The sequence below is a fragment of the Salarchaeum sp. III genome (genome assembly GCF_036418315.1).
Classification (GTDB): Archaea; Halobacteriota; Halobacteria; order Halobacteriales; family Halobacteriaceae; genus Salarchaeum.
The window spans coordinates 52,966-107,735 of sequence record NZ_JAZHPG010000022.1; the positions used below are offsets into that span (position 1 = coordinate 52,966).

59 protein-coding genes and 1 pseudogene (2 of these 60 only partly in view) are annotated in these 54,770 nt (G+C 67.8%); 29 read left to right on the forward strand and 31 right to left on the reverse strand.

What is annotated here, in order from left to right; all coding sequences use genetic code 11:
* From U3A55_RS05535 to U3A55_RS05565, 7 genes are all read right to left on the reverse strand, one after another.
* Positions 1-624: the beginning of a branched-chain amino acid ABC transporter permease gene (locus U3A55_RS05535; RefSeq protein ID WP_330990477.1), read on the reverse strand. 831 nt of this gene lie to the left of the window's left edge; the window shows 624 of its 1,455 coding nt (coding positions 1-624); the start codon lies at positions 622-624; its stop codon lies off the left edge, out of view.
* A complete protein-coding gene (locus tag U3A55_RS05540; protein WP_330990478.1) occupies positions 624-1,826 on the reverse strand; it encodes a branched-chain amino acid ABC transporter permease in 1,203 nt (400 codons plus the stop codon). The genes U3A55_RS05535 and U3A55_RS05540 overlap by 1 nt, the downstream gene beginning before the upstream one ends.
* Before the next feature lie 37 nt (positions 1,827-1,863).
* Positions 1,864-2,982, reverse strand: a complete 1,119-nt coding sequence (locus U3A55_RS05545) for an MFS transporter (RefSeq protein ID WP_330990479.1) — start codon at positions 2,980-2,982, stop codon at positions 1,864-1,866.
* Positions 2,979-4,679 (reverse strand): hydantoinase B/oxoprolinase family protein, encoded by a 1,701-nt coding sequence (locus U3A55_RS05550; RefSeq protein ID WP_330990480.1) that lies wholly within the window; start codon positions 4,677-4,679, stop codon positions 2,979-2,981. Before U3A55_RS05550 ends, U3A55_RS05545 begins: the two co-directional genes overlap by 4 nt.
* Positions 4,679-6,733, reverse strand: a complete 2,055-nt coding sequence (locus U3A55_RS05555) for a hydantoinase/oxoprolinase family protein (protein WP_330990481.1) — start codon at positions 6,731-6,733, stop codon at positions 4,679-4,681. The genes U3A55_RS05550 and U3A55_RS05555 overlap by 1 nt, the downstream gene beginning before the upstream one ends.
* A 77-nt stretch (positions 6,734-6,810) precedes the next feature.
* Complete coding sequence (locus U3A55_RS05560) at positions 6,811-8,094, reverse strand: ABC transporter substrate-binding protein (protein ID WP_330990482.1); 1,284 nt, start codon at positions 8,092-8,094, stop codon at positions 6,811-6,813.
* A 154-nt stretch (positions 8,095-8,248) separates the two neighbouring features.
* Complete coding sequence (locus tag U3A55_RS05565; RefSeq protein ID WP_330990483.1) at positions 8,249-8,788, reverse strand: ribbon-helix-helix protein, CopG family; 540 nt, start codon at positions 8,786-8,788, stop codon at positions 8,249-8,251.
* A gap of 117 nt (positions 8,789-8,905) precedes the next feature.
* On the opposite strand from U3A55_RS05565, the gene U3A55_RS05570 reads away from it, so the two are divergent.
* From U3A55_RS05570 to U3A55_RS05580, 3 genes are all read left to right on the forward strand, one after another.
* Positions 8,906-9,679, forward strand: a complete 774-nt coding sequence (locus U3A55_RS05570; protein ID WP_330990484.1) for a hypothetical protein — start codon at positions 8,906-8,908, stop codon at positions 9,677-9,679.
* 81 nt (positions 9,680-9,760) lie between these two features.
* Entirely contained in the window at positions 9,761-10,234 is a 474-nt protein-coding gene (locus U3A55_RS05575; protein WP_330990485.1) for a DUF7384 family protein, read from the forward strand.
* A 171-nt stretch (positions 10,235-10,405) separates the two neighbouring features.
* Positions 10,406-10,942 carry a hypothetical protein gene (locus U3A55_RS05580; protein WP_330990486.1) on the forward strand — a complete coding sequence of 179 codons (537 nt, stop codon included), beginning with the start codon at positions 10,406-10,408 and terminating at the stop codon, positions 10,940-10,942.
* Positions 10,943-10,963: 21 nt separating this feature from the next.
* Here U3A55_RS05580 and rdgB read toward each other — a convergent pair whose 3' ends face one another.
* Genes rdgB through U3A55_RS05630 form a run of 10 tightly spaced genes read right to left on the reverse strand, consistent with a single transcriptional unit; the run spans position 10,964 to position 16,922 of the window.
* Complete coding sequence (gene rdgB, locus U3A55_RS05585; protein ID WP_330990487.1) at positions 10,964-11,503, reverse strand: RdgB/HAM1 family non-canonical purine NTP pyrophosphatase; 540 nt, start codon at positions 11,501-11,503, stop codon at positions 10,964-10,966.
* A gap of 37 nt (positions 11,504-11,540) precedes the next feature.
* On the reverse strand, positions 11,541-11,813 hold the full coding sequence (locus U3A55_RS05590) for a DUF5808 domain-containing protein (protein WP_330990488.1): 273 nt from the start codon (positions 11,811-11,813) through the stop codon (positions 11,541-11,543).
* 28 nt (positions 11,814-11,841) lie between these two features.
* Positions 11,842-13,485 (reverse strand): bifunctional N(6)-L-threonylcarbamoyladenine synthase/serine/threonine protein kinase, encoded by a 1,644-nt coding sequence (locus U3A55_RS05595; RefSeq protein ID WP_330990489.1) that lies wholly within the window; start codon positions 13,483-13,485, stop codon positions 11,842-11,844.
* A gap of 15 nt (positions 13,486-13,500) precedes the next feature.
* Positions 13,501-13,632 carry a 30S ribosomal protein S27ae gene (locus tag U3A55_RS05600; RefSeq protein ID WP_330990490.1) on the reverse strand — a complete coding sequence of 44 codons (132 nt, stop codon included), beginning with the start codon at positions 13,630-13,632 and terminating at the stop codon, positions 13,501-13,503.
* Positions 13,633-13,959 (reverse strand): 30S ribosomal protein S24e, encoded by a 327-nt coding sequence (locus U3A55_RS05605; protein WP_330990491.1) that lies wholly within the window; start codon positions 13,957-13,959, stop codon positions 13,633-13,635. It lies immediately after the preceding gene.
* Between the two features lie 52 nt (positions 13,960-14,011).
* Entirely contained in the window at positions 14,012-14,548 is a 537-nt protein-coding gene (locus tag U3A55_RS05610) for a GTP-dependent dephospho-CoA kinase family protein (protein ID WP_330990492.1), read from the reverse strand.
* The gene (gene spt4, locus U3A55_RS05615) at positions 14,548-14,745 is read right to left on the reverse strand and encodes a transcription elongation factor subunit Spt4 (protein WP_330990493.1); all 198 of its coding nucleotides are present in this window, start codon (positions 14,743-14,745) and stop codon (positions 14,548-14,550) included. Before spt4 ends, U3A55_RS05610 begins: the two co-directional genes overlap by 1 nt.
* Positions 14,746-15,306 carry a DNA-directed RNA polymerase gene (locus tag U3A55_RS05620; RefSeq protein WP_330990494.1) on the reverse strand — a complete coding sequence of 187 codons (561 nt, stop codon included), beginning with the start codon at positions 15,304-15,306 and terminating at the stop codon, positions 14,746-14,748.
* Positions 15,307-15,687, reverse strand: a complete 381-nt coding sequence (locus tag U3A55_RS05625; protein ID WP_330990495.1) for a PIN domain-containing protein — start codon at positions 15,685-15,687, stop codon at positions 15,307-15,309.
* The gene (locus U3A55_RS05630; protein ID WP_330990496.1) at positions 15,684-16,922 is read right to left on the reverse strand and encodes a translation initiation factor IF-2 subunit gamma; all 1,239 of its coding nucleotides are present in this window, start codon (positions 16,920-16,922) and stop codon (positions 15,684-15,686) included. The genes U3A55_RS05625 and U3A55_RS05630 overlap by 4 nt, the downstream gene beginning before the upstream one ends.
* Before the next feature lie 100 nt (positions 16,923-17,022).
* Between U3A55_RS05630 and U3A55_RS05635 the strand changes: the two genes are divergently transcribed.
* From U3A55_RS05635 to U3A55_RS05645, 3 genes are read left to right on the forward strand one after another with little or no spacing between them, the layout of a single operon-like run.
* Positions 17,023-18,036 carry a lysylphosphatidylglycerol synthase transmembrane domain-containing protein gene (locus U3A55_RS05635; RefSeq protein ID WP_330990497.1) on the forward strand — a complete coding sequence of 338 codons (1,014 nt, stop codon included), beginning with the start codon at positions 17,023-17,025 and terminating at the stop codon, positions 18,034-18,036.
* A 29-nt stretch (positions 18,037-18,065) separates the two neighbouring features.
* Positions 18,066-19,037 carry a DUF5787 family protein gene (locus tag U3A55_RS05640; RefSeq protein ID WP_330990498.1) on the forward strand — a complete coding sequence of 324 codons (972 nt, stop codon included), beginning with the start codon at positions 18,066-18,068 and terminating at the stop codon, positions 19,035-19,037.
* A gap of 49 nt (positions 19,038-19,086) precedes the next feature.
* A complete protein-coding gene (locus U3A55_RS05645; protein ID WP_330990499.1) occupies positions 19,087-19,434 on the forward strand; it encodes a hypothetical protein in 348 nt (115 codons plus the stop codon).
* On the opposite strand, the gene U3A55_RS05650 is transcribed toward U3A55_RS05645, so the two are convergent.
* The 4 genes and pseudogenes from U3A55_RS05650 to U3A55_RS05665 form a co-directional block, all read right to left on the reverse strand.
* Entirely contained in the window at positions 19,431-20,255 is an 825-nt protein-coding gene (locus U3A55_RS05650; protein ID WP_330990500.1) for an MBL fold metallo-hydrolase, read from the reverse strand. The genes U3A55_RS05645 and U3A55_RS05650 overlap by 4 nt on opposite strands.
* The gene (locus tag U3A55_RS05655) at positions 20,256-21,593 is read right to left on the reverse strand and encodes an ATP-binding protein (protein WP_330990501.1); all 1,338 of its coding nucleotides are present in this window, start codon (positions 21,591-21,593) and stop codon (positions 20,256-20,258) included.
* Between the two features lie 52 nt (positions 21,594-21,645).
* A pseudogene (locus U3A55_RS05660) lies at positions 21,646-21,861 on the reverse strand (RDD family protein); the annotation flags it as partial.
* 274 nt (positions 21,862-22,135) lie between these two features.
* Positions 22,136-23,908, reverse strand: a complete 1,773-nt coding sequence (locus U3A55_RS05665; protein WP_330990502.1) for a flippase activity-associated protein Agl23 — start codon at positions 23,906-23,908, stop codon at positions 22,136-22,138.
* Positions 23,909-24,033: 125 nt separating this feature from the next.
* Here U3A55_RS05665 and U3A55_RS05670 point away from each other — a divergent pair, with 125 nt between their 5' ends.
* Positions 24,034-25,179, forward strand: a complete 1,146-nt coding sequence (locus tag U3A55_RS05670) for a thiolase family protein (protein WP_330990503.1) — start codon at positions 24,034-24,036, stop codon at positions 25,177-25,179.
* 170 nt (positions 25,180-25,349) lie between these two features.
* On the opposite strand, the gene U3A55_RS05675 is transcribed toward U3A55_RS05670, so the two are convergent.
* The 4 genes from U3A55_RS05675 to U3A55_RS05690 form a co-directional block, all read right to left on the reverse strand.
* On the reverse strand, positions 25,350-25,628 hold the full coding sequence (locus U3A55_RS05675) for a hypothetical protein (protein ID WP_330990504.1): 279 nt from the start codon (positions 25,626-25,628) through the stop codon (positions 25,350-25,352).
* Between the two features lie 38 nt (positions 25,629-25,666).
* Positions 25,667-27,526 carry a cation:proton antiporter domain-containing protein gene (locus U3A55_RS05680; RefSeq protein ID WP_330990505.1) on the reverse strand — a complete coding sequence of 620 codons (1,860 nt, stop codon included), beginning with the start codon at positions 27,524-27,526 and terminating at the stop codon, positions 25,667-25,669.
* Positions 27,527-27,646: 120 nt separating this feature from the next.
* Positions 27,647-29,578, reverse strand: a complete 1,932-nt coding sequence (locus tag U3A55_RS05685; protein ID WP_330990506.1) for an AMP-dependent synthetase/ligase — start codon at positions 29,576-29,578, stop codon at positions 27,647-27,649.
* Between the two features lie 9 nt (positions 29,579-29,587).
* Positions 29,588-30,499 carry an MBL fold metallo-hydrolase gene (locus tag U3A55_RS05690; RefSeq protein ID WP_330990507.1) on the reverse strand — a complete coding sequence of 304 codons (912 nt, stop codon included), beginning with the start codon at positions 30,497-30,499 and terminating at the stop codon, positions 29,588-29,590.
* A 93-nt stretch (positions 30,500-30,592) separates the two neighbouring features.
* Between U3A55_RS05690 and U3A55_RS05695 the strand changes: the two genes are divergently transcribed.
* From U3A55_RS05695 to serS, 8 genes are all read left to right on the forward strand, one after another.
* Positions 30,593-32,500, forward strand: a complete 1,908-nt coding sequence (locus U3A55_RS05695) for an acetate--CoA ligase (protein WP_330990508.1) — start codon at positions 30,593-30,595, stop codon at positions 32,498-32,500.
* Positions 32,501-32,614: 114 nt separating this feature from the next.
* Positions 32,615-34,285, forward strand: coding sequence for a bacterio-opsin activator domain-containing protein (locus tag U3A55_RS05700; protein WP_330990509.1), 1,671 nt, complete (start codon positions 32,615-32,617; stop codon positions 34,283-34,285).
* Positions 34,286-34,369: 84 nt separating this feature from the next.
* The gene (gene acs / locus U3A55_RS05705) at positions 34,370-36,364 is read left to right on the forward strand and encodes an acetate--CoA ligase (protein WP_330990510.1); all 1,995 of its coding nucleotides are present in this window, start codon (positions 34,370-34,372) and stop codon (positions 36,362-36,364) included.
* A 42-nt stretch (positions 36,365-36,406) separates the two neighbouring features.
* On the forward strand, positions 36,407-36,790 hold the full coding sequence (locus U3A55_RS05710) for a DUF4212 domain-containing protein (protein WP_330990511.1): 384 nt from the start codon (positions 36,407-36,409) through the stop codon (positions 36,788-36,790).
* A complete protein-coding gene (locus tag U3A55_RS05715) occupies positions 36,790-38,478 on the forward strand; it encodes a sodium:solute symporter family transporter (RefSeq protein ID WP_330990512.1) in 1,689 nt (562 codons plus the stop codon). The genes U3A55_RS05710 and U3A55_RS05715 overlap by 1 nt, the downstream gene beginning before the upstream one ends.
* Positions 38,478-38,939, forward strand: coding sequence for a universal stress protein (locus U3A55_RS05720; protein ID WP_330990513.1), 462 nt, complete (start codon positions 38,478-38,480; stop codon positions 38,937-38,939). The genes U3A55_RS05715 and U3A55_RS05720 overlap by 1 nt, the downstream gene beginning before the upstream one ends.
* Positions 38,940-38,947: 8 nt before the next feature.
* Positions 38,948-39,145 carry a hypothetical protein gene (locus U3A55_RS05725; protein WP_442978280.1) on the forward strand — a complete coding sequence of 66 codons (198 nt, stop codon included), beginning with the start codon at positions 38,948-38,950 and terminating at the stop codon, positions 39,143-39,145.
* Between the two features lie 53 nt (positions 39,146-39,198).
* On the forward strand, positions 39,199-40,572 hold the full coding sequence (gene serS, locus U3A55_RS05730) for a serine--tRNA ligase (RefSeq protein ID WP_330990515.1): 1,374 nt from the start codon (positions 39,199-39,201) through the stop codon (positions 40,570-40,572).
* Here the strand turns inward: serS and U3A55_RS05735 are convergent.
* The gene (locus U3A55_RS05735; RefSeq protein ID WP_330990516.1) at positions 40,569-40,889 is read right to left on the reverse strand and encodes a nuclear transport factor 2 family protein; all 321 of its coding nucleotides are present in this window, start codon (positions 40,887-40,889) and stop codon (positions 40,569-40,571) included. The two genes, serS and U3A55_RS05735, sit on opposite strands and share 4 nt — an antisense overlap.
* A 78-nt stretch (positions 40,890-40,967) precedes the next feature.
* Between U3A55_RS05735 and U3A55_RS05740 the strand changes: the two genes are divergently transcribed.
* The 3 genes from U3A55_RS05740 (at position 40,968) to U3A55_RS05750 (ending at position 42,607) form a co-directional block, all read left to right on the forward strand.
* A complete protein-coding gene (locus U3A55_RS05740; RefSeq protein ID WP_330990517.1) occupies positions 40,968-41,468 on the forward strand; it encodes a DUF367 family protein in 501 nt (166 codons plus the stop codon).
* Between the two features lie 116 nt (positions 41,469-41,584).
* The gene (locus U3A55_RS05745) at positions 41,585-42,364 is read left to right on the forward strand and encodes a hypothetical protein (RefSeq protein WP_330990518.1); all 780 of its coding nucleotides are present in this window, start codon (positions 41,585-41,587) and stop codon (positions 42,362-42,364) included.
* A gap of 33 nt (positions 42,365-42,397) precedes the next feature.
* Positions 42,398-42,607: a hypothetical protein gene (locus tag U3A55_RS05750; RefSeq protein WP_330990519.1), complete on the forward strand. Its 210-nt coding sequence runs from the start codon at positions 42,398-42,400 to the stop codon at positions 42,605-42,607.
* A 53-nt stretch (positions 42,608-42,660) separates the two neighbouring features.
* Here the strand turns inward: U3A55_RS05750 and U3A55_RS05755 are convergent, their stop codons facing one another.
* Positions 42,661-42,810, reverse strand: coding sequence for a 50S ribosomal protein L40e (locus U3A55_RS05755; RefSeq protein WP_145845536.1), 150 nt, complete (start codon positions 42,808-42,810; stop codon positions 42,661-42,663).
* A gap of 79 nt (positions 42,811-42,889) precedes the next feature.
* A complete protein-coding gene (locus tag U3A55_RS05760; protein WP_330990520.1) occupies positions 42,890-43,501 on the reverse strand; it encodes an MBL fold metallo-hydrolase in 612 nt (203 codons plus the stop codon).
* A 69-nt stretch (positions 43,502-43,570) separates the two neighbouring features.
* Here U3A55_RS05760 and U3A55_RS05765 point away from each other — a divergent pair, with 69 nt between their 5' ends.
* The 4 genes from U3A55_RS05765 to hisH are packed head-to-tail and all read left to right on the forward strand — an operon-like array spanning position 43,571 to position 45,607.
* Entirely contained in the window at positions 43,571-43,747 is a 177-nt protein-coding gene (locus U3A55_RS05765; protein WP_330990521.1) for a DUF5786 family protein, read from the forward strand.
* On the forward strand, positions 43,744-44,286 hold the full coding sequence (locus U3A55_RS05770; RefSeq protein WP_330990522.1) for an endonuclease dU: 543 nt from the start codon (positions 43,744-43,746) through the stop codon (positions 44,284-44,286). Before U3A55_RS05765 ends, U3A55_RS05770 begins: the two co-directional genes overlap by 4 nt.
* Positions 44,287-44,310: 24 nt before the next feature.
* Positions 44,311-44,898 carry a uracil-DNA glycosylase gene (locus U3A55_RS05775; RefSeq protein WP_330990523.1) on the forward strand — a complete coding sequence of 196 codons (588 nt, stop codon included), beginning with the start codon at positions 44,311-44,313 and terminating at the stop codon, positions 44,896-44,898.
* Positions 44,899-44,950: 52 nt separating this feature from the next.
* Positions 44,951-45,607, forward strand: a complete 657-nt coding sequence (gene hisH / locus U3A55_RS05780; protein WP_330990524.1) for an imidazole glycerol phosphate synthase subunit HisH — start codon at positions 44,951-44,953, stop codon at positions 45,605-45,607.
* Here the strand turns inward: hisH and U3A55_RS05785 are convergent, their stop codons facing one another.
* Positions 45,608-46,762: an MFS transporter gene (locus U3A55_RS05785; RefSeq protein WP_330990526.1), complete on the reverse strand. Its 1,155-nt coding sequence runs from the start codon at positions 46,760-46,762 to the stop codon at positions 45,608-45,610.
* 234 nt (positions 46,763-46,996) lie between these two features.
* Positions 46,997-47,335, reverse strand: a complete 339-nt coding sequence (locus U3A55_RS05790; protein ID WP_330990527.1) for a hypothetical protein — start codon at positions 47,333-47,335, stop codon at positions 46,997-46,999.
* Between the two features lie 220 nt (positions 47,336-47,555).
* Between U3A55_RS05790 and U3A55_RS05795 the strand changes: the two genes are divergently transcribed.
* From U3A55_RS05795 to U3A55_RS05820, 6 genes are read left to right on the forward strand one after another with little or no spacing between them, the layout of a single operon-like run.
* Positions 47,556-47,681 (forward strand): hypothetical protein, encoded by a 126-nt coding sequence (locus tag U3A55_RS05795; protein WP_330990528.1) that lies wholly within the window; start codon positions 47,556-47,558, stop codon positions 47,679-47,681.
* Positions 47,674-48,723: an isocitrate lyase/PEP mutase family protein gene (locus U3A55_RS05800; RefSeq protein ID WP_330990529.1), complete on the forward strand. Its 1,050-nt coding sequence runs from the start codon at positions 47,674-47,676 to the stop codon at positions 48,721-48,723. Before U3A55_RS05795 ends, U3A55_RS05800 begins: the two co-directional genes overlap by 8 nt.
* Positions 48,716-50,026 carry a malate synthase AceB gene (gene aceB, locus U3A55_RS05805; RefSeq protein WP_330990530.1) on the forward strand — a complete coding sequence of 437 codons (1,311 nt, stop codon included), beginning with the start codon at positions 48,716-48,718 and terminating at the stop codon, positions 50,024-50,026. Before U3A55_RS05800 ends, aceB begins: the two co-directional genes overlap by 8 nt.
* Positions 50,027-50,068: 42 nt before the next feature.
* Positions 50,069-51,181, forward strand: coding sequence for a tRNA (guanine(26)-N(2))-dimethyltransferase (locus tag U3A55_RS05810; RefSeq protein WP_330990531.1), 1,113 nt, complete (start codon positions 50,069-50,071; stop codon positions 51,179-51,181).
* Positions 51,182-51,212: 31 nt separating this feature from the next.
* The gene (locus U3A55_RS05815; protein WP_330990532.1) at positions 51,213-52,376 is read left to right on the forward strand and encodes a YihY/virulence factor BrkB family protein; all 1,164 of its coding nucleotides are present in this window, start codon (positions 51,213-51,215) and stop codon (positions 52,374-52,376) included.
* Positions 52,377-53,180, forward strand: a complete 804-nt coding sequence (locus U3A55_RS05820) for a phosphatase PAP2 family protein (protein ID WP_330990533.1) — start codon at positions 52,377-52,379, stop codon at positions 53,178-53,180.
* On the opposite strand, the gene glnA is transcribed toward U3A55_RS05820, so the two are convergent.
* Entirely contained in the window at positions 53,177-54,550 is a 1,374-nt protein-coding gene (gene glnA, locus U3A55_RS05825) for a type I glutamate--ammonia ligase (protein WP_330990534.1), read from the reverse strand. The genes U3A55_RS05820 and glnA overlap by 4 nt on opposite strands.
* 126 nt (positions 54,551-54,676) lie before the next feature.
* Between glnA and lrp the strand changes: the two genes are divergently transcribed.
* Positions 54,677-54,770: the beginning of an HTH-type transcriptional regulator Lrp gene (gene lrp, locus U3A55_RS05830; RefSeq protein ID WP_330990535.1), read on the forward strand. Its footprint extends 368 nt past the window's final position; the window shows 94 of its 462 coding nt (coding positions 1-94); the start codon lies at positions 54,677-54,679; the stop codon falls past the right edge of the window.

Sequence of the window (54,770 nt, forward strand, 5' to 3'; positions counted from 1 at the left end):
GAACCCGACGACGGTGAGAGCGACGCCGGCGACCGTGAACAGCGCGGCGTCCCGCGAAATCGGGCGGACGTACCGCACGACTCGGTACGCGACGTAGCCGAGCGCGAGCACGGACGGCAGGCCGAACACGACGAGGTTCACCGCGAAGCTCCCGACGGAGAGCGGGAACGCGCCGCCGAGCGGCTGATAGACCTCACGCACGCCGAACGGGCCGTTGAACAGCCACTCCTCGTCGTTCACGACCGAGTGCAGGATGGTCGCGACGCCGAGCGCGGTGATGGCGAGGTAGTCCTCCCGCAACCGAAGGGTGGGAACGCCCACCAGGAGCGAGAGGAGGGCGGCGGCAATCATCGCAACCGCGATGGCGAGCAGCCACCCGACGAACCCGCCGAGCGGGACGGCGGAGAGGAGTTCGGGGAGCGCGAACCCGCCGATTCCCGCGTAGTCGGCCGCGCCGGACGGCATCGCCACGACGACCGTGACGTACGCCCCGATCATGAAGTAGAGCACGTGCCCGAAGTCCACGAGGCCCGTAAAGCCGTACTTCACGTTCAGCCCGAGGCCGAACAGCGTGTAGATGCCGACCACGGTGAGGAGGCTGACGAGGAAGTCCGCGAGCGCCATCAGGCGTCACCCCACAAGCCCTCGGGTTTCACGAGGAGGACGGCGACGAGGATGATGAACGCGATGGCGGTGCGGTAGGTCGCGAACTCGGTCGGCAGCAGGTAGACGCCCACGTCCATGCTGAGACCGATGAGCAGGCCGCCGAGCGCCGCGCCGTACGGCGAGTCGATGCCGCCGACGATGACCGCGGCGAACACCGGCAACAGGAGCGAGAAGCCCATGTTGGGGTTGAGGCTGGACGAGTACCAGCCCAACAGCGCGCCGGCGACGGCGGCGAGCACGGCGGCGAGCACCCAGACGACGAGCTGAACGCGGTCGATGTCGACGCCGCGGATGCGGGCGAGCGATTGGTCGTCGGCGGTCGCGCGCATCGCGCGACCGGTCTTCGTGCGTTTGAGGACGTAGTTGATGCAGAACATGGTTGCGAGCATGACGGCGAGGATGAGGCCGTACTTCCGGCTGACCCCGACCCGAGTGCTGTACGCGGCGTCAGCGACGCCGAACGCGCCGCCGCGGAGCGCGAACGCGAGCGCGGCGAGCGTGACGGCGAACCCGGCGACACCCCAGATGCGGGGGTCGACGAAGTGGACCTCGTCGAACCCGGCGTCGCCGCGCCGCCACCGATACACGGCGTAGCCCGCCAGGACGGCGAGGCCGACGACGGCGGCGAGCGCGGGCCAGCCATACCCCCACGCGTCCACGGTCTGCAAGGAGCCCTGGACGCGCTGGGTGAGTTCGACGGCGAGGCCGTTCCCGGTGAGGTAGAGGTCGACGTTGAGGTTGACGCCGCTCGGCGTGTCGTACGTGACGTTCTTCGACCCGACGAGGAATAGCACGAGGTTCCGGAGGATGAGCGCGAGGCCGAGCGAGACGATGACCATTGTGATGAGGTCGGCGTCCTTCCCGCGGAACCGCCGGAAGACGGCGTACTCGTACGCGCTTCCGAACGCGCCTGCGACGCCGATTCCGACGACGGCGGCGACGGCGAACGGGAGCGCGACGAGGTTCGGAACGAGCGCGAGTTCGCCGGGGTTGTTGAGCGCGAGCACGAGGTACGCGCCGACGGTTATCATGTCGCCGTGCGCGAAGTTCGGGACGCCCGCGATGCTGTACACCAGCGAGAGGCCGAGCGCGCCGGCGGCGATGATGCCGCCGGTGACGAGGCCCTGCGCGAGCGCGTCGACGAGTCCGGCGCTCACCATGGCTGGCCTCCGCGAGTCGTGAGTAGTGGTGTGTGTGTCATCGTGTGGTAGTGGCGGCGATCGACGCGGCGAGGAGCAATGCGGCGAGCACGCAGAAGACGGCGGCGTACCCGCCGGTGCTGGCGCGGACGACGCCCGTGAACGTGGGGAGGACGACGGCGGCGACGTTTCCGGCGGCGACGACGAGCGCGAGCGCCGCGGTCTCCTGCGCGGTCGCGGCCGCCGCGAGGTTGTACACCGCGCCAAAGGGCAGCGAGACGGCGATCATCGCGACGAGCGGCCCGGCGAGCGCGACGACGCGGGCGTCGACGAGCAGCCCGAGGAACGCGAGCGCGCCGAGCAGCGTCGTCACGGAGACGATGCGGGCGTCCGAGACGCCCCAGCGCGCCGAAACGGTGCCGCCGAGCGCGCGCCCGGCGGTCGCGGTGGCGAGCACCGCGGCGTTCAGGGGGCCGGTGACGCCGAGGTCGTCGAAGTACGCCGTGATGAACGTCGAGAGCGTGATGTACGCGCCGATCGTGGCGACGTAGCAGAGCGCGGCGACGAGCACGACCCGGTTCGCGAACACCGTCCGAAACCCCCCGCCGCCGGCCGTTCCGGCGGTCCGCGTTCCGCGGCGGTGCGGCCAGAGCATCGCGAGCGCCGGAAGCGCGAGCGGCGCGCCGAGCGCGTGCACGCCGAACCCGTCCGTCAGCGAGACGATGGGTTCCGCGAGCAGGAAGCCGAGCGCCCCGCCGAGCGTGAGCATCCCGCCGTAGACGCCCTGCTGGCGGGTGGCGGCCCGGCCCTCGTAGAGACGAGCGACGTGCGTCGCGCCGATGCTGAGGACGAGGCCGCCCGCGAGCCCCCAGAGCGCGCGCAGGACGAGCAGGGTTTCGAGCGACGGCGCGAGGTCCAGCGCGACCGCGAGCGCGGCGTGCACGCCCACCAGCCCGAGCAGGGCCTGCGTGGTCGTCCAGCGCGACGCGAGGCGGTCCGCGACCGCCTGCGCGAGCACGAACGACAGGAGCGCCGCGCTCATCAAGAAGCCGACCGTGGTGATGGTCGCGCCGTACCGCGTCGACACGTAGCCCGGCACGGCCGAGTACGTGAACGTCACGTACCCGACCGCGAACACCGCGACGTGCGGCGCGTACCGGAGGGAGCGTGCGGTCACTCACCGTCGCCCCCCTGGTGGTACCGGTCGGCGTACTCGTCGCTTATCTTCCCGAGGCGCAGGTCGCGCGAAACGGCGTCGGGGTCGCGGTCGGCGGGGTCGCCGTATCCGCCCGCGCCCGGCGTGCGGACGCTCACGACCGTTCCCGGCGGAAGGTCGTGCACGGACTTCTGCGGGAGGCGCTCGCCCTCGGCGTCGTCGGTGTCGTCCGCGTCGGGCCCGAAGACGTACGCCGACCCGGATTCGCCGGGTTCGCCGCCGAGCAGGCCGTAGGGCGCGTGCTGGTGGCGGTCCGCGAGCAGGCTGAACCGCGCCGTGTGCCCGCGGACTTCGATGTCGCGCCGCAGCCCGAGGCCGCCGCGGAACTCGCCCGCGCCGCCGGAGTCGGGCCGGTAGGCGTACCGCCGCACCCGGAGCGGGTACGCGGTCTCCAGGACCTCGGCGGGCGTGTTCATCGTATTGGACATGTGGACGTGCACGCCGTCCATGCCGTCCTTGCCCTCGCGCGCGCCGAACCCGCCGCCCTGCGTCTCGTAGAACGCGTACGGGCTGTCGCTGCGCGGGTCGGTGCCGCCGAACGTGATGTTGTTCATCGTCCCCTGGCCCGCCGCCGTCACCCGCTCGGGTGCTTCGGTGGCGAACGCGCCGAGCACCACGTCCGTGACGCGCTGACTGGTCTCCAGGTTGCCGCCGACGACCGCGGCCGGCGGCTTCGGGTTGACGATGCTTCCCTCGGGCGCGTCGATGGTGATGGGGCGATAACAGCCGTGGTTGGGCGGGATGTCGGGGTCGGTCACGCACCGAATCGCGTAGTAGGTCGCGGAGGACGTGACCGCGAGCACGGCGTTCACCGGCCCCTCGGTCTGCGGCGCGGTTCCGGAGAAGTCAACGCCGACCTCGTCGCCGGAGACCGTGACGGTCGCCTCGACGGGGAGGTCGGTATTCCCACGGCCGTCGTCGTCCAGCACGTCCTCGAACGAGTACGTGCCGTCCGGGAACTCCTCGATTTCGGCGCGCATCCGGCGCTCCGAGTAGTCCTTCACCTCGCCGAACGCCTCCGCGAGGTCGCCCGCGCCGTAGTCGTCGACGAGTTCGTGCACGCGCTCGCGGGCCGTCTCGTTCGCGGCCTCCTGCGCGCGGATGTCGCCCCGGCGCTCGTCGGGCGTCCGGACGTTCGTCAGTATCATCTCCATCACGTCCTCGACGACCTCGCCGCCCGCGAACAGCTTCACCGGGGGAATCCGCAGGCCCTCCTGGTAGATTTCGGTGGAGTCCGCGGCGACCGACCCCGCGGTGCTCCCGCCCACGTCGGCGTGGTGCGCGCGGTTCGCCGCGTACGCCACGAGTTCGGGGTCGTCTGACTCGGGGTCAGCGAAGATCGGCGAGACGAGCGTGAGGTCGGGGAGGTGCGCGCCGCCCCGGAACGGGTCGTTCAGCAGGACGGCGTCACCCGGTTCGAGGTCGCCCCCGTACGCCTCGACCGCCGCGGCCACGGAGAACGGCATCGCGCCGAGGTGGACGGGCATGTTCTCCGCCTGGCTTATCATCTCGCCCTCCGCGTCGAACAGCGCACAGGAGCAGTCGCGGCGCTCCTTGATGTTCGGCGAGTACCCGGTGCGGATGAGGTTCGCGTTCATCTCCTCCGCGATGGCGATGCAGCCGTTCCGAATCACTTCGAGCGTGACCGAATCGACCATCAGGCGTCACCCCCGGTCTCCACGATGAGGTTGCCGTCCGAATCGACGGAGACGGTCTGTCCGGGATGGACGACGACGGTGGACTCCGGGCCTTCGACGACCGCGGGGCCGTCGAACGTCGCGTCCGTCGGCAACCGCGTGCGGTCGTAGACGGTCGTGTCGTGGACGGTGCCGTCGTACGTCACGCCCCGAACCTCCCGGATGGCGTCCTCGACGCTCCCGGCGGTGTTCGGCGCGGCGAGGTCGGGCGTCTCCACGAGGCCGCGCGCCCGCAAGCGGAGCGTCACGAGCTCCACGGGTTCCCCGGGGTCGGCGTGACCGTACCGGCGCTCGTGGCGCTCGTGGAACTCGCGCTCGACGGCGGCGAGCGCGTCCGCGTCGAGGTCGCCCTCGGGGAGCGGCACCGAAATCTCGAACGACTGCCCGACGTACCGGAGGTCGGCCGTGCGCTCGTACACGCGGCCCGACTCCGGGATGTTCTCGTTCGCGAGGCGTTCCTCGCCCTTCGCGTGCAAATCGGCGAGCGCGTCGCGCACGGTCGCGGGCGTGACCTCGCTCCACTCGCGGACGCGCGAGACGCTGTAGTCGTAGAGCACGTCGCTGATGAGGAGGCCGAGCGCGGACAGCACGCCCGCGGTCTGCGGGACGATGACCTTCGGGATGTCGAGTTCCTCCGCGAGGCCGCACGCGTGCAGGGGTCCCGCGCCGCCGAACGCGACGAGCGCGAACTCCCGGGGGTCGTACCCGCGTTCGACGGAGACGACGCGGAGCGCGCGCGCCATGTTCGCGTTCGCCACGTCGAGCACGCCCTGCGCGGCCTCCTCCGCCCCCATGCCGAGTTCGTCGCCGAGTTCGGACTCGAACGCGCGCTCCACGTCCGCGACCTCCACGTCGAGTTCGCCGGAGAGGAAGCGGTCGGGGTCGAGGCGGCCGAGCAGGAGGTGGGCGTCCGTGGTCGTCGGCTTGGTTCCGCCGCGACCGTACGAAATCGGGCCGGGGTCCGCGCCCGCCGACCGGGGGCCGACGCGGAGCGCGCCGCCGGTGTCCACCCACGCGATGGAGCCGCCGCCGGAGCCGACGGTGTGGATGTCTATCATCGGAACGCCGACCGTGTAGTCGCCGACCTGCACGTCCGTCGAGACGAGGGGGTCGCCGCCCTCCACGAGCGACACGTCGCAGGACGTGCCGCCCATGTCCATCGTGATGATGTCCTCGACGCCCGCGCGCTCCGCGACGTACGTCGCGCCCTGCACGCCCCCAGCGGGCCCGGAGAGCAGGGTGTTGACGGGCCGGGTGCGCGCGGCGTCCGCCGTGATGAGGCCGCCGTTCGACTGCATTATCTTCAGTTCCGCGCCAATGTCGTGGTCGCGGACGTGGCCTTCGAGGTTCCCGATGTAGTCGTCCATCACGGGCTTCAGCGCAGCGTTCAGCGACGTGGTGAGCGTGCGCTCGTACTCCCGAATCTCCGGGAGCACGTCGCTCGAAAGCGAGAGCGACGCGTCCAGTTCCTCGTCCAGAATCTCGGCGACGCGCCGCTCGTGTCCGTCGTCCTCGAACGCGAACAACAGGGAGACCGCGACGGAGTCGACGCCGCGGTCGTCCAGGGTGCGCGCGAGGTCTCGGACCGCGTCCTCGTCCAGGTCGCGGAGCGCGTTCCCGCGCTCGTCGAGGCGCTCCGGCACCTCGAAGCGGCGGTCGCGGGGGACGATTGGTTCGGGTTTCTCCGCGTCGAAATCGTAGATGTCCGGCCGGTCCTGTCGCCCGATTTCGAGCACGTCCCGGAACCCCTCGGTGGTGACGAGCGCGGTGTCCGCCCACGTGCCTTCGAGGACGGCGTTCGTCGCCACCGTCGTCCCGTGACTGAGGAAGCCCACGTCGTCGAACCCGAAGCCCGCGTCCGCGGAACTCTTCTCCAGGCCGTTCACGACGCCCTCCTCGGGGTCGCTCGGCGTCGACGGCGTCTTCGTCACGTGCACGTCGCCGCCGCGGAGGCTGACGATGTCCGTGAACGTGCCGCCGATGTCGACGCCGACGCGAACGTCGTCGTCGCTCACGGCTCCGCCCTCCCGTGGTGTGCGTGCGAGGCGACTACCGGATAGTGAGAGAGTACAAACATGAGAGTGCAGTGCCCTTAGGTGAGGTCTTCGGCCGGGATGGTTTCCTGATCGACGAACTCGCCGTCCTCGACCTGCACGATGACCATGTCGCTCGCCACGTCGCCGTTCGAATCGTAGTTGACGTTCCCGCTCGGCCCGCTGTAATCTATCTCGGTGTCGTCGTCAAGCAGGCTCACACCGGACTCGAACCCGTCGTAGCCGACAGCCTCACCGGGCGGCGTCGCGACCGGACGAAGCTGTTCCTTCACGCTCGGCGACTCCGGCGTGCCCGCGGCGTGCGCGGCGAGCGCCCACGAAACGAGCGCGTCGTAGGAGTTCCACGAGTACGGCGAGAACAACTGCGCGTCCGGGTACGCGGACTCGTAATCGCTCACGAAGCTCTCCGTCGCACCCCCGCTCGGAGGTTTCGTGCGCACGCCGTACATCCCGTTCATCACGTCCGCGCCGACGTTCTCGATGACGTCCTGGGAGAGCAGGCTCGTGTGGAGAACCCAGTTCCCGCCGTACCCCTCCTCCGCCCACTGTGAGAGGATGGTGGTTCCGGACTCGGGATAGCCGGCGAGCGCGACGAACTCGGGGTCGTCCGCGAACAGCTCGGAGAGGAGTTGCTGGTACGAGGACTGCCCGGACTCGTAGCCGACTTCGGCGGTGACCTCGCCGTCGAACGACGAGGAGAAGACATCCGCGAGCGCGGACCCGAAGTCGTTGTTGACGTAGAGGACTGCGGCCTTGCTCGCGTCGTTCTGCTCGGCGATCATCGCCATCACCTTCGCGACGAACCGGTCGTTCGTCCGGGTGCGCCAGACGTAGTCATCGTCGTCCAGCGTGCTGATGACCGGGGAGGAGGACGCGGGCGTGATGTGGATTTTCTCCTGCGGAATCGAGACGGACTTGGCGATACTGATGGTGACGCCGGAGGACACCGCGCCGAACAGCGCGTTCACGCCCGTGGTGTCCACGAGCTTGTTCGCGGCGTTCACGCCCTCTGTCGACGAGGACGTGGAGTCCTCGAAGTGGAGCTTGAGTTCGCGACCGAGCGGGCCGCCGGCGGCGTTAATGTCCTCCTGCGCCATCCGGAGCGCGTTCTGCATCGGCGCGCCGAAGTCGCTGAGGTCTCCGCTGAACGGGATGACGGCGCCCACGTCGATGCTTCCGCTACTACTGTTCCCGCTGTTCTGGAGGCTGTCGAGACAGCCCGAGAGTCCCGTCAAGCCGGCGGCACCGGCGGCGCCGCCGAGGCGCATCGCGCGGCGGCGTGTCAGGCGGTCGGCGAACGAATCGTCGTCATTGTGTGCCATAGGGTAACGCTACCAAAGCACCCACTTAGTGATACTTGTGAGGAGTGCACACATCACGCACATCGCGTGTGAACGGGTGCGAATCGAGTATGAAACATCGTAGAGAGCGTACGAACCTGGTAGGGATAGGTCAGTTTATGACCGAACGTCCATACTACTCCTCGACGAGGAGGACCTTCGCGACCCCTGGGTTGATAGTCACGTCGAACGGGAGCGGTTCGACGCTCCGCTCGATGAACCGCGTCATGAACCACCGGATGTCGGCCGACGGAAAGACGATGTGGTACGTGTTCTCCGTGGTGCGCCGAACCGTCAAGAACCCGCAGAGCGACAGCCACTCCAGGAGTTCATCCAGCGAGTCGAAGCGGTCCACGTACTCCTGTGCGTGGTAGTCGGAGACCTGATCGGCGTCCGCGACGAACTCCGGCGTCGGCTCCCCGTCCTCCTTCACGTGGTCGAGAAAACAGTGGAGGAAGTCGATATCGAGCAGGACGTGCTCACCACCCGTGAGCATCTTGTAGTACTCCTCCAGTTTCTCCGAGCTGTCCGTGCTCGCCGCCTCGTAGTTCGCGGCGTAGAACGTGAGCGCCCGCCGAACCAGTTCGCTCTGCGAGCTGTCGGCCTTGCTCGTGATAGTGTCGAGCGCATCGCGGGCGTCCTCGTCGAGCGACACGGTCAACCGGTCTGAACTCATCGGTACGGCATACCACACCGAGGGGTTAAACTCCGTCGCTCACCCGAACACTCGCTACGCCACGAAGACCACCGTGACCGTCGAACAGACTTAGGGTATGGGCGTCCTACACCGGGTATGGACCGTCGAACGCTACTCGGAACGACCGCGGGTCTCGGACTCGCCGGCCTTGCGGGCTGCTCGACGCTCGCGAAAGCATCCGTCTCGCCGCCGAACGTGCCGACAGAGGCGATGGAGGACGCCGGCTGGGAGCAGACAGATTCGAGCGAGCGCACGCTCATCGAGCAGTCCTACGGCCCGGTGACGTTCACCGCGAAGGGGTACACGACGACGCACACGGACGCCACGCTCAACGAACGAATCCAGGAATCGACGCTCGGCCGCGTGACGGGACGACTCGCGCTGTTCTCCGCGACCCGCATCGACTTCAGTCCGGACGTCGGGAACCTCCCCGGGGGCGTCGGCCGCGAGGAAGTGCTGAACGAAGTCGAGGCGAGCGCGCGCGAGCAGTTCCGCAACCGACTCACCGACGCGGGCCTGTCGAACGTCGAGCGCATCGGAACCGGTTCGTTCGACGTGGCGACCGGTGAATCCGCGAGCCTCACCGAGTACGAGGCGACCTACGACGTCCCCACCTTTGAGTTCCCCCTGGAGAACGACACTACCGTCACCATCGACGGAGATTCGCTGACCGTCCGCGGCGACCTCGCGGTCTGGCACCACGGCGACTACGCGCTCGTCGCCGGCGGCGCGTGGGTCGGCGAGAACTTCGCGCGCTCCATGAGTCAGGACGTCTCCGACGCCATCACGGTGTCCGTGGACATCAACCTCGGTCTCGAACCCGAGACGTACCGGGAGGAAGTCCACGGATTCATGCGCCAGACAGAATGACGTGGCGGGAGCTGTTCGACGCCGCCGACGCGTACGAAGTCACGGAGCCGGAGGTACGGGCGGCGCTCGACGCCCACCGAGATGAGTGACGAGCCAGACCCCGCGACCGTCGTCGCGGACGCGGACGTGCTCGCCGCCGACCTGCTCTGCGGCGGCGCGGCGCGAGACACCCTCGACCACGTGCGCGCGCACTCGTGGACCACGCTCGTCGTGAGCGACCCGCTGCTGGACGACGCCCACGCCGTCATCGCGGAACTCGCGGACGCCACGCTCGCCGACGCGTGGCGCGACCGAATCAGCGAACTCGGGGAGTTCGTCGAGCATCCCGAGGGCGACCATCCCGGGCTGGCGTGCGCGTACCACGGGAACGCCGCGCACCTCGTGACGTTCGACGACGACCTGCGGTCCGTCGAGGCGAACGCGTCGCTGAAGCAGTACGTGACGACGAGCGTGAAGTCACCGGACGCGTTCGCGCGGCTGTTCGACCCCGAGCGACTGTATCCCGTCGTCGCGGATGGCGAGTATCCCGGTCCCGACCGCGACCCGCGGGCGTAAGGGCTAGCACGGCGGCACAGCCGTTGGACGGGGAGCGTACCGCCGGATTTCGCTGTCTCCCCGCCCGCGAACGTTACGGCACGCCCGATCTGGCCGCGTCTTCCCCTATGAACCCTCGGCGGTTGCGAGTGGACGGAACAGTAAAGCCATCACGTGTCTGAACAGTCAAGCATGCGGAGACGACACCTGTTGTCCGCGACGCTCGGCGGACTCGGACTCGTGGCCGGCTGTCTCGGCCGATTCGCCGGAGTCGGACAGGACTCGGAACCCCTATCGTGCGGGAATGAGTGGCACCGACTGAACGCGTTCTCGGAGAGTTACGCGAGTCCGTGGCGGGAATGGCGACTGACCACGAACCGCGAGTCGCTGCAGTACGGCGACGAGATGCGAGTAACGCTGACTAACGAGAGCGATCAGGAAGCATACACGGGAATCCCGGCGAAGTACGACATTCAGGAGCGGACCGAGGAGGGATGGCGGTCGGTTCTCTGGATAGACCAGAAAGTCGCGCTGACCGACGAAGCGCTCGTCCACGAGCCGGAGGAGGGCCTGACGTGGACGTTCACGGTTCGGGAGGAGACAATAGAGGGCGTTGAGGAGGAATACCACATCTGTGACGCGATTGAACCGGGCCGCTACCGGTTCGCCTACTACGGCATCGGCGACGAGCACGCGGCGATAACGACACCCTTCGAGGTGGTCGAATAGCGGCGTTCCGCGTGTCGCAGGTCAGTTCTCGGCGAGCCAGTCGGCGAGTTTGGCGAGCGCGCGACCGCGGTGGCTGAGCGCGTTCTTCTTCTCCGTCCCCATTTCCGCGAACGTCTCGTCGTCGTGTTCGAATATCGGGTCGTACCCGAATCCGCCCGACCCGCGCGGGGCGACGAGCGTCCCCGAAACCGCGCCGTCGAACGTCTCCACGACATCGCCGTCGGCGTACGCGACCGTGCAGCGGAACGCGGCGCGACGGTCGTCAAGGGATTGCGCGAGTTCCCAGACGCGGTCGATGCCGAGCGTGTCCTCGACGTAGGCCGAGTAAGGGCCGGGGAAGCCGTCGAGTTCCTCCACGAACAGGCCGGCGTCGTCCACGATAACGGGTTCGTCGCCGCCCGCCGCCTCGAACGCCTCCTCCGCGCCCGCGGCCGCGATGTCCGCGAGGCTGTCGCTCTGAATCTCCGTGTAGTCGTAATCGAACTGCTCGACGGCGGTGAGGTCCGCGAGGTACTCGCGGGCCTCCCGCACCTTCCCCTGGTTGGTCGTGACGAACTTCATACGCTCCCTGCACGGGCGGGGAGAAAAACGCCGTCGGTTACTCGTCCACGACGACTTCGACCGCTTCGTCCACGACATCGTCCTCGCTCTCGTCGCCGGACTGCTGCTGGTAGAGGAGGACGCCGGCAACGGCGAGCACGACCCAGGACCGCCAGTTCGCGAGGTTCAGCGTGTACCCAACGCCGAACGGCTTCTCCACGAGCATTCCCTCGCCGGGCTGCCAGTACGCCGACAGCATGTTCGAGAGCGAGGGACGCTCGAAGTTGTAGGGCACACCGAACAGTTCGCCGGAGGACGACTTCTCTGACATACCCACGGATACGCGGAGGCGGACTAAATCAGTTGGGGGAGCGATAGCGGCCGCGCCCCAGAATCTCGTCGAGCTGGTCGAGCACGTCGGGGTCGCCGTGTTCGCGGTAGGCGTCCGCGGCAGCGGCGAGGAGCGGGTCGGGGTCGCTGGCGGTGCCAGCGAGGCTCTGCTGGAACACGTGGAGATCCATCGCGTAGTCCTCCACGTCGTCCGTGTAGTACCCGAGGCCGAAGTCGATGAGGTAGACGCGGCCGCTGTCCGTCCCGCCGTCCCGACCCGGCTGTTCGGTCGTTTCGCGCGGTTTCGCGACGCGCGCGTTCCGCGTGGTCGGGTCGCCGTGCACGAACCCGGCGTCGTGAATCGCGGCGAGGTGGCGCGCGGTCTCGCGGACCGCGGTCTCGGTGAGGGCGTCCCGGAGGTCGTGGTGGCCGACGTGCTCGAACTCGATAGTGCTCTCGGGCACGTCCACGTCGAACACGACCGGCGTCGGAACGCCGACGCGGCGCGCCTCGCTCGTGAGGCGTGCTTCGAGGACGGTTCGGTCCCGGCGGAGCCGGGAGTCGAGGGCGGCGTGCCGGTACGCCTTCGGCCGCCGGTGTTTCGTGACGGTGTCTCCGAGGGAGACGACGGCCTCCGCGCCCTGCACGTCCGCCGCGCCCGCGGGTTGGAGGACGCTCGTCTCGCGGTCGCGCCACGTCACGGGCACCTCGTCCGGCCGGTAGTTCGAGTCCACGGCGGAGTCGGCTATCGAGATGGTGTCGCCGGCGTCGTACATCTTCGCGCCCAGAATCGCTATCATACCCGCGTTGTCCCGGAGAAAGCGGGGTTCGGGCGCGTAGAACTGTGCGCCGCGCTGCTCGCACATGGATTCGAGCATCCCGCGGAGCCGGGCGTTCTGGCCGACGCCGCCACCGAGGACGAGTTCGTCGCGGCCGGTGAGGCCGAGCGCGCGCTCCGCGACCTCGGTGAGCATCCCGAAAATCGTTTCTTCGAGACCACGACAGACGTCGTCGACGGGCGTGCCGTCGTCCACCTCGTCCTTCGCCGCGGACATGATCCCGGAGAAGGAGAAGTCCATTCCCTTCACGACGTACGGGAGGTCGACGTACTCGCCCTGTGTCGCGTGCTCCTCGACCTTCGGGCCGCCGGGGTGGCTCCAGTCGAGGTGGCGCGTGAACTTATCGAGGGCGTTCCCGACGCCGGTGTCCATCGTCTCCCCGAGCACGCGGTAGCGGCCGTTGTGGTACCCGAGAATGTGGGCGTTCGCGCCCGAGGCGTTCAGGCAGACCGGCGCGTCGAACCCCGCGTAGTGCCGGCCGACCTCCAAGTGGGCGACCATGTGGTTCACGCCAACGAGCGACACGTCGAGCGCCTGCGCGAGCGACCGCGCCGCGGTGGCGACGATGCGGAGACACGGCCCGAGCCCGGGGCCGCGCGAGAACGCCACCGCGTCGATCGGGCCGTCCGCGCCGTCGAGCGCGTCCGCGATAACGCCCGGAATCGCGTCCCGCATGTGTTCGGCCGCCTCGCGCGGGTGAATACCGCCCTCCGCGGGCTGGTAGACGTCCGAGTGAATCGTCACCGCCCCCGCATTCGAGTCCTGCAGGTCAGTAGTCTCGTACACGGCCGCGCTCGCGCACCACGCGGTCCCCTCGACACCGAGAACGCGCATCAAAAGAGTGTTACCTTACTCCCACTCGGTGTACCCGCACTGCCCGCAGTGCTGGCGGTCACCGTGGTCCGCGAGGAACGTATCCCCGCACCGGGGGCACTGTTCCTTCACGACCTCGCCGTCCTCGTAGTACTCGTGTCGCGCCATTTATTCCTCACCCTCGGCTTCCGCGGCGTTCGCGCCCTCCTCGGACTCGGCGGAGATCTTGTTCCGGTCGAGCATGTACTCCTGCTCCACGTCGATGGCGGACTCGGCGGAGTCGTACACCTTCGCGTACCCGACGGTCTTGCGCATCCCGAACTTCGTGTCGAGGCTGTGCACGACGACCTCGTCCGAGTTCTTGTCGAGCTGGGCCGCGAGACTGTCGCGAACGGAGAGACGGGAGGGAGACACGTCCTCGTGTGTGATTTCGAACGAGACCTCGGTCCGGTGGAGCAGGGGGTTGTCGTCCTGCTCCAGAATGTCGATTTCCATGGTCAGTTGTCCCTCACTTGTCTCGGTTCGCTCAAAAGGATTTCGAAGCCCCCTACGACTCCAGTAGCCGCCAGAACGCCTCCTCGGTTTCGAGGAGGGCGAGCAGGTCCCGTACCTGTTCTTTACGGTCGCTGTCCACGTTCACGAGCACCATTCCCTCGCCGGGCTGGCCGTACACGACGGACGCGCCGACGGGCGCCGCGACGACCGCCGGCAGGGACGCGAGGTCTTCCTCACCATCGACGACGAGGAGCGTCGTCTCCGCGCGGCCGATTGCGTCCACGAGCGCCTCCACGAGCTCGTGGGAGAGCGTCGCCGGGTCGGACGCGACGTGCACGTCCGTGTCCGCATCCGGGAAGCCTTCGACGATCTCCTCGTCGACGGCTTCGCGCTCGGTTCGGCCGTCGACCACGGCGACGTGCGGCGTCGCCCCCGCGCGTTCCAGGTGATAGGTGACGACATCGCCGACGGCGATAATCGGGCTGCCGGCGTCCGCGAGGAGCGCCTGCGCGTCGGTGTAAATACGGCCGAGCGGGTCCTTGAACTCCGCGCGCGCGGACTTCGGAAGTCGAGCGACCGTTCGGGGCACTATCGGACCTTGAGCGCGTACTCGCCCGCTTCCGTGACTTCCATCTTCTCCGCGATTTCGGACTGCTCGGGGTGCGTGATGACGACGTAGCCCGCCCAGTCCTCCGTGAGCGAGTTCGACCCGCAGTAGGGACACGTCTCCTCGTCCGGCTCGACGATGCGGTGGCAGTCGTGGCACGCCAGTCGGTTCGACGCCATCTACCGGCCCTCCTCTTCCTCGCGCTTCTCCTGCAGCCAACCGTGCTTCCCGAGACCGGGCTGCTTCGCCGTGAGGCCGATTTTGGACTCGCGGGGGTTGCGCTCGTCGATGCTCTTCGTGACGATGCGCGCCCGCACGGAGTCGCCGACGCTGAGAACCTGATTCGACTCGCGGCTGGCGAGCTGCTGGTTCTCCTCGTCGTACGCGAGGTACTCGTCGGAAATCTGGCTGACGTGCAGCAGGCCGTCCACGGGGCCGATGCCGACGAACGCGCCGAAGTTCACGACCTCCACGACCTCGCCGTCGATGACCTCCTGCATCTCGGGGTCGAACGCGAGCGCGTCGAACTCGGCCTCGTAGTAGACGCCCGGCCGGTTCGGGAGCACCGCGCCGTCCCCGATTTCGTGGACGTCGGTGACAGTGACGATGCTGCCGAGGTCCTCGTCCATCCGGCCCTCGAGTTTGTCCTGCAGGAGTCGTTTCACCAGGTCGGGCGTGACGTCCGCCAGGTGTTCGGGAGGAACTTCGATCGTGTCCGTGAGGCGTGCTCGCTTGTACATCTATGGTTGAGTGCGTGTGAGTTGATTCCGGCCCCGTAAATGAATTACTGGCACGCCCGCGTCGAGCAGGCGTTCCTTCAGGGGGGCGTCGTTCGTGACGACAGCGTCCACACCGCCGGCGGTGGCGAGCGCGTGAACGGCGTCGTCGGCGTACGATTCGTCCGTTTCGACCGTGTCGCAGCGGGCCGCGAGGTCCGCGCCCACGCTGGCCGCCCGTCCCGCCTCGCCACCAGACTCGGAGAGCGAGTCGAGTTCGGCGACGACTGTCGACGGAACGACCGCGTCGTACGCGCCGACGAGGCGGTCGAGTTCGTCGAACAGCCGAACGCCGGCTTCGACGGGCATCATCAGCGCGTTCGCGTCCACGGCCACTCGCGTCATCCGTCCAGCGTCCCGACGCCGATGAGCCGCCAGCGCGCGCCGACGCGGCGGTTGATGGCGATTTTCGAGCCCTCCTTCGCGCAGACGGGGCGCTTGAGCTGGACTTCGCACTCGCCGTCCCGCGCGCTCGTGACAGCGCCAACGGTGGTGGCGGTGCCGACCGTGAGCATGAGCGGTTCGCCCGTGTTGATGGGGTCGACCGTCTCTCCCTCCTCCGCGCCGACGAGGCGGTCGAGGAGTTCGACGCTCATGGTGAAGTCGTTCCAGACCGGCGGAAGGGCGTCGGGGTGGCCGGCGACCTGGCCGGCGAGCGCGTCACCCTTCGTGAGAGAGGGGTCGAGACCCGTGCCGACGCCGAGCAGGCCGCCGGGCGTCGCGGCGTCCACCATCTCGCCGCCGGCCTGAATCGACCGCACGTCGGTGGTGATGGGGCGCCACTCGGTCTCGCCGCCCTCGTCCACTTCGCGGCCGGGACGAATCTCGAAGTCGTCGCCCTCCTCGAGTTGTCCCTCGACGAGGCTGCCGCCGACGACGCCGCCCTGGAGGCCCTCCCAGGTGGTGCCGGGACGGTTGATGTCGAAGGACCGCGCGACGAACATCTCGGGGTCCGCGTCGGGGTCGCGGTCGGGCGTCGGAATCTCGCGCTCGATTGCGTCGATGACGAGGTCCGTGTTGATGTCCTGTTCTGCGCTCACGGGCACGATGGGCGCGTCCTCCGCGACCGTTCCCGCGACGAACTCCTGAATCTGCTCGTAGTTCTCGCGCGCCTGCTCCGCGTCCACGAGGTCGACCTTGTTCTGCGCGATGACGACGTTCTCGATGCCGATGATGTCGAGCGCCATCAGGTGTTCCTCCGTCTGCGGCTGCGGGACGGGTTCGTTCGCGGAGACGACGAGCACCGCGCCGTCCATCAAGGCCGCGCCGGAGAGCATCGTCGCCATCAGGGTCTCGTGGCCGGGCGCGTCCACGAACGACACCGTTCGCAGAACCTCGGTCTCCACGTCGTGTTCGGGACAGGTCTCCTCGACGGTGAACGCTGCGGGTTCCTCGCACTCGGGACACTTGCGGAACGTCGCGTCCGCGTACCCGAGTCGGATGGAGATGCCGCGCTTCATCTCCTCGGAGTGCTGGTCGGTCCATTCGCCGGACAGCGAGCGCACGAGCGTCGTCTTCCCGTGGTCGACGTGTCCGACGAGGCCGATGTTCACCTCCGGTTGTCGATTGTTTTGGGCCATTGAGTAATCTTGCGTGATTTTCGCCCCGAACGCCTGATAAACCTACTGTTACAGTTCGACGCCCGTCAGCTACATCCCGCCGCCGTCCCCAGTCGGGGGCGTGGACACACCCGTCGAAACCAGGTCGGTTGTCGTCGGCTTCCTCGCGGGAGGCGTCGTCACCGGTCTCCTGCTGTGGGTCGTCGGCGTCGGAACCGTCGTGGACGCTCTCTCGCGGGCGCGGCCGCGCCGCCTCCTGCTCGTCGTCGCGGCGGCGGCCTGCTGGCTGGTCGCGTGGGCGCTCAGCCTCCGCACCGTCCTCCGCGTGCTCGGCCGGGACGTGAGCGTGCCGCGCGCGGTCGCGGTGTACGCCTCCACGGCGTTCGCGAACAACGTCACGCCGTTCGGGCAGGCCGGCGGCGAGCCGTTCAGCGCGTACCTCATCTCGCGGGAGACGGACGTGGAGTACGGCACGGGGTTCGCGGCGATTTCAAGCGTCGACGCCCTCCACTTCGTCCCGTCGCTCACGCTCGGCGTCGCCGGGTTCGGCTACCTCGCCGCGACCGCGACGCTCGGCGACCAGCTCACGTTGGTCGCCGCCGCCGTCGCCGTGCTCGCGGTCGGCCTGCCCGTCCTCGTCTATCTCGGGTGGACGAACCGCGACCGCGTCGAGCGCGGCGTCGCCCGCGCCGTCGCGCCCGTCGCTCGCCTCGTCGGCCGCGTCGTCCCGCGACTCAGCACTCCGGACGCGGCCGCCGTGGAGGCGCGGGTCGCGGAGTTCTTCGCCGCCATCGACCGCGTCGCCGCGGACCGCCGCGGTCTCCTGCTCGCAATCGCGTTCTCCGCGCTCGGCTGGCTCGCGCTCGCCGCGTCCCTCTGGAGTTCGCTCTACGCGCTCGGGTACGCGATACCGTTCGTCGTCGCGCTGGTCGCCATCCCCGTCGGCGACCTCGCCGCCGTCGTCCCTATCCCCGGCGGTCTCGGCGGCCTCGAAGCCCTCCTCGTGCTCGTCGTCGCCACCCTCACGCCGGTTCCGGCGGGCGTCGTCGCCGCCGCGGCGCTCGTCCACCGCGTCGCCACCTACCTCTTCCCGATGGTGCTCGGCGGCGCCGCGGCCGCGGTCATCGCCGACTAGCTTTTCCGCGACGACACCCTCCCGTACCCATGCGCGAGTTCGCGTTCGAACTCCAGCTCTGCGCGCACCTCGAATCCCGCGAGGACGTCGTGAGCCGACAGCTCGGCGCGAGCGTCCACGGTACCGGAAACCGAATTCTCGACGTGGTGACGGTCGCGCCCGGCCCGCAGTTCGACGAGCGCGTGGCGCTGACACCGGACGAAATCCCCCCGGGCGTACTGAACGCGGACGTGGGCGTGGGACGGTGGCGGCGCGTGAGCGCGGCGTTCGACGGACCGCCGGAGCGCGCCAATCGGCTGGCGGAGGCCGGTGCGGACGCCGGGTTCCTCGAACTCGACCGGAAGAGCGGGCAGCGGGTCGTGCGGCAGGTCGCGCGCTACCCCGAGAGCTGGTTCGGCCGACTCGTGGGTATCGAGAACAAACCCGACCTCGGGACGCCCGGCGACCTCGACTTCCAACTCCGGCACGACGCCGCGCTCGGCCTCGTGGACGAGGTGGTGTTGGCGACGGAGTCGTACGTGACGCGTGCGCACCTGAACCGGATTCCACCGGAAGTCGGGGTGTGGCGCGTGGATTTCGAGCGCGACGACCCAATCGAGGTCGTACGGGAGCCGACGCCGCTCGACCCGTCCGCGCCGGGCGTGGAACTCCTGGAGGAGCGCGGACTCGAAACGAGGGTCGCGTTCGCGTCGCCCGGCGAGAAGGCGGAGAAGCGCCGACGGCTGGCGGAGCGCGCGTTCGGGAAGGGGTGGCGGACGTACGACCTCCCGGCGTGCGCGGAGAGCGAACTCGGAGCGGAGGCCGGCGCGGAGACGCTCCCGCACTGCGCGTTCAAGCGCCGACTAGTGGACGCGGCAAGCGAGTGCGGTCCGGACTGTCCGGGCTACCAGTCCGGGGACGCGCCGGACGCCGACCTCGACGGGGAACGCGCGGCCCGAACGGCGTGGACGCCGGATGCGGGCGAGAAGCGAACGCAGACGGGACTCGACCGTTTCAGTTGATAGGAGTTCCTGCTAAAGTTTTATGCCCGAGAGTGTTCTGTTCTCGCGCATGAGTCTCGTAATGACAGCGGGGGAGCGGTCCTCGCGGCGGGGTCGCGTGGTCCTCGCGGCCATCTGTGGAGCGCTCGCGGCCGGCGCTGGCGCGCTCGACACCGCGCACACCCAGCCGATGCTACTCGCCGGCCTGTTCGCCACGTACGCCGCCCTCGTCTTCGTCGCGCTCGACCACCCCGCGGTGTTCGGCACGTCCGGCGACACCGCCGCCGCCGGGTTCACGGCCATCGCGACGATCGGCGCGTTCGGCATCGCGTTCGCCGCGCGGGGGTTCGCGTACGCGCCCGCCCTCCTCGGCCTCGGACTCGCCTACCTCGGGTTCGCGGTCGGCGCGTCCCGCTAGAGTTCGTACTGTTCGCCGTCCACCGCGAGCGGGTCGCAGAACGCCTCGTCGGCGGGATAGAAGTGCGAGACGTGGACCAATCGGGTTTCGTCGGCGTCGAGTTCGTCCGCCAGGGCGAGCGCGCCCTCCTGCGTCATGTGCTTCGTGCCGAACGTCCGCGGAATCCCGTCGCTGTCCTCGTGACGGCCGCCGATCGGGTGGTGGTCGCAGAGCGCGGCCGGGACGATGGCGTCCGCGAGCAGGAGGTCGGCGTCCCGCAGCGCGTCCCGTGACTTCGTGGGCACGTCGTACGTCGTGTCGCCCGTGAGCGAGAGTTTCGCACCCGTCTCGGGGTCCTGCACGACGACGCCGTAACAGACGAGCGGCGGGTGGTCGACCGGAACGAGCGTCACGTCGAACCCCGCGGCCGTGAAGGTCTCCGCGGGCGCGTGCCCGTGGACGGTGACGGGGTCGAGGTAGTCGTACTTCTCCCGCACCGTTCCCGCGACCGACTGGTCGGTCTTGGGGTCGCGTTCGTTCGTCGCGTGCACGGGCAGCCGGTCGACCAGTCGGTACGCGTTCCCGAGGCCGTCGAGGTGGTCGAAGTGCACGTGCGTCACAACCGCTTCGTCCGGGAGGGGCACGTCGTGCGTGAGGAACTGCTGGCGGAAGTCGGGGCTCGCGTCGATAAGCAGACTCTCGCCGGTGCGCTCGTTCTCGACGTGCACCGAGAACCGAGTGCGTTCCACGCCGCGCGCACGCGCTTCCAGGCAGGTGTCGCAGTCACACCCCGGCGTCGGCGTGCCGGTCGTGTCGCCCGTTCCGAGAAGCGTGACGCGCATCTAGTGCGTGTGGACGGGGTCGTGTTCGCCCTGCGATTCCTCCGCGTCCTCGCCCTCGCTGGAGTCGCTGTGCGTGAGCGCGTCCTCGAGGTTGTCGAGGTTCCGGAGGTGGTCGCGCTCCTCGAACTGCTGGACTGCACCGAGCAAGTCCGCCTGCGTCAGCGTCGTCCGGTCCTCGGTGAGCGCGTCCAGCACGGCTTCGCGCATCACGAGACGGAGGTCGCTTCCCGTGAGACCGTCGGTCTCCGCCGCAATCTCCTCGGGGTCGAAGTTCTCGATCTCCATGTCGTGCGTGATGAGGCGGAGGATGTCCGCCCGCATCGACTCCGACGGGTTCGGGAACGCGAGAATCTCGTCGAAGCGCCGCCACACGGCCGAGTCGAGGTCGTCCGGGTGGTTCGTCGCGCCGATGAGGAGAACCTCGTCCCGAATCAGGCTGATCTCGTCGATGCTCTTCAGGAGGGTGTTGACGGCGCGCTTGATGGCCGCGTGCTCGTCCGAACTCCGGGTTTTCGCGACGAAGTCGAACTCGTCGATGAAGAAGATGCACGGGGAGAGCCGGCGCGCCACCTCGAACACCTTATCGACGTTCTTCGCCGTCTCGCCGAGGTACTGACTCGTAATCATCGACAGTTTCACTTCGACGAACGGGAGGTCGAGACTGTGTGCGAGCGCCTTCGCCGTCGACGTCTTCCCCGTGCCCGGCGGCCCGACGAACAGGAGTTTCCCGATTTCGTACAGGCCGACCTCGGCGAGGAAGTCGCGGTGTTCGATCGCCTTCCCGACCTTCCCGATTTCGGCCTCCTGCTCGGGCGTGAGCACGAGGTCGTCCATCGTCACGTCGATTTCGGCGGGTGCGCGGACCTCCACGAGGTCGAGCATCTCCTCGTCCTCCTCGTCGAAGAACTCCGCGAGCAAGCCGTCTATCCACTGCGGGTCCGCGCGAACCGGCCGGTTCTCCTCGCGCGCGGCCTCGTAGTCCACGCCCTCGCGGTCCTCGAACTCGTGCGCGAGCGCCGGGTTCCGGTTCAGTCGGTCCGCGTCAGCCCGCTCGTCGTACCACTCGCGCGCCATGTCGTCGTTCACGAGGTTCAGCCGCCCGCTGAAGGTGTCGCGGTCGGTGAACATCAGTCCCGAAATCTCCCCCCACGGCTCGGTGATTCCCGTGGCCTCGGTGACGGTTTCCTCGTTCACCGTCGGTGAGTCCGGCACGCCGTCCTCGGCCCAGAACGCCTCCCGCAGGTGCGGCGGGAGGTCGTCCTCGTCGAGACTCGGTGTGCGCCCGTAGACGCGGGCAGTGAGGAGAACTTCGATGACGTCGAGCGCCCTTTCGCTCATCGCATACCCTTGCCGTGCGACCCGCTTAAGACCGTCGCCGAGCGAACAGGTGTCAGTAGCGGTAGGTCGCGTCCACGACCACGGTGCCGGCGAGCGTGTCGAAGAGGCGCTGTCTGCGGTCGGTCGACGCCATCATCGCGAGCGCGACGAGCAGCGACAGGACGCCGAGGTTGAATATCGCGGGGAGGTTCCGCACGAACGCCTGTCCGACGGACGCCTCACTGCCGTTCTCGTCCACGACCCGGATGTCAGCCGCCATCTTTCCGAGCGTCTGTCCGTAGAGTAGCCCTCCAGCAGCGTGCCGTAGAGCGGGTAGAGCACGACGACGTAGAGGATAGCGAGGGCTTCCGAGACCTGCGCGAACACCAGGAAGCCGGCGATGGCGGCCACCAGGAGGACGATGATGTCGAGTACCTGTGCGACGATGCGGTCGCCGACAACCTTCGTATCGGCCGGTTCAGGGCGGCGTTTTGACATGTGCTGACACGAGCGCGAAGCACACGTAGGTCTTTGGGTGACCGGACGCGCGGCCGCGACGCCCGCTAGGCGTCCGTGCGGACGTAGATGGCGAGGTCGCCGTGGCCGGACGTGAGGTAGCGGGGGAACGTGTAGCGCGCGTACCCGTCGAGGCGGGACTCGATGTCGTCGCTCTCGCGGTCGAGCGTGATGACGACGGGCGGCGGGGTGTCGGGGAACTCGGTGACGGACTGGACGCTAGAGACGTTCGAGCCGTACTGGTCGAGATACCACGGGAGGGGGAGGCGCGCGAACCACCCGGGGTACGCGCCACCCGCGTCACCGGGGACGTCCCAGTCGTTGATGGTGAACTCCTGGCTCCCGGTGGGATTGTGGAACTCGTCGCCGTAGAACAGCACGTCCACGCCGTCGTTCGACTGCGACACGTCGCGGATGTCGTGGAGGACCGGCTTCATGTCGCCGCCGGGCTGGGCGTACTGAACGAGCGGGTTCTCCGTCGACTGGTCGTGCGCGAAGGACGCGCCGGCCGCGACGCCGCCGGTCATCACGGCGCTGAGCGTGAGCGCGGCGACGACGCCCGCGGCGAGCGACGGGCGGTCGGTGGCGAACGCCTCACGGCCCATTCGGTAGAGCGCGGCGAGCGCGACGGCGGCGGGGACGGCGAGCGGAACGACCACGTGAACCGCCGTCCACCCGGCGAGGATGTCCGTGATGGCCGCGTACCCGAAGACCGACGCGAACCCCCAGTACGCGCAGAAGGCGACGAGGTCGCGGGGCGAGCGGCCAGTGTAGCGGTCGGCGACGAACCCGACGACGGCGAGCGGGAGGAGCGAGGGCGCACCGACGATGGTGATTTCGAGGAGTTGGCCGAGGAACTGGACGGTGGAGTGTGCGTGCATGCTCGCGCCGCCCCACGTCCCGATGAACTCGAACCACACGCCCACGGTCGCTTCGTGGAGGACGGGAATGAGGGGGCGGCCGCCGGCGAGCGCGGTCCAGACGTCGGGTTTCGGCGCGTAGAACAGGACGGCGACGAGCAGGGCTTCCGCGACGAGGAAGACGGCGAGCGGGACGTACCGCACCACGGGGTTCCGGATGGCGGCGCGGAGGCCGCCGACGACGTGCGCGACGAGGCCGTGGTCGGGTTCGCGGGGGCCGCCGGCGAGCACGTCCACCAGCCCGAGGAGCCAGCGGTAGACGCGGCGCGTGCCGGCGACGGCGCGGCCGACCCAGCCCCGGTCGCCGGTGACGACGCGGGCGTCCGCGACGAGCGCGAGCGCGCCGAGCCACGCGACCGGGTAGAGCAGGCCGTTCTCCTTCATCGTGAACCCGAGACCGAAGAGGAAGGCGGCGACTGGGAGCCAGCGCAGGCGCCTGGTGTCCCACGCGCGGACGAAACAGCCGACGGCGGCGAACATCACCGCGGCGAGCAGGAGGTCGTTCCGCATGAACCGGCTGTAGTAGAGGAGGAGGGGGTTCGCGGCGAGCAGGACGCCGAGCGCTATCGTCTCGTCGTCCCGCAACCGGGTGCGGTAGAGGAGCGCGCAGAGCGGGAGGAGCGCGCCCGCGAGCGCGGGGAGGAGGCGCATCACGAAGTCGGAGGGACCGAGGAGGTCGAACAGGACGCCGTTCGCGTGCGGGAGGAACGGCCCGTGGATGATCGGGCGGTACTCCCAGGTCCCCATCGCCATGTACTGGAGAATCCAGTCCGCGACGCGGGCCTCGTCCTGGTGGGCGACCCGGTGGCCGAGCTCGTAGAGCCGGACGGCGAGCGCGAGCACGCTCACGGCGAGGAGGGCGGGAAGTGGGCGGGCGAACCGACGGAGGGACCGACGCATGGGTTCGCGTAACGCGGCGCCCGATAAACCGTTTGTCCTCTCCGCTCGCGGCCGGGTGAAAAAACGTCTCGGAACGCACGGCCCGTTGTGGCAGGCTTAAGGCCCTGTGGGCGCGAGACGACGGTATGGGAGAAATGCCCACGCCAGTCGTCGCGAAGGCCGTCCGAACGCCGCAGGGCAAAGAGGACGGCGTGTTCGCGGACACGCGTAGCGAAGACCTCTCGGTGACGCTCATCGACCACATCCTCGACGAGACCGGGCTCGACTCCGAGCACATCGACGACCTGATGTGGGGCGTCGCGCAGCAGCGCACCGAACAGGACAACAACGTCGCGCGCGTCATCGCGCTGCTCTCCGAACTCGGAGAGAACACGCCCGCAACCACCATCAACCGCTGGTGTGCGTCCTCGATGCAGGCCGTCATCAGCGCGAGCGACGCGGTCCGCGCGGGCCAGCGCGACGCCATCATCGCGGGCGGCGTGGAGAACATGAGTCGCGTCCCGATGGGCGGCGACTCCTACAGCCACCTCCACCCGGAACTCGGCGAGAAGTACAACGTCCCCGACCTCCAGATGGGGATGACCGCGGAGAAAGTCTCCGAGGAGTTCGACGTCTCCCGGGAGGAACAGGACGAGTACGCGCTGCGCAGCCACCAGCGCGCCGCGGAAGCCACCGAGTCCGGCCGGTTCGACGACGAAATCGTGCCCGTCGAGACGGAGGACGGTCTGGTCACCGAGGACGAGGGAATCCGTCCCGACACGGACCTCGAAACGCTCGGCGGCCTCCCCACCGTGTTCAAGAGCGACGGCACGGTCACGCCCGGGAACGCGAGCCAGATTTCGGACGGCGCGTCCGCGACGCTCGTCACGAGCGAGGAGTTCGCGGAGGAACACGACCTCGACATCCTCGCGTACGTCGGCGACAACAACGTCGCGGGCGTCGACCCCACCATCATGGGCGTCGGTCCCGTTCCCGCGACGCAGGGCCTCCTCGAGCGCACCGGCGAGGACATCGAGGAGTTCGACCTCGTGGAACTGAACGAGGCGTTCGCGTCCCAGACGCTCTACAGCCAGCGCAAACTCGGCGTTGACGACGATAAGTTCAACGTGAACGGCGGCGCGATCGCCATCGGTCACCCGCTTGGCGCGTCCGGCGCACGCCTGCCCGTCACGCTCATCCACGAGATGCAGAAACGCGACGCGAAGAAGGGACTCGCGACGCTCTGCGTCGGCTTCGGCCAGGGCGCGGCGATCACGTTCGAGCGCGAGTAACTCACCGCTCGCACCGCGAGCGGCTTTTTCACGTAGCTTTTTGTGCGAGTGGTTCCCGCAGCGAGCGCAGCGACGCGAGGAAATCCGACGCGGAAAAAGGTACTCGCGCCAGGGCGCGGCGATCACCTTCAAGCGCGAGTAACTCACCGCTCGCACCGCGAGCGGCTTTTCTACTCGAGGTCGAGCGTGACGAGTCGGCCGAGTTCCGTCCAGTCGTCCTCGGGGTGCTGGAGTCGGTGGACGGTCGGTTGCGCCCACTCGTCGGCAGTGCGGGTCGCGCGGAGTTCGAGCCACTCGTCGCCGGTTTCGGGGACGGCGGCGACGCGGACGCCCGCGTCGTCGTGAGTAGTAGTGGTGACGACGGCGGTGTAGCGCTCGCTGTCGGTGGTGGCGTGTGCGCGGTCGCCGGGCGAGACTCGCGTGAGCGCTCGCGCGAGGGCGTCTGACACTACCTACAGTGAACGAGAGGGATGTCCTAAAACTAGGGTTACTCGCGGGGGTGGCACATGTCGAGCGCCTCCCGCACGGCCTCCTTCCGGCCGAGGAAGGTGAGGTGGTCGCCCTTCTGGAGGGTGCGGTCGCGTTCCGGTACCTCGTTCTCGCCGCCGCGGCCGACGAGCGCGATGATGCAGCCGTTCGGGAGTGCCTCGTCGAGTTCGTCGATGGTCATGCCGACGAGGTCGTCCGCGGTGACCTCAATCTCCTGCACGTCGCCCGAGCGGCCGATTTCGGTCATCCAGTTCGCGAGCGCGGGGCGTTCGATGAGATTGTCGATCCCCCACGCGGTCGCCATCGAACTGGAGACGGTGCGGACGCCGAGGTCTTCGAACGCGTCAACGTTGTCCGGGTTGTTCGCGCGAGCGATGACGGTCTCGATGTCGAACTTGGAGTCCGCGAGCTGGCTGACGAGGAGGTTCGCGTCGTCGTCACCGGTCGCGGCGACCATGATTTTGGCCTTCTCGGCGCCGGCCTTCCGGAGGACGTCGGTGTCGGTGCCGTCGCCCTGGTGGACGGTGAAGCCTTCGTTGCGTGCGATTTCGATTACCGATTCGTCCGATTCGATGATGACGACGTTCTCACCGCGGTCTTCGAGGCGCTCCGCGAGCGCTCGACCGACGGTGCCGCCGCCGACAATGATGACGCGCATGGGTATGATGTCGAGTAGTTCCGCGAACTGCCGGGCCGGGCCGCCTTCGAGGACGACCGTGAGGAGGATGACGAGGAAGACAGTGCCGACGAGCGTGCTCGCCGCGGCGTCCTGTCCGGCGTTCTGCAGTTGGACGGCGAACAGGGTCGCGACGGACGCGGGAATGATGCCGCGCGGGCCGACCGCGCTCATGAACGCGCGCTCGGAGACGGTGTACCGGTCGCCGAACGTGGACGCGAACACGGCGATCGGCCGGATGACGACCGCGACGAGGACGGCGACGCCGAGGCCGCCGAGGCCGAGTCGGAGGAGGTCCTCGAACTGGAGGAGCGCGGCGAGCGCGATGAAGACGAACGACAGCACGATGAGCGTGATGTCGCCCTTGAAGGTCTCTATTTCCTCCTCGTAGGGGAGGTCGGCGTTCCCGAGGATGATGCCGGCGGTCGCGACCGCGGCGATGCCGGCCTCGGAGAAGAGGGAGTTAGCCGCCGCGTACGCGACGAGCGCACCGGCGAGCACGAGCAGGCGGGCGTTCTGCACCGCGCCGCCCGCGGAGAGGTCGACGTGCCGGAGGAGGTACCAGACGACACCGGCGACGAGCACACCGATGGCGATGCCGGCGCCGAGTCGGGACGCGAACGACTGCACGAGCCCCATCGTGGCGTGACTCGGGTTCACGACCTCGAACACGACGATGGCGAGGATGGCGGCCGTCACGTCGTTGACGACGCCCTCGGTCTCCATCGCCGCGCCGACGCGGTCGCGGACGGGAACGACTTCGAGTATCGGCGTGATAACCGTCGGCCCCGTCGCGACGAGCAGCGCGCCGATGAGGAAGGAGAGGTCCCACGCCGCGCCGAGCAGGAAGTGGACGGCGACCGACGTGCCGACGAGCGCGATGGCCGCGCCGATAGTCACGAGTCGTAAGGTCTCCCCGGGCGCCTCCCGGAGTTTCTCCCACTTCAGGTGGAACGCGCCCTCGAAGACGATGATGGCCACCGAGAGACCGACGATGGCTGAGAGCGCGTCGAGGCCGAGAGCGCTCGGCGTGATGAGTCCGGCTCCTTCCGGCCCCATCGCGATGCCGGCGAGGATGAGGAACAGCACGCTCGGCACCTGGAACTTATCGGAGAGTATCTGCGACCCGACGCCGAGCGCGATGATCGCCGCGACCAGTGGAATGACTTCCGACCCTGACACTACTCGAAAACATATGCCGGACCGTCATAAAAGCACGCGTTTTCTCTCAGTAGAATGTTTAGGCCCACAATTTTCTCACGCTAAAACCACACATAATCGGAGGATTCTGCTGCGAGCGCGCTACTCGTAGAGGGAGTCGATCTCGTCCTCGTAGCGCGCCTCGATGTTCCGGCGTTTCTTCTTCAGCGACGGCGTGAGCATCTCGTTCTCCTCCGTGAACTCCTCGGGGACGAGGACGAATCGCTTGATAGTCTCGAAGTCCTCGAACTCCTCGTTCACATCGTCGACCTCCCGCTGGATGCGCTCGTGCACGCGGTCGTCCCGGCAGAGTTCCGCGGGCGAATCGGGGACGTCGATGCCCTCGCGGTCCGCCCACTTCCGGACGCCCTCGACGTTCGGCACGACGACCGCGCCGACGAACTTCCGGTCGTCCCCGACGACCATCACCTGCTCGACGAGCGGGCTCTGCGCGAACGCGTCCTCGATGGGGCCGGGTGCGACGTTCTTCCCCGTGGAGAGTTTGAGAAGCTGTTTCGCGCGTTCGAGGAACTGGATGTAGCCGTCGGGGCGGCGGTCGACCACGTCGCCGGTGCGGAAGTAGCCCTCATCCGTGAACGCCGCCTCGGTCTCGTCGGGGAGTTCCCAGTACCCCGAGAAGACCTGCGGCCCCGTCACGAGCAGTTCGCCGGCGGTGCCGTCCGCGCGTTCGCGCTGTTCGGGCGTCGCGACGGACTCGTCTATCTTCACGTCGGTGTCGACGACCACGGGGCCGATGGTTCCGACCTTCGGGTCCTCGGGCGGATTGACGGAGATAACGGGGCTGGTCTCCGTGAGTCCGTAGCCTTCGAGCATCGGGAGGCCCATGCCGTGGAATACCCGCGCGAGCCGGGGGTCGAGGCTGCCGCCGCCGCTGATGAAGTAGTCGATGTTCCCGCCGAGCGCGTCCCGGACCTTCGAGTACACGAGTTTGTCCGCGAGCGCGTGCTTCGCGGACAGCACGAACCCGGGAGTCTCGGCGGTGTAGTGGTCGCGCGCGACGCCGACCGCCCACTCGAACACGCGCTCGCTGAACTCGGAATCGGACGCCTGCTCGCGCACCGCGTCGTAGAGCTTCTCGTACACGCGCGGGACGCTCGTCCCGGTCGTCGGCCGGACAAGTCCCATGTCCTCCTGGAGCGTGTCGGGGGACTCCGCGTAGCAGACGTGGCCGCCACTCCCGAACTGGAGGAAGTGACCCGAGAGCCGCTCGAAAACGTGCGAGAGCGGCAGGTAGGAGACGATACGGCTCTCCTCAGTGATGGCGGGCACGTCGCCCTTGTCGGGCCGGGGGCCGAAGCGCTTCCGGCACTGATTGACGTTCGCGCGGAAGTTCCAGTGCGTGAGTTCGACGCCCTTCGGCTTCCCGGTCGTCCCGGACGTGTAGATGAGGCTCGCGAGGTCGTCGGGGTCGCGCTCGTCCAGCCAGCCGTGATAGGTGTCCTCGTCGTAGGTCTCGCGGCCGCGCTCGTGGACCTCGGCGAACGAGTGCACGTCGTCGCGGTCGCTCTCGAACTCGTCCATCACCACCACCCACTCCACGTCGAGGTCGTCCTCCACGGCGAGCACGCGCTCCAGGAGCGCCTGGTTCTCGACGACGACGCCGGTCGCGCCGGAGTCGCCGAGGAGGTAGGACACCTGGCGTTCGCTCGAACTCGGGTAGACGGTCGTGATGACGCCGCCCGCGGCGAGCACCGAGAAGTCGGTCTGCGCCCACTCCATCCGGGTGTGCGCGAACACGCCGACGCGGTCGTCGGGGCCGACGCCGAGGTCGCGGAAGCCCGCGGCAAGGTTCCGGACTATCGACCGCATCTCGTCGTACGTGATGTTCGCGTACTCGCCCGCGGGCGCCTCCGGGAGCACGTCCGGGGTGAGCGACCGGTCGTAGATGCCGCCCTTATACCCCTGCGCGGGGCGCTCGGCGTGCCGCTCCGCGGCGTCCTCGAAGAGCCGCGGGAGCGTGGTTCGGCCGATGACTTCATCCTCGTACTCCCGCTCGGCGTCTTGCCAGTTCATATCATGGGGTTAGTCCTCTGAGTGCTTAAGGTATCGCAACACACCCCGCACGTTCATCGCGGTTTCTTCTGTGGCCTTCAGCGACCCCCAGACAGCCGAAATGTCGGCGTTCTCCGCGAAGTACTCCTGGACCGCCTCCGCGTCGCCGAGTTCCGCGTACTTCGCCTCGACCGCCGCAACCCACTCGGTCAAGGTGTCCGCGTAGCCGGCGAGCCGGTCGTCCACGTCGTCCGCGACCGGCCCGAAGTGCGGGTAGAGGAGCGTGTCGGGGTCGAGACCGCGAATCGTCGACACGTCGTCGAGACACTGTTCGAGGTCGAAGTTCGACGGCGGACTGGTCTCGCGGACGCGGTCGAGGGCAGGGACGTAGATACCGGCGGCGTCCGCGACGAACACGGCGTCGTCGCGGTCGTCGTGGAACACGACCTGGTGGGGGGCGTGGCCGGGCGCGTGGTGCACGTCGAGCCCGCGGTCGCCGAGGGCGATTGTGTCACCGTCCGCGAGTTCGACGACGCGTTCTTCGGGGACGGGCGTGGGTTCGACGTAGAATTTCCACTGGTCGCCGACCGCGTTCTTCGTGCCGGCGACGAGCCGGCTCGGGTCGACGAGGTGGCGCGCGCCGAGTTCGTGGACGTACACGTCCGCGTTCGGGCAGGCCTCGGCGAGCAGTCCCGCGCCGCCCGCGTGGTCGAGGTGGACGTGCGTCGGCGCGATGACCGCGACGTCCTCGCGGTCGATTCCGACCTCGTCGAGCGCGTCGAGGATGCGCTCGTAGTTCGTGCCGATACCCGTGTCCACGATGGCGGGCCGCTCGGCGTCCACGATGTAGACCGCGCCGTACTCCGCGGTGTCGTACATACCGGTGTCGACGTAATAGATGTCCGTGCAGGAGTCGACGGCGGCGACGTCTCCGGGTTGCATACTCGAAGCGCGGTGGCGCGCACGCAAAAGCGTTGGTGCACCGGTGGCGGGGCGACTCTTATGGGCGCGCGCCCCGAAGCCGTACGTGAGACGATGGACGATGGACGACCCGGGCGTGAGCGCCCGGCGGACGTAGCGCCACCCGAGGCGTTCGCGGCGGACGCGAACGTCGCGGCCTCGCTACGCGAGGAGTTCGACGCGGACTGGCCCGACTGCTGGGCGGCCGCGGGCGACCGCCTCGACTGGCTAGACGACTACGACGACGTACTGGACGACGACGGCGACCGCGCGACCTGGTTCGCGGGCGGGAAATTGAACGCCGCGGCGAACTGCGTGGACCGCCACGTCGAGGCGGGGCGGAAGAACCGCGCCGCAATCAAGTGGGAGGGCAAGCGCGGGGAGACGCGGACGTACACCTACCAGGACCTCTACCGGGAGGTGAACGCGTTCGCGGCCGCGCTCCGCGACCTCGGGGTCGGCGAGGACGACGTGGTGACACTCTACCTCCCGATGGTGCCGGAACTCCCCATCGCGATGCTCGCCTGCGCGCGCATCGGCGCGGTGCACTCGGTGGTGTTCGCGGGGTTCTCGAAGGACGCGCTCGCCACCCGGCTCGAACAGACCGGCTCGACGTTGCTCGTGACGTGTGACGGCTACTACCGCCGCGGGACCGCGTACGACCTGAAGGGGAAGGCGGACAACGCCGCGCTCGCGGTGCCGCAGTCCGTCCAGCAGGTCGTCGCGGACCGCCTCGGGAACGGCCGCGCGCTCGACGGCGACTACGCGTACGACCGCCTCGTGGACGACCACGCGGGCGCCGAGGTGGACCCCGTGCCGCGGGACGCGGACGACGCGCTGTTCGTCATCCACACGTCGGGAACGACCGGGGAGCCGAAGGGCGTGAAACACACCACGGGCGGCTACCTCGCGCACGTCGCGTGGACGAGCGAAACGGTGCTCGACCTCTCTCACGAGGACACGCACTGGTGTAGCGCGGACGTGGGCTGGATTACGGGTCACTCCTACATCGTGTACGGCCCGCTCGCGCTCGGCGCGACCACCGTGATGTACGAGGGCGCGCCCGACCACCCCGAGCGCAACCGCATCTGGGAAATCGTCGAGCGCAACGCCGTTGACGTGTTCTACACCGCGCCGACCGCCATCCACTCCTTCATGAAGTGGGGCGCGGAGTACCCCGAGCAGCACGACCTGTCCAGCCTCCGCCTCCTCGGCACCGTCGGCGAACCCATCGACGAGACGGCGTGGTGGTGGTACTACGAACACATCGGGAACGCGGAGTGCCCGGTAGTGGACACCTGGTGGCAGACCGAGACCGGCGGCATCCTCCTCTCGACGCTACCGGGCGTGGACGAGATGCGGCCGGGCGCGGCGGGCCCGCCGATTCCGGGCGTGGACGCCGACGTGATAGACGCGCGCGGCGACCCCGTGGACTCGGGCGAGTCCGGGATGCTCGCGGTGACGCGGCCGTGGCCGGGGATGGCGGACTCGCTACGCGAAGCGGCGACTCGAGAGGGCTGGACGTACGACACGGGCGACACGGCGACCGTGGACGACGCGGGCTACATCCGACTGCTCGGCCGGCGCGGCGACCTTCTGAACGTCGCGGGCCACCGCCTCGGCACCGCGGAGATCGAATCCGCCATTGTCGGCGTCGACGGCGTCGCCGAAGCCGCCGTGGTCGGCGGTGGCGGGGAGGCCGGCACGTCGCTGTACGCGTACGTCAGCCCCCGGAAGAACGTCAGCGCGACCGACCCGCTCCGCGAACGGGTGCGGGACGCCGTCGCGGACGCCATCGGGCGGTTCGCCGCGCCGGACGTGGTCGTGTTCACGCCCGACCTCCCGAAGACGCGCTCGGGGAAGCTGATGCGGCGCTACCTCGAACGCATCACGAACGGCGACGATATCGAGGACACGTCCGCGCTCCGGAACCCCGAAATCGTCGGCGAACTCGAATCGATCGTCGACGACGTTTCGGACTAGCTGGAGAAGGCGAAACCGCTTCCCGAGTCTTCGACAGTTGACGACCGCTCCTCGCGTTTCTTCGGCGTTTCGACCCCAACACTTATTCGGTCGAACGAGGTTTTCCGAAACAGTATGTCGGGGGCGCTCACGGCCGAGGAGTACGAGCGCGTCGCGCGTGCGGCGCGGACGTACCGGGAGGGGCTCGTCGTCGCGCTCTGCGGCCGCGTCGGCCTCCGGTCGGGCGAACTCGCCGACGTGAAGCCGAGCCACCGGACCGAACGCTCCTTCGACGGGCGGACGCACGCGTTCCTGCGCGTTCCCAACGACGGCCGGCGCGCGTACGTTCCCGACGACGTGGCGCGCGAGTTCGAGCGGTACGTGAACGCGAACGACATCGAAGCGGACGAGCGCGTGTTCGACGTGACGCCGCGCCGCCTCCAGATGCTCGTCTCCGAGGTGGCGACGCGGGCCTCGACGGGCGACGACCGGCTCGCGGACGCCGCGGCGCGCGACCTCCGCGGCGGGTTCGCGAAACGACACCTCGACGACGGCGTCGACCCGCGGGTGGTGCGCGCGACCGGCGGCTGGGCGAGCCTCGACAGCCTCGAACCGTACACGGAAACCCCGACCGACCGCGAGATAGCGGTCGCGATGACCGACGAGGAGGGAGCGGACGACGGCGAGAGACTGGCGTTCGCGGGCGCGTCGCGGCGGCTGGGTGCGGCGCTGGACGACGTGTCGACGCGGGCCGCAGTGGACCGCGCTGCCTGCGAGGCGCTCGCACCGTCGTTCCGTGCGGTCTGGACCTGCGACGAACACGGCGACCTCGGGGAGTGCGCGGGCGTGGACGCGGAGACGGCGCGCGCGACCGTCCGGGAGAGCGTGCGGCAGACCGGGCTGCTCGACGGCCACGGCGTGGACGAGCAGGGCGCGTTCGCCCAGCGCGCGCTCGACGCCGACCGGTGGGGGCCGAACGCGTCGGTCGCGGCCAGCGCGATACGGTCGAGCGGCACGCCGCACGGCGTGCTCTGCGCCGTCACCGAGGACGCGAACACCGAGGGACTGCGCGGGTTCCTCGTGGACGCGGGCCGCCGAATCGGCTGGACGACCGCCGCGGTCGAGCGCAAACGCCTGCTGGTCGCGGACACCGGCGTCGAACTCTCCTTCGGCGTCACCCACGGGTCGTTCTTCGTCGCGGCGTCGCGCGAGCTGGACTGCGCGTTCGACCTGGAGGGCTTGGTGCCCGTGGAGGACGGCGACCTCCTGTGTTTCGTCACCGCGAGCGACGCGTCCGTGGAGGACATCCTCGCGCACGCGGACGGGGACGACAGGGTGCGGGACGTGCGACTCATCCGCGACCACGGCGACCGCGCCCACCTGGAGTGCGTCGTCTCCGGGGGAACGCCGACCGGGGTTGTCGTGGACCGCGGCGGGGCGGTGGAGTCGCTCTCGGTCGAGGCGGGCGAGGCCACCCTCATCGGCGTCTTCCCGAACGGCGTGGACGTGCGCAGTGTCGTCGAGGCCGTCACGGACCGCTTCGAGGGCGTGGAACTCCATGCGAAGCGCGAGACTGAGCGCCGACCGCAGACGACCGACCTCCGGCAGACGCTGCAGGAAGACCTGACGGAGAAACAGCGCGCGACCCTGCGTGCCGCCTACTTCGGCGGGTACTTCGAGTGGCCGCGGGGGAGCACGGCGGAGGAGTTGGCTGACGCGATGGACGTCTCGGCGCCGACGCTCCACAACCACCTGCGGAAGGCCCAGCAAAAGTTGCTGACGGCCGCGTTCGCCGACGACGCGTAACAGAGCGGCTTCGGTTCCCCGTGAAGAATTACGATAATTAGCAGGGGTGCTTTTTATCCCTATTATCAACTATTACGCTACACCATGTCAGGCGACGATACGGATGTCGAACTGGAAGCGCGCCTCGAAGAGCAGGCGGAATTCGAGCCGCCGGAGACGTTCGTCGAACAAGCGAACGTCTCCGATAAAGCCATCTACGACGACTTCGAGGAGAACTGGCCCGAGTGCTGGGAGGCAGCCGCGGACCTTCTCGACTGGAACTCGGAATACGACCAGGTGCTAGACGACTCGAACCCACCATTCTTCGAGTGGTTCACGAACGGCAGCCTGAACGCCTCGGCGAACTGCCTCGACCGCCACCTCGACGAGCGCGGCGACGAGGCCGCCATCGAGTGGGTCGGCGAACCGACCGACGAGGCGAACCGCACGTACACGTACGAGGACCTCCACCGCGAGGTCAACGAGTTCGCGGCGGGACTCCGGGAGATGGGCGTCGGCGAGGGCGACGTCGTGACCCTCTACATGCCGATGATTCCCGAGCTCCCCATCGCGATGCTCGCCTGCGCGCGCATCGGCGCGCCGCACTCCGTCGTGTTCGCCGGGTTCAGCGCCGACGCGCTCGCCACCCGGATGAACGCCGCGGACTCCGAGTACCTCGTGACCTGCGACGGCTACTACCGCCGCGGCGACCCGCTCGACCACCTCGACAAGGCGAACGAGGGCCTCAGCGGCGTCGACCACGAGGTATCGGACGTCGTCGTCGTGGACCGCCTCGGCGACGACGGCTTCGGCCACGACCTCACGGACACCCAGCGGGACTACGACGACGTGGTCGCCGCCAACGAGGGCGCGACGGTCGACCCGGTCGAGCGCGACGCGGAGGACATGCTCTTCCTGATGTACACCTCGGGAACGACCGGGGAGCCGAAGGGCGTGAAACACACCACGGGCGGCTACCTCTCGTGGGCCGCGTGGACGAGTCAGGCCGTCCTCGACATCAAGCCCGAGGACACCTACTTCTGTAGCGCGGACATCGGCTGGATAACCGGTCACTCCTACATCGTGTACGGCCCGCTCGCGCTCGGGACGACGACGATGATGTACGAGGGGACGCCCGACTACCCCGAGCGCGACCGGCTCTGGGAGATAATCGAGGACTACGAGGCGACCCAGCTGTACACCGCGCCGACCGCGATTCGGTCGTTCATGAAGTGGGGCGCGGAGTACCCCGAGCAGCACGACCTGTCCAGCCTCCGCCTCCTCGGCACCGTCGGCGAACCCATCAACCCGCGTGCGTGGAAGTGGTACTACAAGCACATCGGCGGCGAGGACTGCCCCATCGTCGACACGTGGTGGCAGACCGAGACCGGCGGGATGATGATAACCACGCTCCCGGGCGTGAACGACATGAAACCCGGAAGCGCCGGCCCGCCGCTCCCCGGCCTCGACGTCGACATCGTCGACACGAACGGCGACGAAGTAGAACCCGGTCGCGCGGGCTACCTCACGGTACGGAAGCCGTGGCCCGGGATGTTGCGCACGCTCTACAAGAACGACGAGCGCTACATCGACGAGTACTGGGCGGAGTACTCCGACACCGACAGCGACGACCCCGACGACTGGGTGTACTTCCCGGAGGACGGCGCGAAAATCGACGAGGACGGCTACATCACCGTTCTCGGGCGCGTTGACGACGTGCTCAACGTCTCCGGCCACCGGCTGGGGACAATGGAGATCGAGTCCGCCATCGTCGGCGTCGAGGGCGTCGCCGAAGCCGCCGTGGTCGGCGGCGACCACGACATCAAGGGCGAAGCCGTCTACGCGTACGTCATCACGGAGGACGGCTACGAGGGCGACGACGACCTCCGCGAGCGCATCGTCGCGGGTATCGAGGACGCCATCGGCCCCATCGCGCGGCCCGAGAGCGTCGTGTTCACGCCCGAACTCCCGAAGACGCGCTCCGGGAAGATTATGCGGCGCCTCCTGGAGGACGTGGCGAACGACGAGGAGCTCGGCGACACGTCCACCCTCAGGAACCCCGAAATCGTCGAGACGATCCGCGACCAGGCACGGAACTAACACCACCCACCCGCGAACTCACACAGCTTCACGTGAAACACTATGACAGAAAATAACAGGCATGATTCGGACGACGAACGGACCGCTCCCGACGGCGGCACCACCGCGGCGCAACGCCACCGGGAGACGAACTATCTCGAGGAAGAAGTGAACCTCCTCAAGCCGAGCACGGAGTTCATGCGCGACCACCTCCGCATCATCTGGACGGGGTTCGTCATCTGGGCCGTGCTCGTGTTCGGGCCGGTGACGGCGACCGCGCTCGCCCCCGAAACGATGACGATGACCATCCCCGGCGGCTTCCCGCTGCACTACTTCCTCGTCGCCATCGCCGCGCCCGCCGGCGCGCTCATCCTCTCGTTCTGGTACGCGCGACGCCGCGACGCGCTCGACGAGAAGTACGGAATCAGCCACGGAGGTGACGCCTGATGAGTCTCCTCCTGCCGATGCAGAGCGGACTGCTCCCCGAGGGCCTCGACGTCTCGTTCAAGCTCCTGCCCGCCATCCTCGTGCTGGCGATGCTCGCGCTGTTCCTCGTCATCGGCTTCGTGTTCAAGGTCGCCGACACCGAGGGAATGTGGGTCGCCGGACGCTCCATCGGGAACATCGAGAACGGCATGGCCATCGGCGCGAACTGGATGAGTGCAGCGTCCTACCTCGGGATGGCCGCGCTCATCGCACTGAGCGGGTTCTACGGGCTCGCGTTCGTCGTCGGCTGGTCCACGGGATACTTCATCCTCCTCATCTTCATGGCCGCCCAGATGCGGCGGTTCGGGAAGTACACCGCGCCCGACTTCGTCGGCGACCGCTATAACTCCGACACCGCGCGCGCCATCGCCGCCGTCACCACGTTCCTCATCGGGTTCGTGTACGCCATCGGGCAGGCGCGCGGCATGGGCCTCGTCGGCCTCTACATCTTCGGCGACCTCGGCCTCTTCGGCCTCAGCGGCTACCAGTCGATGGTCGTCTTCATGATGGCGATTACGGTCGGCTACCTGAGCCTCTCCGGCATGATGGGCGCGACGAAGAACATGGCCGTCCAGTACGTCATCCTCATCGTCGCGTTCCTCGCCGGTCTCTACGCCGTCGGATACGTGAACGGCTACTCCACGATTCTGCCGCACATCGAGTACGGCCAGATGTTCAGCGCGCTGAGCAGCGAGTTCAGCGAGCCGTTCGTCCACGAGAGCTACTACCTCTGGATCGCCACCGCGTTCAGCCTCGTCGTCGGAACCTGCGGACTCCCACACGTCCTCGTGCGGTTCTACACGGTCGACAGCGAGCGCACCGCGCGCTGGTCCACGGTGTGGGGGCTCGGATTCCTCTGCCTCCTCTACCTGAGTTCGCCCGCGTTCGCCGCGTTCGGCACGGACCTGTACGGGGATCAGGTCGGCGCCGTCTACGGCGACCCCGGGATGACGACCGCAGCCGGTGACGTTATCGTCGTGCTCGCGGCCCAGCTCTCGAACCTCCCGACGTGGTTCGTCGGTCTCGTCGCGGCGGGCGGTATCGCGGCCGCCATCGCGACCATCGCCGGCCTGTTCATCGCCGGGTCGTCCGCCATCTCGCACGACATCTACGCGAACATCATCAACCCAGACGCGACGCAGCGCCAGCAGGTGCTCGTCGGTCGCCTGAGCATCGTCGCGCTCGGCGTCATCACGACGCTCGCCGCGCTCGACCCGGCCGCGCCTATCGCGGCGCTCGTGTCGTACGCGTTCTCGCTCGCCGGCGCCGTCCTGTTCCCGATGTTCTTCCTCGGTCTCTGGTGGGAGAACACGAACCGTCAGGGCGCGCTCGCGGGCATGACCACGGGGCTCATCGTCTGGACCGTCCCGATGATTAATGAAGTGCTGCCGACGTACGTCTCGTCGCTCGACAGCACCATCTGGCCGACGCTCGCGCAGTGGGTGCCCGCTATCGGCTCCGCGCTCGTCGCGGTCCCCCTCGTGTTCATCGTCACAATCGGCGTGTCGCTCGTGACGGAGGAGCCGGACATGGAGACGAAGCGGCTCGTCCGGCAGTGTCACAGCCCGGAACCGATGGACCGCATGGAGTCCGCGGAGGAGGCGATGTCCACGGACGGCGGTGAAGACGTCGAGGGAGGTGACGCGTGATGTACGACCGCATCCTCGTCCCGACCGACGGTAGCGACGTCTCCGAGGTCGCTATCGAGCACGCCGTCGACCTCGCGGAGAAGTACGACGCCGAGATTCACGCGCTCTACGTCGTCGACGTGGACGCCGTGAGCTTCGGCCTGGGTGCTGAACAGGTCGACCGCATCCGCCAGGGCCACCTCGGCGAGATGGAGGAAGTAGAGGAGAAGGCGAACGACGCCACGCGCGCCGTCGCGGACGCCGCGACCGAACGCGGTATCGACGTGGTCGAATCGGTGCGGGTCGGCCAGCCGCACGCGGTCGTCGCGGACTACGCCGAGGACGAGGACATCGACCTCGTCGTTATCGGCAGCCACGGCCGCAGCGGCGTGCGCCGCGCGCTCCTCGGGAGCGTCACCGAGCGCGTGCTGCGCTCCACTCGGAAGCCAGTGCTCGTCGTTGACTTCGAGCCGGAGGACTGACCATGGGTGTGATTGACTCCGTCCGCGAGCAGAAATCCGGGATGCTGACGGACCTCGTGTTCGCCGTCGCCTGGGTCGTGGGCGTGAACCTCCTGTTCGACCTGACGAACGGCCCGGACTGGGCGTACTACCTCTGCATGTTCGCGGGGGTAATCGCGTACTTCGGGTTCTTCGCGTCGCTGAAGATGGCGCGGGCGCAGCAGTAGCTCGCGCCCCCGCACTCCGACACGATTTTGGCGGCCCCGACAGAAGCGAGAGTATGCTCAGCCGTCAGTTCGTCCGGGAGAACCCCGAGACGGTCCGCGAGGCCCTCGACAACAAGGGCGTCGACCTCGACCTCGACCATATTCTCGAAGTGGACGAGGAGTGGCGCGACCTCAAGGCCGAGGGCGACGACCTCCGTCACGAACGCAACGAAGTCAGCTCGAAAATCGGCCACCTCAAGCAGGAAGGCAAGGAGGAGGAGGCCGAGGAGGCCATCGAGCGGTCGAGCGCCCTCAAGGAGCGTATCGAGGAGGTCGAGGAGCGGGCGGACGAACTCGAAGCCGAACTCGAGGAGCGGTTGCTGGAACTCCCCCAGATTCCGCACGAGAGCGTGCCCGTCGGCGACGACGAGTCGGAGAACGTCGAGCGGCGGCGCGAACTGTTCGACGACCGCCGCGACCTCCCCGAGGAAGTCGTGCCGCACTACGACCTCGGCGAGGAACTCGACATCCTCGACTTCGAGCGCGGCGCGAAAGTCAGCGGGGGCGGGTTCTACTTCGCGAAGGGCGACGGCGCGAAGCTCGAACACGCGCTCGTCCAGTTCATGCTGGACGTGCACCGCGAACAGGACTACGTGGACGTGTTCCCGCCGATTCCGGTGAACTCGTCGTCGATGCGGGGGACGGGGCAGTTCCCGAAGTTCACGGAGGACGCGTACCGCCTCGGCGGGTCGAACGAGGAGGAGTACGACGACGACGACCTCTGGCTCCTCCCGACCGCGGAGGTGCCGGTGACGAACATGTATCGGGACGAGATTCTCCTGAGCGAGGACCTCCCGCTCAAGCACCAGGCATACAGTCCGAACTTCCGCCGGGAGGCCGGTGAACACGGCACCGAGACACGCGGTATCGTGCGCGTCCACCAGTTCAACAAGGTGGAGATGGTGAACTTCGTCGAACCCGACGAGAGCTACGAGCGCTTCGAGGGACTCGTCGAGGAGGCGGAGGAGGTGCTGCGGCGGCTCGAACTCCCCTACCGCATTCTGGAGATGTGCACGGGCGACCTGGGGTTCACGCAGGCGAAGAAGTACGACCTCGAAGTGTGGGCGCCCGGCGACGAGATGGAAGAGGGGCCCGACGTGGGCGGGCGGTGGCTCGAAGTGTCGTCGGTGTCGAACTTCGAGGACTTCCAGGCGCGCCGCGCGAGCATCCAGTACCGGCCGGAGAAGCACGAGAGCGCGGAGTACGTCCACACTCTGAACGGGTCGGGGCTCGCCGTTCCCCGTATCGTCGTCGCGATTCTGGAGTACTACCAGAACGAGGACGGAACGGTCGACGTGCCCGAGGCGCTCCAGCCGTACATGGGCGGACAGGAAGTCATCGAGGGCGGGGAGACGGTCGGGGAGTCCGCGCTCGGCGCGCAGGACTAATCCGCGTACGTCCGGAGTCGCTCTATTCTCTCGTCGGTCTCGAACACGTCCACGAACGCGAACATGACTTCCTCCGGCGCGAACAGGTGGCCGTGCGCGACTGCGCCGTCCACGCCCTCGGTTACCGAGTCCACGACGTGCTTGGTGTCCGTTTGCGGGCGGTCGTCGCGCATGAACGAGACGAACTCCTCGCGGCCCGCGAGCGTGCGGTCGGGGCGGACGTGCGTGAAGTCGGGCGCGAGCACGTCCCGGAGCGCCTCGTAGTCGCCCGCGTCGATAGCGTCGTAATAGGCGTGCGCGAGGTCGACCGAGTTCATATCCAGGGGTGAGCGCTCGACGGGTAAGAAACGTGGGGCGAACGCGGCGCTTTTGCCCGACGCGGGCGAAGCGGAGGCGTGGAGTTACACGTCCGGTACGAGGGCGACGACGACCCCGAGAAGTGCACGGCGCGAAAGCTCGCGCGCTTCGACCTCGCGGAGTTACACCGCTCCGCGGGCGCGACCCCCTACGGCGTCGTCCTGAACCCGCACGCCGAGGTCGCGCTCAGTCCCGCGGACGCCGACCACAACCGACTGGTGGCGCTCGACTGCTCGTGGGAGACCGCGGAGAAAGCGATGTTCGAGATGCCGGGCGACCACCGCGCCCTCCCCTTCCTCGTCGCCGCGAACCCCGTGAACTACGGCCAGCCGTTCCAACTCAACACGGTCGAGGCGTTCGCCGGCGCGCTCTGCATCCTCGGGGAGCGAGAGCACGCAGAGGAGATCCTGGCGAAGTTCACCTGGGGACACACATTCCTCGAACTCAACGAGGAACCGCTTCGGCGATACGCGGAGTGCGAGGACTCGACCGAGGTCGTCGAAGTCCAGCAGGAGTACCTCGACGCCGGCAGCGAATAGAAATATACAATATTTGAGTTTACCTGCACCGATATTTAAATCGTTGCTTTTTTTTTAATAGTGTTTTGTTTGTTCAATCGATGGTAGACAAAAATAGCGTGTCACGTCGTAGTGCAATGAAACTACTGGGGTCCGCAGTAGTCGGAACGGCGGGCCTATCCACCACAGTATCTGCAGAACCAGATGGAGTTAGCGTGTCAGAGCTGGGGCTACTCAAAGAGTATAATAAATTAATGGATAGCTTCAAATTCGAAGAAGCACGGGATCTATTGCGGAAAAACGATGTAGAGTTTAGCACTCGTCGATACACTCGGAACAAAAGTTCTGGAGGAGTTTCCACGGAGTCATACTACGGGAAATCCCAAAGCTCCGCAACGTTTGACGTATTCCTGTTTAACGAGGAGACCCAAGAATATGGTTTGGTTCTGACATGGAATCTTCAGGACGTGCAAACTGGAATAGATCTTCCCCAACCAACAGACAGAGCGGCGATTTCGTACACTCCGGATGGATTCATATATACGGATGATTCCATCAGGCATGCTGGAGAAATAGAGATCGGCGATACAAACTATCGAGAACTCACGGAAGTAGTCGTTGAACCACCGGTAGACTCGTATAGCGGCGCCGCTGTTAGCTTTGATGACACGATAGCGGATCCAAACGCCAGTGGAAGCGGGTTTCTACAGATACAGGTGAAAAGAGACGAGAACGGTACTGGAAGCGGGAACGTAGGCGGCGTGTACTCGCACGCGTGGGCTCCGTTTGGGGTGGGAGGAACAGTGGCGCCAAAACATTCAGTATCAATAACTGCCGGAGCTATCTCTATTGATCTATCAGCATTCGCTGGACGGTGGGAATTACCCAGCCAAGACAATCGGGACCAACCCCTATAACTAAATCCGTAATCTGGCGTATATATTTAATATATGTCCAAGGACAACGACCGTCCCCCGATAGAACTGACGCTCATACTCATGGCGCTTGCACTTTTGGTGTTAATTGCGTCGCAAGGAGTCAACGAACTCGCCCATCTCAACGGAGGAAACTCGGGAACGATAGTAGAAATGGCGTTCCTCGGCGGCGCGGCGCTTCTCGTCGTCTCGATCGGTTTCCTCGCAGACCACGCGCTGAACTGAGCGGGTAAGCACCCCGCTCGCGGTGCGGTCGAAACGAACGAACGTGTCGAGAATCAGGCGGAGCGGCGTTCGCGGGCCTTCGGGCGGAGGTTCCCGTAGCCGCACTTCCGGCAGTTGTCGGCCTCCTTGGGGTTGCGGGCGTTGCAGCGCATGCAGACCTGCTTGTCGAGGAGTCGGTCCTCAACGGAGATTTCCTTGCTCATACGGGAGTTCTCGACGGCGAGGCGTTTAAACCTTGAGAAACACGCCCACTCGCGGACACGACCACCGCACCGCTAGGGCTTACTCGTCCGGGTACTTCGGTTCGCGGCGTTCGGCGCGTTCGAGCGCGCGTTCGACGACCGCGCGCACGTCGCCGTGGAAGACGCCGCCGTGGCCGCTGTACATGTGTTCGACGGAGCCGTCCATTCGCGAGAGGAGGCGCTGGATGCTCTCGATGAGCGTTTCTCTGTCCTGGCCGGGCATGTCGGTGCGGCCGAAGCTCCCGTCGTCGAACGCGCCGTCGTCGTGAACGACCACGTCGCCGCTGAAGAGGCTGGACTGGGAGACGAAGGAGATGTGGTCGTCGGCGTGGCCCGGGGTGTGCACGACTTCGAAGGACTCGTCGGCGATGGTGACGGTGTCGCCGTCCGCGAGTTCGTGGGTTCTGTGGGGGTGGTCGGCGTACGCGTACACGTCGGGGTCGAAGGCCTCGACCACGGAATCGAGTTCGGCGACGTGGTCGCCGTGTTGGTGGGTGAGGACGACGCGGTCGAGCGAGTCCGTGTGCTCGCGAACGACGTCCTCGACGCCGGGCATCGCGCCCGCGTCGACGAGCGTCGGCGTGCCGTCGAGCGCGAGGTAGGCGTTGCACGTGAAGGTCTCCGCGTCCGCGGTGACTGTCGTGACGTCCATAGTCGGGGACAGGGGCGGGCGCGTCAAATAGGCGGGGAATTTTTGAATCCGTCGCCCCATGGAACACACATGGGCTTCGGTAGCTACGACGAGTCCGAACAGGAGAACCAGAACCTCGACTCGGACATCGACGACGACGCCAGCGTCGACACCGAAGAACACGCACACAGGGGGGAAGTCGACTACGAGATAGACGCGTCGAACGACGAACTCCTCGACACGCTCAAGGACATCAAAGAGGAGTGAAACCGGGGACGCGCGCGCTCGGCATCGCGGAATCATACACTGCGAACGAATCGACGCTCGCCGGCGCAGTGGTTCGCGCCGACCGCGTCGTAGACGGCGTTTCCTTCGGTTCGTGCACTGTCGGCGGCCTCGACGCCACCGACTGCGTTATCGAGCGCTGGCGCGACCTCGACCGACCCGACGTACAGTATCTCCTGCTCGCGGGCGTCGCGCCGGCGTGGTTCAATATTCTCGACCTCCACCGGATTCACGACGCCGTCGAGCGGCCCGTTCTCTCCGTGTCGTTCGAGGCGAGTCCCGGGCTCGCCGACGCCATCGAGCGCGAGTTCGACGACCCCGGAGAACGCCTCGAACGCTACGAGCGCCAGCCTGCGCGCGAGGACATCACGGTGAACGACGAGACGGTGTACGTGCGGTCGGTGGGCTGTGGCGACCCCGCGGGCGTGGTGCGGGCGTTCACGCCCGAGGGCGGGCGGCCCGAGCCGGTGCGGGTGGCGCGGCTCGCGGCGCGCGCGGCGGACGACTACCGCACCGATTAATCCCCCGGCGAGCGAGGGGTGGGTATGGAGCGCATGGACGGCCTCGACGTGACCGCGTGCGAGCGCTGCGGCGACCTCGTGGACTCGCGGTCGCGCATCGTGAACGGCACCGGTCCCGCGGACGCGGACGTGGTGTTCGTCGGGGAGGCGCCGGGCGAACAGGAAGACAAGGAGGGTGTACCGTTCGTCGGGCGGAGCGGCGACGTGCTCGACTCGGCGCTCGGCGACCACGGCCTGCCCCGAACGCGGGTGCGAATCACGAACTGCGTGCGGTGTCGACCGCCGGACAACCGCGACCCGAGCACGGAGGAACTCGCGAACTGCCGGCCCTACCTGGAGGCCGAACTCGACCAGATAGACCCCGAGGTCATCGTGACACTCGGGAAGGTGCCGAGCGAACACTTGCTCGGCCGGGACGTGGCGGTGACGAGCGAAGCCGGAACCGTCGAAACCGTCGAACTCGGGGGCAAGCGCCGGGACGTCCTCGTCTGTGTGCATCCGGCGGCGACGCTCTACGACCGCAGCCAGGAGGAGACGTTCGAGGCGACCATCGAGAAGGCCGCGACAATCGCGGGCGTGGAGGGCGGGCAGGCGACGTTCGACGACTACTAGGGCGAACGCCGGAGGGGAAAACGACTTGCCCGCGGTCGGCGTACCCACGAGCATGAGCACTACGGACGCCCAGCGGCAGGCGGCGGCGTCAGTCGTCGTCGTGGACTACGGCCTGGGGAACCTGCGGAGCGTGACGCGCGGCCTCGAACGCGCGGGCGCGGCCGTCACCATCACCGAGGACACCGAGGAGATTCTGGATGCCGACGGCGTCGTCCTCCCCGGCGTCGGCGCGTTCAGCGAGGGGATGGAGAACGCCGGACCGTTCCGCGACACCCTGCTCGACGTGGCGGAATCGGGGACGCCACTGTTCGGCATCTGCCTCGGAATGCAGATGCTGCTGGAGGGCAGCGAGGAGGCGACGCGGGACGGTGAGGGCGACGTGGACGGACTCGGGCTGATTCCGGGGCGGAACGTCCGGTTCAGCGGGGAGCAGAAAATTCCGCACATGGGATGGAACGAACTCGACGTGGCGCGCGACCACCCGCTCGTCGAGGGCATCGACGGGGAGTACGCGTACTTCGTGCACTCCTACTACGCGGAACCCGAGAGCGACGTGAACGTCGTCGCCACGACAGACTACGAGACCGAGTTCGCGTCCGTCGTCGCGAACGAGAACGGGAACGTGTTCGGCACGCAGTTCCACCCGGAAAAGTCGGGGGAGACCGGGCTGACGATTCTGCGGAACTTCGTCGACATCTGCGCGGAGTAGTCAGGCCACGGCGGGGTGGCGGCTGTCGGCGACGGCGTGGACGGCGATGCCGACGAGTGCGAGAAGGACGGAGGCGGCGGCGAGGTAGGCGAACATGGACTGGACGCCGACGGCGTCGACGAGCCAACCGGCGACGATGTGGCCGAGCGCGCCGCCCGCGCCGACGCCGACGCTCGTGAGGAGGGTTTGGGCGGTGGAGTGGAGGCCGTCGGGCGCGCAGTCGTGCGCGAGGTTGACGAGCGCGAAGAAGAGGAGGGCGAGTCCGATGCCGAGACCGACGTTCGCGAGGAGGACGGAGCCGAGCGTGGGGAAGAGCGTGAGGCCGGCGTAGCCGGCAGCGAACCCGAGGCCGCCGACGGAGACGAGGCTGCCGTAGGAGAGCGCGGTGCGGCCGACGGCGAGGAAGACGACGGTTTCGGCGACGGTTTTCGCCGCCCACGCGGCGCCGGTGTAGCCGTCACCGAGGCCGACGGCGCGCATGTAGACGGAGAAGAAGGCGTCGCCGGACCGGGAGACGAATCCGAGGAGGAACGCGGCGACGAGCACGACCTGGAACTGGCGGCGCGCGAGCAGGCCGAGCGCCTGGGTTCCGAGGCTGCCCTCCAGGAGGGATTCCTCGTCGTCGGGAATGGTGAGCGCGAGCGCGACGAACACGACCATGCCGGCGATGTAGAGGTAGACGACGAGCAGGGTGGTCGTGTACGCGAGCAGGAAGCCGATGACGAGGACGGCGATGCCGAAGGAGGTGGAGCCGAAGCTTCGGGCGTAGCCGTAGTCGAAGCCCTCGCGGAGGACGAGCGCGTTCGACAGCGGAACGATCGGGGCGCGGCCAACGGCGAACAGCGCGGTGCCGGCGGTAATGAGGAGGAAGGCGTCGCCAGAGAGGCTCGCACCGAGGGGGTAGCTGAGGAGTGCGAGCGCGGAGACGGTGGCGGCGACGACGAGCACGCGGGCGGGCGAGCGCGTGTAGTCGGCGACGACTCCCCAGAGCGGCTGGACGACGACGCCCGCGATAATCATCACCATCCCGACGATACCCATCTCGACGCCCGACATCCCCATCTCCTCTAAGAGGACGTTCCGGAACGCGGCGAACCCGCTGAACGCCGCGAAGAACACGAAGTAGAGCGCGGGGTAGCGATAGCGACTGTCCACCCATCGGGTCAGAACCGGCAGGCACCTGAACGTGATGATTCGCGCGAACTGTGAGAAAAACAATCATGGAGCACGCGGAAGACACCGCCGTAGAGGTACGGAGGCGGACGCGGTCGCGGTGGTAGGTTCGGGGATGACGCGGCGGCCGGCAGGCCGCCGTCTGCGTGCGCCGACGGCAAGGGTTGGGAATCTGCAAGGGGTTTTGCCGGCGCGGAGCGCCGGCAAAAGGGCTTGCTAGAGGAAGTCTCGGACGTCCGAGTAGTACATGTCGTGGTGGTCGAGTTCGTTGATGGCGTGGGCGATGTCGGCGGCGAGGGCGTGCCAGCAGCGTTGGTCGTCGTCGGTGTCGATGTTGTAGGTGGAGTCCTGGCAGTGGCAGCCGCCGTTTTCGACGATGTATTCGTCGTGGTGGCCGACGACGACGGTGAAGTCGTTGTATTCTTTGACGCGGCGTTCGCTGACGGCTTCGATGGCGCGTTGGCCGCGGTCGCCGTGGGTTTGGAGGATTCGTTGGACGATGCTGGGCGTGAGGTCTCCTTCGTCTCGGAGGTCGGCGCGCCAGTCGTCCGTCACGGGCGGGTTTGGTGGGGGCGTGGTTTAGCCGGTTCGATTGTGTGTGCGATGCTCCACCACACCTAGTCCTTAATGATTATTAATACGCATCCAGCCATATTACATTATCAATCATTAACTTTATCGTGGTGTTCCACACTCAAACGGACGCAATGGGAGTACACCACGACGCGCCCGACGCTCGCACCGCCTACCGACCATCACGAGACACCGCCATACAATGCCAGAATACACCGACATAGAGAACACCGGCGCGCCGGTTGTCCCGGACCTGACGAACACCACCGACCCCCGCGAGGACTACGACGAAACCGTCCTCAGCCACCGTATCCAGACCAATGAGTGACTACAAGGACTACACGCACCGCGATATCGACAACCCGGCCGCCCGCGAGTTCCGCGAGAAGCTGGAGACCCAGGACTACGTGTTCGCACCCGGACTGTACCACGCCCTCGACGCCCGGCTCGCCGAGCGCGCCGGCCTCGACGCCGCCTACATGAGCGGCTACTCCACCGTCCTCGGCCAGTTCGGCTTCCCCGACCTGGAGATGGTCACGATGACCGAGATGGTGGAGAACGCGAAGCGCATCGTCGACGCCACCGACCTCCCCGTCGTCGCGGACGCCGACACGGGCTACGGCGGCGTGCACAACGTCCGGCGCGCGGTCCGCGAGTACGAGAAGGCCGGCGTCGCCGCTATCCACATCGAGGACCAGACCACGCCGAAGCGATGCGGCCACATCGCCGGTAAGCAAGTCGTCTCACAGGAGGACGCCCGGGCGCGCATCGAAGCCGCGGTGGACGCGAAGCAGTCCGAGGACACGGTCATCATCGCCCGCATCGACTCCTACGGCTCCGCGAACGGCGACTGGGAGGACCACCTCGAACGCGGCCGCCTCTTCGCGGACGCCGGCGCGGACATCGTCTGGCCCGAAATGCCGGACCCGAGCCGGGAGGACGCCGTCAACTACGCGGAAACCATCCACGAGACCCATCCCGACCTCGACCTCGCGTTCAACTACTCGTCCTCGTTCGCGTGGAGCGAGCAGGACGACCCGCTGACGTTCCAGGAGCTCGGCGACCTCGGCTACACGTACCAGTTCATCACGCTGTACGCCCTCCACTCCGGCGCACACGCAGTGTACGAGGACATGAAGAACATCGCGGAGAACGACGAGGAAGCGCAGTTCGACCTCGAAGACCGCTACCTCGGACACGAGACCGAGAGCCACCACGAGATGTCGCTCGTGCCGCGCTACCAGGAGATAGAAGCGCAGTTCGACCCGGACGCGAAGCGGCGGATGGAGGAGTCCGCGGGGTTCACCGAGGACGAGTCCGACCCCATCACGTCCGACGGAGACGCGCCGGAGCCGACCCAGGATGACTGACCCGACCGACCGCCACTACGACCGCGAGTTCGTGCGGTCGTTCTTCACGAGTCCGACGGCGGTGGACGGCGAGGACGACTCCGCGAAGATGCTGCGGCGCGCCTCCCAGCTCCGCGGCCTCGAAGCGCCCGACGTGTGGGTGCCGGACAACGAGGACGCGACCGCGCCCTCGATGCGCGACGAGGGCGCGCGGAACATCGCTGAGGTCGTCTCGGAGCACGGCGCGGACTTCCCCGGCGAAATCCATCCCCGGGTCGTCTGGCACCGCGACAGCCCCGAAACCCGGTATCGAGGCTTCCAGCATATGCTCGAGATCGCCGACCCCGCGAACGGCGCGGTCGAGCACATCGACGGGTTCGTCATCCCCGAGGTCGGCGACCTCGACGACTGGAAGAAGGCCGACGAGTTCATCACCATCGTGGAGACCGAGCACGGCCTCGAACCCGGCAGCCTCTCGATGTCCGTCATCATCGAGTCCGGGGAGGCCGAGCTCGCGATGGGCGACCTCCGCGCCGAACTCGGGAACCCGAGCAACAACCTCGAACGCATGTTCCTGCTCGTGGACGGCGAAGTCGACTACACGAAGGACATGCGGGCGATGACACCCACGGGCGAACTCCCCGAGTGGCCCGAGTTGCGGCACAACACCTCCCGCGGCGCGAGCGCCGCCGGCCTCGTCGCCGTTGACGGCCCGTACGACGACATCCGGGACGTCGCGGGCTACCGCGAGCGGATGGAGGCGAACCGCGCGAAGGGCATGACCGGCATCTGGTCGCTCACGCCCGGACAGGTCGTGGAGGCGAACACGGCCCCGCTCCCGCCCGAGTCCGGCCAGTGGCTGCTCGACGACGGCACCGGCGAGGTCGAACTCCGCGAGGCGGACGGCCGCTGGGCGTACGACGGCGACGCCATCTGGATCGAAGAGACCGAGGACGGCTATCGGTTCCAGGCCGGCACCGACACCCGCGACCTCGACGAGGACGAACTGCGCGAGGAACTCCTCGGGCGGGCGTCCTACGTGCCGAGCATGGACGACATCGTGGACTCGATGGAGCAGTTCGAGGCCGCGAAGGAAGCGGGCACCGGCGCCATCGCGATGACGCGCGAGGCCACCATCGAAGTCGACGGTCTCACCGTGGAGATTTCGAACGACCGGATGTGGGACGAAGCCACCTATCAGGCGGCGAAGACGCCCATCACGCTGTTCCAGGACGTGTACGAGCACCGTCCTGACCAGCACGACGAGCTCGCGGAACGGTACAGCGAGGACGTCGTGGAGCGCGCGGCCGCGGTCGGCGAGTAACCGATTCGCGGGGCTTTTTTCGACGGGTCGCGGAGTCAGCGTATGCTCGTAGAGGAGGGTGCGGTCACGGTGGAGGTCGAGTCCGAGTCCGGCGGCGGCGAGGGCGCGGCGGAGGGCGTGTTCTTCAACCCCGGACAGGAACTCAACCGCGACATCACCGTCGCCGCGCTCCGCGCGTACGGCGAGCGCACGCCCGAGGCCGACAGCTACCTGGACGCGACCGCAGCGAGCGGCATCCGGGGCGTGCGTGCGGCGAACGAGGGCTGGGACGCCACGCTCTGCGACACCGACCCGGACGCGGTCGAACTCGCCCGCCGGAACCTCGAACGGAACGACCTCCAAGGGACAGTCGTTCACCAGGACGCGAACGCCGTCCTCCACGACAAAGACGCGTACTTCGACGTGGTGGACGTGGACCCCTTTGGCACGCCGATTCCGTTCGCGGACGCCGCGCTCGCGAACGCCCGCGACCTCGTCTGCGTCACCGCCACCGACACCGCGCCGCTCTGCGGCGCGCACTTCGAGTCCGGCGTCCGCAAGTACTCGACTGTCCCGCGGAACACCGAGTACCACGCGGAGATGGGGCTGCGAGTCCTGCTCGGCGCGTTCGCGCGCACCGCCGCGCGCTACGACGTGGGCGTCACGCCGATTCTGAGTCACGTGAGCGACCACTACGTCCGCACCTACCTCGACCTCTCCCACCGCGCGACCGACGCCAACGCCGCCGTCGACGACCTCGGGTACATCCACCACTGCGAGGCCTGCCTCCACCGGTGGACCGAGAAGACCCTGCTCCCCGAGTCGCCGGACGCCTGCCCCAACTGCGGGGAGGGCGTGCAGACCGCCGGCCCGGTCTGGCTCGGCGCCGCGCACGACGCCGAGTTCGTCGAGGACGTGGTTCGGGAGCTCACGGGCGAGATGGGGAGCGCGGAGCGCGCGGAACGCCTCCTCGAACGCGTCGCGGGCGAACTCCACGAACCCACGCACTACGACCAGCACAAGCTCTACAAGCGCTGGAACGAGCCCGCAGTCGGGATGAACGAGTTCCTCGACGCGGTCCGCGACGGCGGGTACGAGGCATCGCGCGCCCACTACGGCGGCACGACGTTCAAGACGACGGCGTCCGTCGCGGAGTTGCGCGACCTCGCCCCGTAGGGCTTTTTCAGGCGGGGAGTGAAGGCAGCGTGTGTCACGAAGCGCCGTCTCGGTCGTCCGCGAGGTCGTCGCCGAGGCCCAGGACAGCCAGATAACGTTCCTCGCGGCCGCCGTCGCCTACTACGCGTTCGTCTCCCTCATCCCCCTCCTCCTGCTGACGCTCGCCGCCGCGTCCTACCTCGGCGTCGAATCCGTCGGCGAACAGATAGTCGAACTGGTCGGCGCCCTCCTCACCACGGAGGGGAGCGCCGCCGTCCAGAACGCCCTGCGGGGCGCGAGCGGTCGCGGCACCGCCACCGTCGTCTCCCTCGTCGTGCTCGCGTGGTCCGGCCTCAAGCTCTTCCGCGGGCTGGACGTGGCGTTCGCGCACGTCTACGGCGTGTTCGGCGCTCGGTCCCTCGCCCACCAACTGAAGGACGGCGTGCTCGTCCTCGGCGCTATCGCCGCGGGCGTCGTCGCCGCCGTCGTCGCCGCCATCGTCGCCGGGTTCGTCGCGACCGGTCCGTTCGTCGGCGTCGTCGCGTTCTGCCTGCTCGTCGTCACGCTCTGTCTCGTCTTCTTCCCGGTCTTCTACATCTTCCCGGACGCCGACATCACCCCGCGGGAAGCCGTGCCCGGGACGCTGCTCGCCGCCGCGGGCTGGACCGCGCTCACCGGCGTCTTCGAGGCGTACGCGCCCCTGGCGGGGAAGTATCAGGCGTACGGCATCCTCGGCGCCGCCTTGCTCCTCGTGACGGTGCTGTACGTTGGCGGTACGATTATCATGGTTGGGGCGGTACTAAACGCCGTGCTCGCGGGACGAACCGACGAAACCGACGTACGCGACGAGGTCGACGAACCGGATTCCGCGCCAGACATCACCGAGATGGAGCGGGAAGTTCGCGCGCTGCGCGCCGAACTCGACGCCAAGACGGTGTCGAAGGACGACCTCGAATCGGACCTCAAGACGTACGTCCACAAGCGGATGAGGCGCAACCACGCCCGCGGCTGGGGGCCCTATCTCGTCCTCCTCTACGGGACGCTGATGACGCTCGGGGCGTTCTACTTCCTCTCCGGCGGCTGGGCCATCCTCGCGATGGTCGTGGTCTGGCTGTCGACGCTCGGCCTCTACGCCCTGATGTTGCTGTTCGGCGTCGGGCTCAACGTCGCCGGCGTCCCCGGACGAGTCACGGACTGGGTGAAGAACCGCCGATAGATGCACGGACACGGCGTCTCCGACGCGCTCGCCGGGAGCGTTCCCGACGCGCTCGTCCCGCTGCTGCGCGTGCTCACCGCGCTCGGCGACCCCGGGGTGTTCCTCGTCGCCGCGCCGCTCCTCTACTGGCTGGGTCCGCGCTACGACGTCATTCCGGCCGAGCGGGCCGCCCGCGTGCTCGGCATCGTCGTCGGCGGCCTCGCGCTGGTCGTCGCGCTGAAGAGCCTGTTCGCCCTCCATCGCCCGCCGGCCACGGTCTCCCTCGTTCACGCGGACGGCTACGGCTTCCCGAGCGGCCACACCACCGGCGCAACCGTCTTCTACGGCACGCTCGCCGCGCTCCTCGAGATCGGTCGCCGGCGAACGCGGTACGTCGCGGCCGCCGCCGTCGTCGCCGTCGTCGCGTTCACCCGGCTCGCGCTCGGCGTGCACTACCTCCCGGACGTCATTGCGGGCGTCGTCGCCGGCAGTCTCTACGTCGCGTTCGCCCTCGCAGTCTCCCGAAACAGGGTCGCAAACGCGTTCGCCGTCGCGCTCGGCGTCGGCACCGCCGCGCTCGTGCTCGCGTGGACGGCCGAGGGCGCGACCGTGTTCGGCGCGACCGTCGGCGGCATCGTCGGCTGGCAGTTCGCCCGCGACCACACCGACGCCGTGGCCGACGCGGCGCCGTGGACCGTGCTCGCGCTCGCGCCGCTGCTCGCCGTCGGAGGCCTTCCGCTCGCGATAGAACCGTCCGTGCCGGTCGCGGCGGCGGCAGGAATAGTGTTAGGGTTCGGCGTGGTGTGGGTGCCGACGCGCCTCTAGAACTTCTCGAGGTAGCGGTCTTTCTCCCAGTCGGACACCTGAATCCGGTAGCCGGTGTGTTCCTCGCGCTTCGCCTCGACGAACTTCTCGAAGACGTGTTCGCCGAGCGCGTCCTGCACGACCTCGTCCTCTTCGAGGGCGTCGACGGCCTCGCCGAGGTTCGACGGGAGCGTCTCGATGCCGTACTCGTCGCGCTTCGCCTCGTCGAACTCGTAGATGTTCTCGCGGACCGGGTCGGGCGCGTCGAGGTCCTTCTCGATGCCGTCAAGGCCGGCGTGGATGAGCGCGGCGAACGCGAGGTAGGGGTTACAGGACGGGTCGGGGAAGCGCGCCTCGATGCGGGAGGCGGCCGGAACGCGGGCCGCGGGCTTCCGGATGAGCGCGCTGCGGTTCCGGTCGGACCACGCGACGTACACGGGCGCTTCGTACCCGGGGACGAGGCGCTTGTAGGAGTTCACGGTCGGGTTCGACACCGCCGTGATGGCGGGTGCGTGTTCGAGGACGCCCGCGAGGTAGGAGTGCGCGGTGTCGGAGAGGTCGAACTCGTCGGACTCGTCGTGGAACGCGTTCTCGCCGTCCTCAGTGAACAGCGACATGTGCGTGTGCATGCCGGAGCCGTTGATTTCCGCGATGGGCTTCGGCATGAACGTCGCGTGCAGGTCGTGTTCGGCGGCGATGGCGCGAACGACGGAGCGGAACGTCGCGACGTTGTCCGCGGTCGCGAGCGCGTCGTCGTACTCGAAGTTGATCTCGTGCTGGGACTCGGCGACCTCGTGGTGGGAGGCTTCGATTTCGAAGCCCATGGATTCGAGGCCGCGGATGATGTCGCGGCGCACGTCGGCCGCGAGGTCTTTCGGCGCGAGGTCGAAGTAGCCGCCCACGTCGGAGAGTTCGGTGGTCGCGCGGCCGTCTTCGTCCTCTTCGAAGAGGAAGAACTCGGGTTCGGGCGCGAAGTTCACCTCGTACCCCATCTCCTCCGCGCGGTCGATGGCGTTCTTCAGGACGCGACGCGGGTCGCCCTCGAACGGCTCGCCCGTGGACGTGTCGATGACGTCACAGATGAGGCGGGCGGACGCGCCGTCCTCGAGGTCGCGCCACGGGAGCACGGCGAACGTCTCGGGGTCGGGCTTGAGGCGCATGTCGGATTCCTGAATGCGGACGAAGCCCTCGATGCTGGAGCCGTCGAAGTAGATACCGTCAGTGAAGGCTTTCTCCGCCTGGTCGGCAGGGACGGAGACGTTCTTCACCGTTCCGAGGATGTCCGTGAACTGGAGTCGGAGGAAGTCGACGTTCTTCTCCTCGATCTCGTCAAGGACGTCCTGTTCCGTCTCGCTCAGACCGCCGTCCGGAGAAAGGTTCCCTTTTGTCATTGGTTTCGACAGTAAGTGAAGAAAGGAGCCACCATATTAGCGGTACCGGTTGGCGCAATCTCCACCACCCGAGCTTGAACTGGACATTCGTTAAATTCTAAACCCCCGATGGCGTAGTGGGGTACGATGACGTACGAAAACCTCGACGCAAAACTCATCAACGCACTCCTCGGCGACGGTCGGGCCAGCCTCCGCAGCCTCGCCGACGACCTCGACGTCT

Excerpts from the sequence above, each read along its gene's own strand:
- U3A55_RS05540 (WP_330990478.1), bottom strand. The coding sequence starts at position 1,826 with ATGGTGAGCGCCGGACTCGTCGACGCGCTCGCGCAGGGCCTCGTCACC.
- U3A55_RS05550 (WP_330990480.1), bottom strand. The coding sequence starts at position 4,679 with ATGGTCGATTCGGTCACGCTCGAAGTGATTCGGAACGGCTGCATCGCC.
- U3A55_RS05560 (WP_330990482.1), bottom strand. The coding sequence starts at position 8,094 with ATGGCACACAATGACGACGATTCGTTCGCCGACCGCCTGACACGCCGC.
- U3A55_RS05565 (WP_330990483.1), bottom strand. The coding sequence starts at position 8,788 with ATGAGTTCAGACCGGTTGACCGTGTCGCTCGACGAGGACGCCCGCGAT.
- U3A55_RS05570 (WP_330990484.1), top strand. The coding sequence starts at position 8,906 with ATGGACCGTCGAACGCTACTCGGAACGACCGCGGGTCTCGGACTCGCC.
- U3A55_RS05575 (WP_330990485.1), top strand. The coding sequence starts at position 9,761 with ATGAGTGACGAGCCAGACCCCGCGACCGTCGTCGCGGACGCGGACGTG.
- U3A55_RS05580 (WP_330990486.1), top strand. The coding sequence starts at position 10,406 with ATGCGGAGACGACACCTGTTGTCCGCGACGCTCGGCGGACTCGGACTC.
- rdgB (WP_330990487.1), bottom strand. The coding sequence starts at position 11,503 with ATGAAGTTCGTCACGACCAACCAGGGGAAGGTGCGGGAGGCCCGCGAG.
- U3A55_RS05590 (WP_330990488.1), bottom strand. The coding sequence starts at position 11,813 with ATGTCAGAGAAGTCGTCCTCCGGCGAACTGTTCGGTGTGCCCTACAAC.
- U3A55_RS05595 (WP_330990489.1), bottom strand. The coding sequence starts at position 13,485 with ATGCGCGTTCTCGGTGTCGAGGGGACCGCGTGGTGCGCGAGCGCGGCC.
- U3A55_RS05600 (WP_330990490.1), bottom strand. The coding sequence starts at position 13,632 with ATGGCGCGACACGAGTACTACGAGGACGGCGAGGTCGTGAAGGAACAG.
- U3A55_RS05605 (WP_330990491.1), bottom strand. The coding sequence starts at position 13,959 with ATGGAAATCGACATTCTGGAGCAGGACGACAACCCCCTGCTCCACCGG.
- spt4 (WP_330990493.1), bottom strand. The coding sequence starts at position 14,745 with ATGGCGTCGAACCGACTGGCGTGCCACGACTGCCACCGCATCGTCGAG.
- U3A55_RS05620 (WP_330990494.1), bottom strand. The coding sequence starts at position 15,306 with ATGTACAAGCGAGCACGCCTCACGGACACGATCGAAGTTCCTCCCGAA.
- U3A55_RS05625 (WP_330990495.1), bottom strand. The coding sequence starts at position 15,687 with ATGACGCGAGTGGCCGTGGACGCGAACGCGCTGATGATGCCCGTCGAA.
- U3A55_RS05630 (WP_330990496.1), bottom strand. The coding sequence starts at position 16,922 with ATGGCCCAAAACAATCGACAACCGGAGGTGAACATCGGCCTCGTCGGA.
- U3A55_RS05640 (WP_330990498.1), top strand. The coding sequence starts at position 18,066 with ATGCGCGAGTTCGCGTTCGAACTCCAGCTCTGCGCGCACCTCGAATCC.
- U3A55_RS05645 (WP_330990499.1), top strand. The coding sequence starts at position 19,087 with ATGAGTCTCGTAATGACAGCGGGGGAGCGGTCCTCGCGGCGGGGTCGC.
- U3A55_RS05650 (WP_330990500.1), bottom strand. The coding sequence starts at position 20,255 with ATGCGCGTCACGCTTCTCGGAACGGGCGACACGACCGGCACGCCGACG.
- U3A55_RS05655 (WP_330990501.1), bottom strand. The coding sequence starts at position 21,593 with ATGAGCGAAAGGGCGCTCGACGTCATCGAAGTTCTCCTCACTGCCCGC.
- U3A55_RS05665 (WP_330990502.1), bottom strand. The coding sequence starts at position 23,908 with ATGCGTCGGTCCCTCCGTCGGTTCGCCCGCCCACTTCCCGCCCTCCTC.
- U3A55_RS05670 (WP_330990503.1), top strand. The coding sequence starts at position 24,034 with ATGGGAGAAATGCCCACGCCAGTCGTCGCGAAGGCCGTCCGAACGCCG.
- U3A55_RS05685 (WP_330990506.1), bottom strand. The coding sequence starts at position 29,578 with ATGAACTGGCAAGACGCCGAGCGGGAGTACGAGGATGAAGTCATCGGC.
- U3A55_RS05690 (WP_330990507.1), bottom strand. The coding sequence starts at position 30,499 with ATGCAACCCGGAGACGTCGCCGCCGTCGACTCCTGCACGGACATCTAT.
- U3A55_RS05695 (WP_330990508.1), top strand. The coding sequence starts at position 30,593 with ATGGACGATGGACGACCCGGGCGTGAGCGCCCGGCGGACGTAGCGCCA.
- U3A55_RS05700 (WP_330990509.1), top strand. The coding sequence starts at position 32,615 with ATGTCGGGGGCGCTCACGGCCGAGGAGTACGAGCGCGTCGCGCGTGCG.
- acs (WP_330990510.1), top strand. The coding sequence starts at position 34,370 with ATGTCAGGCGACGATACGGATGTCGAACTGGAAGCGCGCCTCGAAGAG.
- U3A55_RS05710 (WP_330990511.1), top strand. The coding sequence starts at position 36,407 with ATGACAGAAAATAACAGGCATGATTCGGACGACGAACGGACCGCTCCC.
- U3A55_RS05715 (WP_330990512.1), top strand. The coding sequence starts at position 36,790 with ATGAGTCTCCTCCTGCCGATGCAGAGCGGACTGCTCCCCGAGGGCCTC.
- U3A55_RS05720 (WP_330990513.1), top strand. The coding sequence starts at position 38,478 with ATGTACGACCGCATCCTCGTCCCGACCGACGGTAGCGACGTCTCCGAG.
- serS (WP_330990515.1), top strand. The coding sequence starts at position 39,199 with ATGCTCAGCCGTCAGTTCGTCCGGGAGAACCCCGAGACGGTCCGCGAG.
- U3A55_RS05735 (WP_330990516.1), bottom strand. The coding sequence starts at position 40,889 with ATGAACTCGGTCGACCTCGCGCACGCCTATTACGACGCTATCGACGCG.
- U3A55_RS05745 (WP_330990518.1), top strand. The coding sequence starts at position 41,585 with ATGAAACTACTGGGGTCCGCAGTAGTCGGAACGGCGGGCCTATCCACC.
- U3A55_RS05750 (WP_330990519.1), top strand. The coding sequence starts at position 42,398 with ATGTCCAAGGACAACGACCGTCCCCCGATAGAACTGACGCTCATACTC.
- U3A55_RS05755 (WP_145845536.1), bottom strand. The coding sequence starts at position 42,810 with ATGAGCAAGGAAATCTCCGTTGAGGACCGACTCCTCGACAAGCAGGTC.
- U3A55_RS05760 (WP_330990520.1), bottom strand. The coding sequence starts at position 43,501 with ATGGACGTCACGACAGTCACCGCGGACGCGGAGACCTTCACGTGCAAC.
- U3A55_RS05765 (WP_330990521.1), top strand. The coding sequence starts at position 43,571 with ATGGGCTTCGGTAGCTACGACGAGTCCGAACAGGAGAACCAGAACCTC.
- U3A55_RS05775 (WP_330990523.1), top strand. The coding sequence starts at position 44,311 with ATGGAGCGCATGGACGGCCTCGACGTGACCGCGTGCGAGCGCTGCGGC.
- hisH (WP_330990524.1), top strand. The coding sequence starts at position 44,951 with ATGAGCACTACGGACGCCCAGCGGCAGGCGGCGGCGTCAGTCGTCGTC.
- U3A55_RS05795 (WP_330990528.1), top strand. The coding sequence starts at position 47,556 with ATGCCAGAATACACCGACATAGAGAACACCGGCGCGCCGGTTGTCCCG.
- U3A55_RS05800 (WP_330990529.1), top strand. The coding sequence starts at position 47,674 with ATGAGTGACTACAAGGACTACACGCACCGCGATATCGACAACCCGGCC.
- aceB (WP_330990530.1), top strand. The coding sequence starts at position 48,716 with ATGACTGACCCGACCGACCGCCACTACGACCGCGAGTTCGTGCGGTCG.
- U3A55_RS05810 (WP_330990531.1), top strand. The coding sequence starts at position 50,069 with ATGCTCGTAGAGGAGGGTGCGGTCACGGTGGAGGTCGAGTCCGAGTCC.
- U3A55_RS05820 (WP_330990533.1), top strand. The coding sequence starts at position 52,377 with ATGCACGGACACGGCGTCTCCGACGCGCTCGCCGGGAGCGTTCCCGAC.
- glnA (WP_330990534.1), bottom strand. The coding sequence starts at position 54,550 with ATGACAAAAGGGAACCTTTCTCCGGACGGCGGTCTGAGCGAGACGGAA.